Raw genomic sequence first — 50,723 nt, forward strand, 5'->3', positions numbered from 1 at the left:
GGCCGTGCCGCTGCTGGCCGGCATCCTCGGCGGGGGAGCCGACTCCACCGGGGGCGCGGTGCTGTTCGCCCTCGTGGCCGCCATCGCCTTCGCGACGATCCTCGCCGTGGTCGCCGGGATCACGCTGGCCTCGTCGGCCTCCGTCGCGCACGACCTGTACGCCTCCCTGCGGCGCCGGCGGGCCCGGCAGCGCAGCGAGGTGGCCGTGGCCCGGGTCTCCGCCGTCGGGATCGGGGCGGTGGCCATCGCCCTGGGGCTGCTCGCCGAGGACATGAACGTGGCCTTCCTGGTGGGGCTGGCCTTCGCCGTGGCGGCGTCGGCGAACCTGCCGGTGCTGCTGTACTCGCTGTTCTGGCGGGGTTTCACCACCCGGGGGGCCGTGTGGTCGGTGTACGGGGGGCTGGTTCCGGCGGTGCTGCTGGTCGTGCTGTCGCCAGTGGTCTCGGGGAGTCCCGGCTCCCTCTTCCCTGGCCTGGACTTCCAGTACTTCCCGCTGCAGAACCCGGGGATCGTCTCGATCCCGCTCGGCTTCCTGGCGGGCTGGCTGGGCACGGTCACCTCCGCCGAGGAGCCGGACGAACGCAAGTACGCGCAGACGGAGGTCCGCTCCCTGACGGGGGCCGGCGCGGTGTGAGCCCTGCGGGGAGCGGGTTCAGGGGCCGGCCGACGGGAGCCAGGTGTAGCGGTGTTCCGGCCGGCCGGTCTCGCCGTAGCGCAGGGCCAGGGAGACGCGGCCGGCGCGGTCTAGGAGCTTCAGGTAGCGCTGGGCGGTCTGGCGGCTGATGCCCGCGCGCTCGGCGATCTGCTGCGTGGACAGGGGGCCCTCGGCCGTGCGCAGGACCCGGCGGACCAGATCCGCGGTGGTGGGGGAGTGCCCCTTGGGGAGCTCGTTGGGGGTGCCGGCCGCGGCGAGGGCGCCGAAGATCCGGTCGACCTCGGCCTGTTCGGCCTCGCCGCCGCCGGACAGGGAGCGGCGCAGGGCCGCGTAGGCCTCCAGCTTGGCGCGCAGGCCGGCGAAGGTGAACGGCTTGACCAGGTACTGGAGGGCGCCGAGCCGCATGGCCGCCTGGACGGTGGCCAGGTCGCGGGCGGCCGTGACCATGATCACGTCGGTGTGCCGGCCCAGCTGGCGCAGGCGGCGCACCAGGTCGAGGCCGGTCCCGTCGGGGAGGTAGTGGTCGAGGAGGACCAGGTCCACCGGGCGGGTGGTGAGGAACTCCAGGGCCTCGGCCGCCGAATGGGCTTCGCCGGACACCGCGAACCCGGGAACCTTCGCCACGTACGCCGCGTTGATACGGGCAACACGCATGTCGTCGTCGACGACCAATACGTGGATCGGGGACTCGTTCACCGCAGGGCCTCCGGAAGTACGACGGAGAACTCCGCCCCTCCGTCCTCTGTTCCGCCGGCCCGGACGCTGCCGCCCTGCCGCTCCGCGAGGCGGCGTACGAGGGCGAGGCCCAGCCCGCGCTCGCGGTGGGCCCGGGGCTGCTTGGTCGACCAGCCCTCCGTGAAGATCTCCTCGCGGCGTCCGGCGGGGATCCCGGGGCCGCTGTCGCGCACCCGCAGGACGGCGGTGCGTCCTTCCGTGCGGATGTCGACCTCCACCAGGGGCGCGGCGGAGCCCGCCGCCGCGTCCAGGGCGTTGTCGACGAGGTTGCCGAGGATCGTGACGAGGCCGCCCGGGTCCACCAGGCGGTCGGGGAGGAGGGAGTCCGGGGCGAGGCGCAGCGGGACGCCGCGCTCCGCCGCGACGGTGGCCTTGCCCACCAGCAGCGCCGCCAGCAGGGGGTCGTGGACCTTCTCGGTGACCTGCTCGGCCGTGGTCCGGTGCACGCCCACGACCTCCGTCACGAACGCGACGGCTTCCTCGTGCAGGCCCAGTTCGAGGAGGCCGAGGAGGGTGTGGAGGCGGTTGGCGTGCTCGTGGTCCTGGGCGCGCAGGGCGTCGATCAGGCCCTTGGTGGAGTCGAGCTCGCGGCTCAGGTGCTCCAGTTCGGTGCGGTCGCGCAGGGTGGCGACGGCGCCGCCGTCGGCGGTGGGCATCCGGTTGGCGACCAGGACGCGCGGGCCCTGGACGGTCAGCAGGTCGCGGCCGGTGACGCGGCCGGCCAGGACGTCGCTGGTGCGGCCCGCGCCGAGGACCTCGTCCAGCGGCCGCCCGGCGAGGGTGTCCGCGCGGTCCTGGGTGAGGCCCAGCAGCCGGGCCGCCTCGTCGTTGACGAGGCGTACCCGGTCGTCAGGGTCGAGGGCGATCACGCCCTCGCGGATGGAGTGCAGCATCGCCTCGCGCTCCGCGAGGAGGGCGGCGATGTCGGAGAAGGCCAGGTCCCGGGTCTGCCGCTGGATCCGGCGGGAGAGGAGGTAGGCGGCGAGCGCCCCGGCCGCCAGGGCGCCGCCGGCGTAGGCGAGGAGGCCGGGGATGGCGCCGACCAGCCGGTCGCGGACGCTGTCGTAGGCGATGCCGACGGAGACCGCTCCGACGATCTCGCCGTCGGCGGCGACGAGGGGGACCTTGCCGCGGGCGGAGCGGCCGAGGGTGCCCTGGTCGATCTCCATCACCTCGTGTCCGGCGAGCGCGTCGCTGGGGTCGGTGGAGACGGGCAGGCCGATGCGGTCCGGGCTGGGGTGGGAGCGGCGGATCCCGTTCAGGTCGAGGACGACCACGTACTCGGCGCCGGTCGCGCTGCGGATCCGTTCGGCGGCGGCCTGGACGGGGCTGTCGGCCGTGGGCCCCGACCGCAGGAGGTCGGCCGCCAGGTTCGGGTCCGCCGCCGCGCTCTGCGCGATGGCCAGCGCGCGCCGCATCGCCTGGTCGTCCAGCTGGTGGCTCAGGGGTGCCAGGAAGAGGCCGGTGGCCAGGAGGAGGACCCCGGCGGCGATGGCCAGCTGGGTGAGCAGGATCTGCGAGACGGCCCGTCGGGGGAGCCCGAGGCGCCGCGTGCGCAGGGGGAGGAACCGCATGACCAGTAACGGTAGGTCCGCGGGCGCGGAAGCGGAATGTCCGTCGCTCAGTCCTGCCCGGGCGGTCACCGACGGTGAGCTCTGTCTTTCGGCAGAGGGGCGGATCGGCCGTGAGGCGCATGCCGTCGGCGCTCGCGGTATCGATACTGGTCAGCGTGGTAGGCACTGGTCTGTTTCGTCCCCGTCGTCCCGTCCGCGGCCCGGTGCGCGCGGCCGCGGAGACGGCCTGGGTACTGCTCGCGGGGCTGTGCGTCTGGGCGGTGGTCGCGCGCCTCGGCGATCTGCCGCGCCCGGACGTCCAGCTGGCCGCCCTGACCGTCGGCGCGGCGCTCTTCCCGCTGCGCCGACGCTTCCCCGAGGCCGTCCTCCTCGTCCTCGCGGCGCTGACCGGTCCGGCGTTCTGCCTCGCCCCGGTCACCGCGGCGACCGCCTACACGGTGGCGCGGCGGACGGTCCGGGCGCGGCGGCGGGCCCGGCTGCTGGCCGCGGCGGCCGCCCTGCTGGTGGTGTGCGCGAGCGTGTCCGCGCCCTGGCTCGGCCCGGGGCCGGTGCCGTACGGGCCGGCGCTCGGGCTGGTCCTCGTACCGATGGCCGTGCTCGTCCCCGGCCTGGTCGGCACCTCCTACGGGCAGCAGCGGCGCCTGGTGAGGGCGCTGCGCGAGCGCGGGGACGCGGCGGAGCGGGCCCGCCGGTTCGCCGACAGCGAGGCCCGCATCCACGAGCGCTCCCGGATCGCGGCCGAGATGCACGACCTGGTCGGGCACCGGCTCAGCCTCATCTCCCTGCACGCCGGCGGACTGGAGCTGGCCCTGGCGCAGGCGGACCCCGAGCTGCGGGAGGAAGCCGTCCTGGTGCGGCGGACCACCCGGGACGCCATGCGCGAGCTGCGCCAGACCCTGGGCGTGCTCGGGCCGCTGGGCCGGGACACCGGCGCGGAGGCGCTGACCGACGCCACGGGCACCCGTGCCGACGTCGAGGCGCTGGTGGCGGAGTCCCGGGACGGCGGGGTCGCCGTGCGACTCGAATGGACGGGGCCGGACCTGGACGCCCGTCCGGCGGGGGTGCGGCGGGCGGTGCACCGGGTGGTGCGGGAGGCCCTGACCAACGTGCACCGGTACGCGGCCGCGGCGCACGTCGCCGTGACCGTCGCGCACGGTGCGGAGACGGTACGGGTCACCGTTCGCAACGGCGCCCCGCCCACGTCCCCCGCCCCCGGTCCCGCCGAGAGCCTGGGCACCGGCCGCGGGCTGACCGGCCTGAGGGAGCGGGTGGAGCTGCTGGGCGGTACCTTCGCCGCCGCCGAGCTGCCGTCGGGCGGGTTCCGGGTGGAGGCGGTCCTGCCGGCAGAACCCGGGGACTCCCCCGCGCCCAGGCGGGAGGGGCCGGACGCGGCCTCCGGCACCGCCGGGCGGGTCCAGGGCGGCGCCGCGCCCGAGCGGGGGACCGCGCAGGTGCTGACGCTGGCCCTCGGCATGGTGGCGCTGAGCGTGCTGACCGTCCTCGGAACCCTTTTCGTCTACGGCACCGCGCCGCACCGGGACGCCGGGCCGCGTCCGCTGCCCCGGGTCGGCATGACCTACAGCGACTTGACGGGAGCCGGCGTCCTGGACAACGGAGCGGTCCGGGCCGCGGCCACCGGCCACGAGCCGCCGCGCCCGCCCGGAACGGCCGGCTGCGTCTACCCGTTCAACGGGGCCACCGAGGCCCGCCCCGGCTCCCTGGCCATCGCCCGCTACTGCTTCGACGCCGCGCAACGCCTCATCGCCATCGACCGTTTCACCGTCCCGTCGGTCCGGGACGCCACACCCTGGGAGATCCCGTGACCGAGCCCGCCCACCCGATCCGCGTCCTGCTCGCCGACGACGAGGCGATGATCCGTGCCGGAGTGCGCCTGATCCTCCGGCACGCCGAGGGCATCGAGGTCGTCGCCGAGGCCCCCGACGGACGACAGGCCGTCGAACTGGCCGCCGTCCACCGCCCGGACGTCGTCCTGCTGGACATCCGGATGCCGGTCCGCGACGGACTGGCCGCCATCGCCCCGCTGCTCGCCCTCGACCCGGCTCCGCGCGTGGTGATGCTGACGACCTTCGGCGACGACGACAACGTCCTGCGGGCGCTGCGGGAGGGCGCCGCCGGGTTCCTGCTGAAGGACGAGGGCCCGCAGGAGCTGATCAGCGCGGTACGGGCGGCCGCCGCCGGGGACGCCGTGCTCTCCCCGGGGGTGACGGGCGCGGTGATCTCCCGGATGCTGACCGCCGGGGAGCCGCGCGGCGCCGGCGGCGCGCCCGAGGACGACCGGATCGCCCGGCTGACCGGCCGGGAGCGCGAGGTCCTGACGATGCTCGGCGAGGGCCTCTCGAACCAGCACATCGCCGAGCGGCTGGGCATCGGCACCGGCACCGTGAAGACCCACGTCGGGGCCATCCTCGACAAGACGGGTTCGACGAGCCGGGTCCAGGCGGCGCTGCTGGCCCACCGGACCGGCCTGGCCCCCTGATCCCCGTACCCCTCCCGGGGCAGAGCCCCGTCGGCCGGGCCTCTGCCCTTCGGCAGAGGGCGAGGGCCCGGCACCGGTCTTTCGGCAGAGGGCAACTCCCGCCTCCAGGCCGATGTTTACGCAGGTCAGGGGCGTGACGATGGATCCATGTCGCAGAACTTCCCTCCCTCGCCCTCCCCTTCCCGTTCCTCCGGTGCGGCCCTCGCGGAGCCGGCCGCCCGCGCCGTGGGCCTGACCAAGACGTACGGGAAGGGCGAGACCCGGGTCACCGCGCTGGACGCCGTGACCGTGGACTTCGCCCGGGGCCGGTTCACCGCCGTCATGGGCCCCTCCGGTTCCGGCAAGTCCACCCTGATGCACTGCATGGCCGGCCTGGACCCCGTGACCTCGGGCTCGGCCCGGATCGGCGGGGTCGAGCTGTCCTCCCTGAACGACCGCCGGCTGACGCGGCTGCGCCGGGAGAAGGTCGGGTTCGTCTTCCAGGGCTTCAACCTGATGCCCACCCTGACCGCGCTGGAGAACATCACCCTGCCGCTGAGGCTGGCCGGCCGACGGCCGGACGCCGCCTGGCTGGACACCGTCGTCGCCACCGTCGGCCTCTCGGGCCGGCTCGCCCACCGCCCCGCCGAGCTCTCCGGCGGCCAGCAGCAGCGGGTGGCGGTCGCCCGGGCCCTGGTGTCCCGGCCGGACATCGTCTTCGCCGACGAGCCGACCGGCAACCTCGACTCCCGCTCGGGAGCGGAGGTGCTCGGCTTCCTGCGCGACTCGGTGCGCGAGCTGGGCCAGACCGTGGTGATGGTGACCCACGACCCAGTGGCGGCTGCCCACGCGGACCGGGTGGTGTTCCTCGCCGACGGGCGCCTGGTGGACGAGCTGCACGAGCCGACCTCCGGCGCCGTCCTCGACCGGATGCTCGCCTTCGAGGCCCGCGGCCGCACCTCCTGACCGTCCGCCGGCAACCGCCGAGTCCCCCGGCGTCCGCCGGCCGCTCCCGTCCCCCGCGCCACACACCTTCCGAAAGCCCACCATGCTGCGAACAGCCCTGCGCAACGTCCTCGCGCACAAGGCCCGTCTGGCCATGACCGTCCTCGCGGTCTGCCTCGGGGTCGCGTTCATCTCCGGCTCACTCGTCTTCGCCGACTCCACCACCGCCGCCTACCGCGCCTCCATGGCGAGGAACTACGCCGGCATCGCCGTCACCGTGGACCCCAAGTACCCCATCGGCGCCCCCGCCGACCAGCGCGAATCCGTCCTCGACGACGCGCTCGCGACCAAGCTCGCCGCCGTCCCCGGAGTCAGCGCGGCCCGCCCGGCCGTCGACGGCTCGGCCACCCTCGCCGCCAAGGACGGCACTCCGATGCGCGCCGACGACGCCATGGGCAAACTGGCCGCCGCCTACGTCCCCGGCCCCGACGGCAAGGACAGCCGCTACCCCCTGACCGCCGGCCGCGCCCCGCGCACCGCCGGCGAGGTGGCCCTCGACCGGGGCACCGCGGCCGCCGGCGGATACGCCCTGGGCGACACCGTCAGCCTGGCCATCGACGGCCCCGTCCTGCGGATGCGGCTGGTCGGCCTCGTCTCGACCCAGGACACCCGGGTCACCTCCGGCGGCACCCTCGCCGTCCTCGACAAGGCCACCGCCCAGGAGCTGTTCGCCACGCCGGGCCGCTACACCGGGATCGACCTGTCCGCCGCGCCCGGCACCGACCAGTACGACCTCGCCCGCCGCGTCGGCGCACTGCTGCCGGCCGACCGGGCCGAGGCGACCACCGCCACCGCGCTGGCCAACCAGCAGTCGGTTTTCATCGACACCAAGACCGCCAGCTACTCCCGGCTGCCGCTGATCTTCGCGGTGGTGTCGCTGTTCATCGGCTCCTTCCTCATCATCAACACCTTCACCATGCTGGTCACACGGCGCTCCAAGGAGATCGCGCTGCTGCGCGCGATCGGCGCCACCCGCCGGCAGGTGGTCGGTTCCGTGCTCGCCGAGGCGGCCCTGGTCGGGTGCGTCGCCTCCGTGCTCGGCTTCGTCCTCGGGCTCGGGGTCGCCACCGGCCTGCCCGGCGTGCTCGGCAGCGCGGACGATCTGCTGCCGCAGGGCCCGCTGGTGATCGGACCCGCCCCCGTGCTCGCCTCCCTGGCCGTCGGCGTCGGCGTCACGGTCCTCGCCGCGTGGCTGCCCTCCCGCCGGGCGGCCCGGATCGCGCCCGTCGAGGCCATGCGCACGGCCGAGCAGCCCCCCTCCGCCGCGCTGTCCCGGATCCGGGGCGCGGCCGGGGCGCTCGTCCTCCTCGTCGGCGCCGGACTGCTGGTCTCGCTGGGCGGCGCCGAGGACGCCTCCGACGCGAACCTGCGGACCGCGATGTTCGGCTGCGGGATCCTCGTCACCGGGCTGATCCTGCTGGCCCCGCTGCTGGCGGGCCCGGTCATCCGCCTCTTCGGCCGCCTCACCGGCCGGTTCGGGGTCGCCGGGGACCTGGCGAAGGACAACGCCCTGCGCGACCCCCGCCGTACCGCGGCCACCGCCGTCGCCCTGATGATCAGCACCGCGCTGGTGTGCGGACTCGCCGTCATCGAGCACTCCTCCAGCCGGGCCCTGGACTCCCAGGCCGCCGCGGGCCTGAGCGCCGACTACGTGATCAGCACCCGGGGCGCCACCACCGCCATCGACGCGGCCGCCGTCCAGCGGGTCGCCGCCGTGCCCGGAGTCTCGACCGCCTCGGCCGTGGCGGACTCCACCTTCTCGGCCGGGGCCGGCGCCCGGCAGGTCTCCGGCGTCGACCCGAAGACCGTCGGGGCCGTCATGAAGCTCCGCTTCACCAGCGGCTCGGCCGAGGGCATCGGGCCCGGCCGGATCGCCGTCTCCAGCAGCTTCGCCCGCGAGAACCGGGTCGTCACCGGCGGGCGGATCAACGGGAGCATCGGGCCCGGGCAGGGTGACCGCGACCAGCCGTTCACCGTGGTCGGGATCTACGAGGACAACCCCACCGCCCAGGACGTGCTCGCCGACCGGGCTGACGTCCAGCGGCACGGCTACCTGCGCGACTCCGTCCAGCGCGTCCTCGTACGGACCGGTGCGGGCGCCGCGGACCTGGAGAAGCGGCTGCGCGCGGCCGTGGACGACAGCCCCCTGCTGAAGGTGCAGGACCGCGGACAGCTCGTCCGGGAGCAGGCCGGTGTCGCCGGCGACCTGATCACCATGGTCTTCGGACTCCTCGCCATCGGCGTGGTCATCTCCGCGCTCGGCATGGTCAACACGCTCGCCATGTCGGTCGCCGAGCGCACCCGGGAGATCGGCGTCCTGCGCGCCATCGGGATGGACCGCGGCGGGATCCGGCGCATGATCCGCCTCGAATCGCTCACCGTCGCCGCCTACGGCACCCTCCTGGGCCTGGCGGGAGGCCTGTTCGGGGCGTGGAAGGTCAGCGGGCTCGCCAACGGGGCCATTCCCCAGTACGCGTTCTCCCTCCCCTGGGGGACCCTCGCCCTCGTGGTCGTCCTCTCCCTCGCCGTCGGCGCCGCGGCGGCCGCGCTCCCGGCCCGGCGGGCCGCCGCACTCGGCCCCCTGCGCGCGGTCTCCGACGCCTGATCCCCCTTCGCCGGGCCGGAATCCGCCGGTCCGGCTCAGGTGGGGCCCCTCACGAGGTGGCTACGCGTACCGGGGTCAGGGGATCGGGCGGGGCGGCCGCGGGCCCGTGTAGTGGCCGCTCGGGCGCATCCGCAGCGGACGCTCCTGGTACTCCTCCAGCGCGTGCGCGATCCAGCCCGCCGTGCGGGCCACCGCGAACACTGTCTCCCCGGCCTCGGCGGTCATCCCGCTGGACAGCGTCAGCACCGCCAGCGCCAGGTCCACGTTCGGGTGCAGTCCGTGCCGGGCCATCACCGCCGCCACCTCCCGGGCCGCGCCCAGGGCGGGGGCCGCCAGGGGCAGTTCCTCCAGCCGCCCGAACAGCGCCCGCGCCCTGGGGTCCTCGCCCCGGTACAGGCGGTGCCCGAACCCCGGCACCCGCCGCCCCGCGCGCAGGTGCTCCGCCACCACAGGCGCGGCGCCGCCCCGCTCCGCCACCTCCGCCAGCATCCGGTGCGCGAGCCGCCCCGCCGCCCCGTGCAGGGGGCCTTCGAGCGCGCCCAGCCCGGCGGAGACCACGGCGTACGGATGGGCCCGCGCGGAGGCTGCGACCCGTACGGCGAGGGTGGAGGCGGCCAGGTCGTGGTCGACCAGCAGGGCCAGCGCCAGGTCCAGCACGTCCAGGGCCGCCGGGTCCGGCTCCTGCGGGCTCAGCCGGGACCACAGCCCCCAGGCGAGCCGCCCGTCACCCGGGAGCGCCGGGGCGGCCTCGGGCAGGGCGCCGACCAGCGTCGGGATCAGGCAGCGCGCGGAGCCCAGTACGGCCTCCTCGGACAGGTCGAAGCGCAGCGGGTCCGCCACCGCGGCGGCGGCGACCGCCACCCGCAGCCGGTCCAGCGGCCCGCTGTGCCCGGGCAGCGCGGCCACCGCCCGGCGCGCGGCCGCCAGCGGCTCCGGGGGAGCGGTGAACCGGGCGCCGTGCGGCAGGGTCCCCGTCCAGAGCCACTCGGCGACCTCCTCGTAGGCGTACCGGGAGGCCAGCTCCACGGCGTCCACGCCGCGGAAGAAGTACCGGTCGTCCTCGATGAGGGTGAGGGCGGTCCGTACGGCCAGCTCCCCGGCGGCGGGGCCTGCCGCCTCCCGCCGGCTGCGCCGGGCCAGCGCCTCCACCTCGGCGGCGTCGAAGGTGCTGCCGCGCCCGGCACCGTCGCGCCGGCTGCCGAGCTGGCCCCGGCTGACGTACGCGTACACGGTCGCGGGCTTCACCCCGAGGAGCCGGGCGGCCTCCTGGGTGGTGATCCGGTGGGGGAGGGCTTCGCCCGGAAGGCCGGACGGATGATCGCTCATGACATCCAGGATACATATATTGATTCAATCAACATTGACATCGATCCATTCAAGGATGGATGGTCAATCCATGAACACCACCGTCGAAGTACCCCGCGGTCTCGCGGGAGTCGTGGTCACCGAGACCCAGCTCGGTGACGTCCGCGGCCGCGAAGGCTTCTACCACTACCGCCAGTACTCCGCCGTCGAGCTGGCCGGCTCCCGCACCTTCGAGGACGTCTGGCACCTGATGTTCCGCGGCGCCCTCCCGGCCGGCCCCGCCGAACGCGCCGCCTTCGCCGCCGAGATCGCCCCGCTGCGCCACCTGCCCGCCGAGGTGCGGGACGCCCTGCCCGCCCTCGCCCGCGCCACCGCCCTCTCCGGACCGCTCGCCGGACTGCGCACCGCGCTCTCGCTCCTCGGCGCCTCCGCGGGCTTCCGCCCCGTCTACGACCTCGACCCCGGCCGCCGGGCCGCCGACGCCCTCGCCGCCTGCGCGGCCGTGCCGACGCTGCTCACCGCCCTGCACCGGCTCGGACAGGGCCTGGAGCCGGTCGGCCCGCGCGACGACCTCCCGTACGCCGCCAACTACCTGTGGATGCTGACCGGCGAGGAGCCCGACCCCGTCAAGGCCCGCGCCGTCGAGCGGTACCTGATCTCCACCGTCGACCACGGCTTCAACGCCTCCACCTTCACCGCCCGCGTCATCGCCTCCACCGGCGCCGACGTCGCGGCCTGCCTCACCGGCGCGATCGGCGCCCTCTCCGGGCCGCTGCACGGCGGCGCGCCCAGCCGGGCCCTGGACACCCTGGACGCCATCGGCACGGTCGACCGCATCGGGCCCTGGATCCGCGCGCGGGTCCTCGCCGGCGACCGGATCATGGGCTTCGGACACCCCGTCTACCGCACCGAGGACCCGCGCTCGCGGATGCTGCGGGACATCGCCCGGCAGTTCGGCGGGCCGCTCGTGGACTTCGCCGTCGAGGTCGAGCGGCAGGTGGAGGAGATCCTCGCCGAGCTCAAGCCGGGCCGGGAACTGCACACCAACGTGGAGTTCTACGCGGGCGTGGTCATGGAGCTGTGCGGGCTGCCGCGCGAGATGTTCACCCCCACCTTCTGCGCGGCCCGCGTCGTGGGCTGGAGCGCGAACGTCCTGGAACAGGCCGCCGACTCGAAGATCATCCGGCCGGCCGCGCGCTACACCGGCCCCACCCCGCCCCAGCCGGTACCCCCGCTGGGCTGACTACGATCGTCCGGGTGAACAGCGTCCAGCCCATCCCCGTCGTCGTCCTCTCCGGATTCCTCGGCTCCGGCAAGACCACGCTCCTCAACCACCTGCTCACCCATCGGGGCGGCACCCGGATCGGGGTCGTCGTCAACGACTTCGGCTCGATCGAGATCGACGCGATGTCGGTGGCCTGCCAGGTCGGCGACTCGATGGTCTCCCTCGGCGGCGGCTGCCTGTGCTGCGCCGTCGACGGCAGCGAGCTGGACGCGTACCTGGAGAAGCTCGCCGCGCCCGTCCACCGGATCGACGTCATCGTCATCGAGGCCAGCGGGCTCGCCGAGCCCCAGGAGATGGTCCGGATGCTGATGGCCAACGAGAACCCGGCCGTCCGCTACGGCGGCCTCGTGCAGGTCGTCGACGCCGCCGAGTTCGACGCGACCCGGGCCGCGCACCCGGAGACCGACCGCCACCTGGGCGTCGCCGACCTGGTGGTGCTCAACAAGACCGACCGGGTGGACGCCGCCGAACGGGCCCGGATCGAGGCGGAACTCGCCGCGCTCGCCGCCCCCGGCACCCCGCTGGTCGGCGCCGACCACGGGCGGATCGACCCGGAACTGCTCTTCGACCGCCGCCCCTGGACCGAGACCCGCGGCCAGCTCTCCTTCGAGGACCTGCTCGCGGAGGCCGGGGAGCACGCACACGAGGACGAGGACGACAAGCACGCCGGGCACGCCCACGCGGCGTACGAGAGCGTCTCCTTCACCACCGACCAGGCCCTCTCCCCGCGCCGGTTCATCGACTTCCTCGACCGCCGCCCCGCCGGGCTCTACCGGGTCAAGGGCTTCGTGTGGTTCGGGGTCCCCGGCCATCAGGAGCGCTACGAGGTCCACGCGGTCGGCCGCTTCCTGCGGTTCGACCCCGGCCCCTGGGGGCGGGGCGAGCCGCGCCGGACGCAGCTCGTCCTGATCGGCAGGGGCATCGACGGCGGGGACCTCCTGGACGGACTGGAGGCCTGCCGCGAACCCGACCCCGGGCGGGCCCGCCCCGAGAGCATGTGGGGCGTGCTGCGCTACGTACCCCGCCCGGTGACGGAGGAGGCCCCGTCCGACGGCGCCGGGGAGGAACCGGCCTAGGGTCTGTCGTCAAAGTGCCGTCTGCCCCGCGACGCTCCCCCAGCTACCGCTGGGAGGTGCCCCCAGGCACGCACTCTCGCCGCACCGGGTGCAAGACCGAGTACGCCCAGTACGAGGTCTTGCGCCCGGCGCACCGAGAGCACGCACCAGACGCCGCGGGGCCGCCCTCCGGGCGACGACGGGACTTTGACGACAGACCCTAGGCGACCTCGACGCCGTACTCGCGCAGCAGGTCCTCCAGGCCGCCGCGGTAGCCCTTGCCGCCGATGACGAACTTCCAGTCGCCGTTCGGGCGGCGCCGGAACGAGCCCAGGACCAGGGCGGTCTCGCCCGCCCGGCCGTCGGAGACCTCCAGCCGGTCGATCTCCTGTCCGGAGGCGTCCAGCAGCCGGATCCGGGCGTCGGTGAAGCCCGCCAGGTCGGCGTGCGGATCCGCCTCCGGGTCGATCGCGGCCACCAGCACCAGCCGGTCGGCGTGCTGCGGCAGCGCGTCGAAGCCGACCTCGACGGCCGCCTTGTCGGGCGCCGCGTGCGGGCGCGAACGCACCGAACCGTCGGGGGTGCGGGGGTTGTTGAAGAAGACGAAGTGGTCCTCGGTCAGTACCCGGCCGCCCTCGCAGACCAGCGCGCACACGTCGAGCGCGACCCGGCCCGACCAGGACATCCCCAGCACGTTGAACCCGTCGGGTACCGGAGCCACCGCCGGCACGGTCGGGGTGTCGGCCGGGAAGCGGGTGGCGGGCAGGGTGGGCGTCTCCGGCCCCGCGACCCGCTGGGCCGGCACCGCGCCGCCGCCGAGCCGGCCCCGCAGCCCGTACCGGTGCAGCAGCTCCACCAGCTCCACCCCGGGAACCAACTCCAGCGGCTTTCCGTTGGCGAAGGTGTACGACCCGGGCCCGAAGGACGCGGTGGTGACGAGCACCCCCTTGTTCGCCCCCTTGTCCTGGACCGTGCCGTACAGGTCCCGTACCGCCGTCGGCGGCACGGTGTTGCGGTAGCGCTTGACCTGCACCACGATCCGCCCGCCCCGGATCGGGGCCGGGTCCAGCGCCTCGACGTCCACGCCGCCGTCGCCCGACCGCTGCGTGGTCACCGCCTCCATGCCCATCGCCCGGAACAGCTCGGCGACCAGGTTCTCGAAGTCGATCGGGTCCATCTGGAAGAGGTCCGGCTCGTCCTCGCCGCCGCCGTCGCCGTGTCCGCCGTGGCTGACGACGCCCCCGCCGACCTCGCCCGGCCGGCGGCCCGCCCGTACGGCCGTGAGCTGGTCCGGCCGCGCGGACAGCTGCCCGCGCAGCCCCTCGACCAGACAGTCCACCGCGCTCACCTGCTCCAGCCGCAGCCCGGAGAAGGCGGTGCGCGGCGCCTGCACGGTGGCCAGGACGATCTGCGCCTCACGGCCCGTCACCGGATCGTGGTCGTCCACGAACCCGTTGACCACCACCGAGTCCAGCGCCCCGAACTCGTCCGCCGCGTACACCTCGTGCAGCACCAGCAGCAGGCACTGGGCCAGCAGGTCCCGGTACAGCGCCCGGCGCTGCGTCGCGGGCCGCGCCGTCTCCTTGTCCTGGTCCGTGCTCGGCATGTACCGCACGGACTTCGCCTCCGGCACCACCTCGTACCGGGGCAGTTCCCAGTCCAGCACCAGCTGCCGCATCGCCGGGTCGTACGCCGCGGACACCTGGTGGGGCAGCTCCTCGGGCCAGGCCGTCGAGGCGTACAGGGCGGCCGAGAAGTACTCCACCGCCGCCTCCGGGTCGCCCGCGCGCAGCGAGCCGGCCAGCTCGGTCAGGCCGCCGTTGTGCCGGCGGATCCCGGCGAGCTGCTCGGCGGCCCACTGGTCGTACTGGCGCCGGTACGCCTCCAGCTGCCGCAGCCGCTCCTGCTCCGCGGCGTGCGCCGCCTGCCAGGCCTGCGTGTACCGGTCGTGGGCCTCCCGCTCCGCCTGGGCGCGGCGGCCCAAGCCGAGGGTCCAGCCGCTGTTCTGCTGCTGGAAGTCCCGCAGCTGTGGCATCGGCACCGGATGCGCGAGCGGGCCCGGGGCGAAGGGTTCGAGCTGCTCGGAGCGGACCAGGGAGGCCATCCGGAACGCCGGCGCCCGGCACCCGGAGGCCAGCAGCCCCTGCAGGACGGCCACCTCCGCGTCGAGCCGCTCGGTGGCCCGTCGCGCCTCGGCCTCGCGGTGCTGCTTGTAGGCGGCCTGCTGCTCGCGCTGGCTCCGGGCCACGTCACGCTCGTAGGCCCGCTGCCGGCGCTCCGCCTCACGCTGCTGGATCAGCTGCGTCCGCTGCTGCTGCCGCTGGGCCTCGGCCCAGACACCGATCAGCCCGCTCGACCGACGACTCATCAGCTCTGCTCTCCCCCCACCCGCGTGTACCGGGAAAACAGTAGTCGGCGCACGGGGGCGGCGGGCCCGGGTCAACGCGAGGGGCGGGCGCCGAAGACGCCCGCCCCGCCCGCCGTACGGTCCTACAGCGCGGCCCCCGCCAGCACCGCGACCTCGGCCGGGAGTGCGGCGCCCGAGCCGTCGCGGCGCGGGTCCGGGGCCGGCAGTTCGGCCGGGGTGCCGTTCGCGGCGGCCCCGCGGGCCGGGGCGTTCCCCGCCCAGGCCAGCACCAGCATGTCCTCGCCCTTCAGGAACCGCTGGCAGCGCACGCCGCCGGTGGCCCGGCCCTTGCGCGGGTACTGGTCGAACGGGGTCAGCTTGCCCGAGCTCGGCGCGCCGTCCAGCGTCCCCGCCCCGGCCGCCACCGTGAACACCACGGCGTCCCGGGCCGGGTCCACCGCCGAGAAGTGGATCACCTTGGCGTTCCCGGCGAGCTTGATGCCCGCCATACCGCCCGCCGGACGGCCCTGGGGGCGCACCTGGCCGGCCGGGTAGCGCAGCAACTGGGCGTCGTCGGTGATGAAGACCAGGTCCTCCTCGCCCGTGCGCAGCTCGACCGCGCCGACGATCCGGTCGCCCTCCTTGAGGGTGATGACCTCCAGCTCGTCCTTGTTCGCCGGGTAGTCCGGCACGACCCGCTTGACCACGCCCTGCTCGGTGCCCAGGGCGAGGCCCTGCGAGGACTCGTCCAGGGAGGTCAGGCAGACCACCGTCTCGTCGGCCTCCAGCCCGGAGAGGAACTCCGAGACCGGGGCGCCGCCCGCCAGGTTCGGCGCGGCGTGCGTGTCCGGCAGCTGCGGCAGGTCGATCACCGACAGCCGCAGCAGACGCCCGTACGAGGTCACCACGCCCACGTCGGCCCGGGCGGTCGCGGCCACCTGCGAGACGACCAGGTCGTGCCGGGCGCGCGCGGCGCCCTCCTCCACCGGCAGCGGCTCGGCGTTCGCCGTACGGGCCAGCAGGCCCGTGGACGACAGCAGCACCCGGCAGGGGTCGTCCGCGACCTCCAGCGGAACGGCGGCGACGGCCGTACCCGCCGACTCCAGCAGCACGGTGCGGCGCGGGGTGCCGAACTTCTTGGCGACCGAGGCCAGTTCCGAGGAGACCAGCTTGCGCAGCTCCGCGTCGGAGTCCAGGATCCGGGTCAGTTCCTCGATCTCGCCGGTCAGCCGGTCGCGCTCGGACTCCAGCTCGATGCGGTCGAAGCGGGTGAGCCGGCGCAGCGGGGTGTCCAGGATGTACTGGGTCTGCGTGTCGCTCAGCGAGAAGCGCTCCATCAGGCGCTCCTTGGCCTGCGCGGAGTTGTCGCTGTCGCGGATGAGGCGGATGACCTCGTCGATGTCGAGCAGGGCCACCAGCAGGCCCTCGACCAGGTGCAGCCGGTCGCGCCGCTTGCCGCGGCGGAACTCGCTGCGCCGGCGCACGACCTCGAAGCGGTGGTCCAGGTAGACCTCCAGCAGCTCCTTGAGGCCCAGCGTCAGCGGCTGCCCGTCGACCAGCGCGACGTTGTTGATGCCGAAGGACTCCTCCATCGGCGTCAGCTTGTACAGCTGCTCCAGCACGGCCTCCGGGTGGAAGCCGTTCTTGATCTCGATGACCAGGCGCAGGCCGTGCGCGCGGTCGGTGAGGTCCTTGACGTCGGCGATGCCCTGGAGCTTCTTGGAGCCGACCAGGTCCTTGATCTTCGCGATGACCTTCTCGGGGCCGACCGTGAAGGGCAGTTCGGTGACGACCAGACCCTTGCGGCGGGGCGTCACGTCCTCGACGGACACCGTCGCGCGGATCTTGAAGGTGCCGCGACCGTTCTCGTAGGCGTCCTTGATGCCGGACAGGCCCACGATCCGGCCGCCGGTGGGCAGGTCCGGACCGGGCACGAAGCGCATCAGCGCCTCCAGGTCCGCCTCCGGGTAGCGGATCAGGTGCCGGGCGGCCGCGATGACCTCGCCCAGGTTGTGCGGGGGCATGTTGGTGGCCATGCCGACCGCGATCCCGGACGTGCCGTTGACCAGCAGGTTCGGGTAGGCGGCGGGCAGGGCGACGGGCTCGCGCTCCTGGCCGTCGTAGTTGGCGGTGAAGTCGACGGTGTCCTCGTCGATCGACTCCGTCATCAGCGACGTGGCGTCGGCCATCTTGCACTCGGTGTAACGCATCGCGGCCGGCGGGTCGTCGTTGCCGAGCGAGCCGAAGTTGCCGTGGCCGTCGACCAGCGGCAGCCGCATGGAGAAGGGCTGGGCCATGCGCACGAGGGCGTCGTAGATCGACTGGTCGCCGTGCGGGTGCAGCTTGCCCATCACCTCGCCGACGACGCGGGCGCACTTCACGTACCCCCGGTCGGGGCGCAGGCCCATCTCGTTCATCTGGTAGACGATGCGCCGGTGCACCGGCTTCATGCCGTCTCTGGCGTCCGGCAGGGCCCGGGAGTAGATCACCGAGTACGCGTACTCGAGGAAGGAGCCCTGCATTTCGTCGACGACGTCGATGTCGAGGATCTTCTCCTCGAAATCCTCCGGCGGCGGGGTCTTCGTGCTGCGGCGGGCCATCGCTGCGGCGCTCCTAACCAAGATCGGGGTGTACGTGCTGGGGTGTGCGTGCTGCGGGGTGTGCGACGGGGTCGCCGCGGACCATTGTGGCCCGAGGCACCGACAACGCCGACCCCGACCCTGGGGGTACCCCCTGGACGGAGTCGTGCGGGGGAGCGAGGGCCGGGAACTTCTCCGCGGACCTGCGCGCTTGCATACAGTGGCAGGTCGATAAGAAATCTCTGCATCGCGATCGAAGGGACCACATGCCCATGGGTCACACGGCCACAGCTCAGGCCGGCTCCGGCGGCCTGACAGCGACCGAGCACCGGCTGGCCAACGGCCTGCGCGTGGTGCTGTCCGAGGACCACCTCACCCCGGTCGCCGCCGTCTGCCTCTGGTACGACGTCGGCTCCCGCCACGAAGTCAAGGGGCGGACCGGTCTGGCTCACCTCTTCGAGCACCTGATGTTCCAGGGCTCGGCGAGCGTACCGGGCAACGGGCACTTCGAGCTCGTCCAGGGCGCCGGCGGCTCGCTGAACGGCACCACCAGCTTCGAGCGCACGAACTACTTCGAGACGATGCCGGCCCACCAGCTGGAGCTCGCCCTGTGGCTGGAGGCGGACCGCATGGGCTCGCTGCTCGCCGCCCTGGACGAGGAGTCCATGGAGAACCAGCGCGACGTCGTCAAGAACGAGCGCCGCCAGCGCTACGACAACGTCCCGTACGGCACGGCCTTCGAGCGGCTGACCGCCCTCGCCTACCCGGAGGGCCACCCCTACCACCACACCCCGATCGGCTCCATGGCCGACCTGGACGCGGCCTCCCTGGAGGACGCCCGCAACTTCTTCCGCACGTACTACGCGCCCAACAACGCCGTCCTGTCGGTCGTGGGCGACATCGACCCCGAGCGCACCCTCGCCTGGGTCGAGAAGTACTTCGGCAGCATCCCCGCGCACGACGGCAAGCAGCCGCCCCGAGACGGCACCCTGCCCGAGATCATGGGCGGGCAGCTCCGCGAGGAGATCGTCGAGGAGGTCCCGGCCCGCGCGCTGATGGCCGCCTACCGCCTGCCGCACGACGGCACCCGCGAGTGCGACGCCGCCGACGTGGCGCTGACGATCCTCGGCGGCGGCGAGTCCTCCCGCCTGCACAACCGCCTGGTCCGCCGCGACCAGAGCGCCGTCGCGGCCGGCTTCGGCCTGCTGCGCCTGGCCGGCGCGCCCTCCCTGGGCTGGCTGGACGTCAAGACCTCCAGCGGCGTCGAGGTGCCCGCCATCGAGGCGGCCGTCGACGAGGAGCTCGCCCGGTTCGCCGCCGAGGGCCCCACGGCCGAGGAGATGGAGCGCGCCCAGGCCCAGCTGGAGCGCGAATGGCTGGACCGGCTGGGCACCGTCGCCGGCCGCGCCGACGAACTGTGCCGCTTCGCGGTGCTGTTCGGCGACCCGCAGCTGGCGCTGACCGCCGTCCGGCGCGTCCTGGACGTCACCGCCGAGGAGGTGCAGGCCGTGGCCGCCGCCCGGCTGCGCCCCGACAACCGCGCGGTCCTGGTCTACGAGCCGCTGGCCGACGCCGAAGAGAACGACGAGAGCGACGAGAACGAGGGGGCGGAGCAGTGAGCGACACCGCAGCCGTCACGATGACCTTCCACCCGCGGCCGCAGGCCGGCGAGGCCAAGCCCTGGGCCTTCCCCGCCCCCGAGCGCTCCACCCTCGGCAACGGCCTGACCCTGCTGCGCTGCCACCGCCCCGGCCAGCAGGTCATCGCGGTCGAGGTCAACCTCGCGGCCCCGCTGGACGCCGAGCCCGAGGGCCTCGACGGAGTGGCCACGATCATGGCCCGCGCCCTGTCCGAGGGCACCGACAAGCGCTCCGCCGAGGAGTTCGCGGCCGAGCTGGAGCGCTGCGGAGCCACCCTCGACGCCCACGCCGACCACCCCGGCCTGCGCGTCTCCCTGGAGGTCCCGGCCTCCCGCCTGGCCAAGGCGCTCGGACTGCTCGCCGAGGCGCTGCGCGCGCCCGCCTTCGACGACGGCGAGGTCGCCCGGCTCGTGCGCAACCGGCTCGACGAGATCCCGCACGAGCAGGCCAACCCGCAGCGCCGCGCCGCCAAGGAGCTCTCCAAGGAGCTGTTCCCGGCCACGCTGCGCATGTCCCGCCCCCGCCAGGGCACCGAGGAGACGGTCGCGCGGATCGACTCGGCGGCCGTACGCGCCTTCTACGAGGCCCACGTACGCCCCTCCACCGCCACCGCGGTGGTCGTCGGCGACCTGACCGGCATCGACCTGGACGCCCTCCTCGCCGACACCCTGGGCGCCTGGACCGGCAACACGGCCGCGCCGCTGCCGGTGCCGCCGGTGACGGCCGACGACACGGGCCGCGTGATCATCGTGGACCGGCCCGGCGCGGTCCAGACGCAGCTGCTGATCGGCCGGATCGGGCCGGACCGGCACGACATCGTCTGGGCCCCGCAGGTGCTCGGCACGTACTGCCTGGGCGGCACCCTCACCTCCCGCCTGGACAAGGTGCTGCGCGAGGAGAAGGGCTACACGTACGGCGTGCGCGCCTTCGGGCAGGTGCTGCGCTCCACGGCCGACGGCAAGGGCGCCTCGATGCTCGCCATCAGCGGCTCGGTGGACACCCCCAACACCGGTCCGGCGCTGGAGGACCTGTGGAAGGTGCTGCGCACCCTCGCCGCGGAGGGCCTGACGGACGCCGAGCGCGACGTGGCGGTGCAGAACCTGGTGGGGGTGGCCCCGCTGAAGTTCGAGACGGCCGCCTCGGTCGCCGGGACGCTCGCCGACCAGGTGGAGCAGGAGCTGCCGGACGACTACCAGGCGCGGCTGTACGCGCGGCTGGCCGAAACCGGTACGGCGGAGGCCACTTCGGCGGTCGTGAGCGCCTTCCCGGTGGACCGGCTGGTCACGATCCTCGTGGGCGACGCCGCGCAGATCGAGGAGCCGGTCCTGGCCCTCGGCATCGGTGACGTCACCGTCGTCGGCAACTGACCGGCGAACGGCCTGCTTTCGGGGGCCCGGTGGAGCGTCCACCGGGCCCCCTTTGTCCGTTTAGTGGTGTGGTTGCAGGTATGCGGTGTGGCGTACGCAACAAATCCGCTCGTCTGTTTGGCGATTGACTGATGATCCGCCTAGCGTCAGGCGTGCTGTCCGTCAGTTGTGCCAGCCGCACCCGCGGCACCGGACAGCGATCGCCGAGTCCCCGTCAGGCGCGAGCCTGGGGAGCCGGGGACCCACATCAGTCCCTGGGGTGAATCGGACCGCCTCGTCAGAGGGGGGCCGTAGGAGACCTTCCTGCTCCGAACCCGTCAGCTAACCCGGTAGGCGAGAGGGAAGGAAAGGATCACCCCCTTCATGGCGTTTGGCAGTCGTGCCGCCGGTTCTGGTAAGCACCGTGGTTCCAGCCGTCTGAGCCGCAAGACCGCCGGCTACGCCGGCATAGCCGCCCTCGCCACCACGGGCGTGGTCGGCACCCTGGCAGCTCCGGCCTTCGCCGCCGACTCCCACGGCGGCCCCTCCCTGGAGGACACCGGCGCCCTGAACGCCGTCGTCGTCGCCGACGGTCTCCAGGACGACATCGAGGTCCAGGCCGAGACCCAGCAGAGCGCCGCCGAGGCCGTCGCCGCCCAGGCGCAGGCCGAGGCCGAGGCGAAGACGCGCGCCGCCGAGGCGAAGCGCATGGCCGAGGCCAAGGAGAAGGCCGAGCGCGAGGCCGCCGAGAAGGCCGCCCAGGAAGAGGCCCGCAAGCGCCTCAACACCTTCGTGGCCCCGATCACCGGCTCCTACGTCAGCACCCAGTACGGCGCGGGCGGCGGCATGTGGTCCTCCGGCAGCCACACCGGCATCGACTTCCACGCCGACGAGGGCACCGTCGTCCACGCGGTGGGCGCGGGCACGATCGTCGAGGCCGGCTGGGGCGGCGCCTACGGCAACAACGTGGTGATCCGCCACAACGACGGCACCTACACCCAGTACGGGCACCTGAACTCGCTGAGCGTCTCGGTCGGCGAGACCGTCACCGCGGGCCAGCAGATCGGCCTGTCGGGCTCCACAGGCAACTCCAGCGGCCCGCACCTGCACTTCGAGGCCCGCACCGGCGCCACCTACGGCACGGACATCAACCCCCTGGCCTACCTGCGCCAGCACGGTGTCGGCATCTGACCCCGTTTTTCCTCGAAGAAGGCCCCGGCTCCCCGAGCCGGGGCCTTCTTCGTTTCGCCGGTTCCGCGTGTTTCCCCGTTTCGGATTTCCGGGCTTTCTCGGAAATCTTCGCGTGTTGCAATAGAGTCGAGTTGAAGGACGGTCGATCGGAACGAAACCCAGCGGAGGTCCGGCCTTGCGTATTCCGGCGCACGCGGTGTGCACAGCCATTCGCGACGATATCGTCTCCGGCGTCTTCGAGCCCGGTGGCCGGTTGACGGAGGAGGTCCTCGCCCGCCGGTACGGGGTCTCGCGCGTGCCCGTGCGCGAGGCGCTGCGCACCCTGGAGTCGGAGGGGTTCGTCACCACGCGGCGGCACGCCGGGGCGTGCGTGGCGGAGCCGAGCGAGCAGGAGGCCGCCGATCTGCTGGAGCTGCGGATGCTGCTGGAGCCCCTCGCCGCCTCGCGCGCGGCGCGGCGTCGGACCGATGCGCACCTGAAGGTGCTGCGGGGGCTGGTGCGGCTGGGCCAGGAGCGGGCCAGGCGGGCGCAGGGGGAGGACCTGCGGGCGCTGGCGGGCTGGTTCCACGAGACCCTCGTCCAGGCCTCCGGCAGCCCGGGACTGATCGCGCTGCTGACGCAGACCCGGCACAAGATCGCCTGGATGTACGAGGTGGGGACGCCGGCCCGGCCGGCGGACTCCTGGGCGGAGCACGGGGCGCTGGTGGACGCGGTGGCGCGGGGGGACGCGGAACGGGCCCGTGCGCTGGCTGCGCTGCATGCGGAGCGGGTGGTGGGGGTGTACCGGCCTCGGGTGAGGACTTTGCAACGTGCCGTAAACACGGGGGGTGGGCGGAATTAACGCGGGGCGCATATAAAAGGGGCGGGTAATTTCCCTATTCCGTGGCCCGGCCTTTATCCCCGCCCCGCCCTTTCTCCGTTTCCTGGGGCTCCGCCCCAGACTCTTCCCAGCTACCGTTGGGCCCCCCCGCCTCAAAAAACGCCGGCGGGGCTGGATTTCGCGCAGCGAAATTCCAGCCCGCGCGGCAGCGGCAGGGCCCCGGTCAAGCGGCGCGGCGAACGCCGAAGCCGCGGTCCCCGGGGTGGTGGGGCCGCGGCTTCGGGCGAGAAGGGGTCAGACCGTCTCGGGGAGTTCCTCCAGGCCCTCCGCGACCAGCTTCGCGAGGCGGTCCAGGGCAACCTCCGCCCCCTCGGCCTCGGACGAGAGGACGATCTCCTCGCCACCCTGGGCGCCCAGGCCCAGGACCGCCAGCATCGAGGCGGCGTTGACGGGGTCGCCGCCCGCCTTCGCGATGGTCACGGGGACGCCGGAAGCGGTCGTCGCGCGGACGAAGATCGAGGCGGGACGAGCGTGCAGGCCCTCGGCCCAGCCGACGTTGACGCGGCGCTCTGCCATGGTGATGCCCTTCAGGTTCTCGCGGTTGTCTAGACCAGTCTCTCACGTCGCCCGGAATGCTCGGACCGACCTCCGGCCCGAACCCGCCGCCGTTCGGCCCTCCTCAGCTTTGCACTGATTTGCCCCACGGTGCCTCATTCCCGGGGTGTGTGCCGTCCGGCCTGTCGGTGGTATCCCGCCGCCTGGCCGGATCTTCCCCTTAGGGTGGCCCCATGACCACCGCGTCGGACCCCTCGTACCCGGCCCACTGGGAAGCGGACGTCGTGCTGCGCGACGGCGGCACCGCCCGGATCCGTCCCATCACCACCGAGGACGCGGGGCTGCTGGTCAGCTTCTACGAGCAGGTCTCGGACGAGTCGAAGTACTACCGCTTCTTCGCCCCCTACCCCCGCCTCTCCGACCGTGACGTGCACCGCTTCACGCACCACGACTACGTCGACCGCGTCGGCCTCGCCATGACCATCGGCGGCGAGTTCATCGGCACCGTCCGCTTCGACCGCATCGGCCCCGACGGCCGCCCCGCCTCCGCCCCCGCCGACGAGGCCGAGGTGGCCTTCCTCGTCCAGGACGCCCACCAGGGCCGCGGCGTCGCCTCCGCCCTGCTCGAACACATCGGGGCCGTGGCCCGCGAGCGGGGCATCCGCCGGTTCGCGGCCGAGGTGCTGCCCGCCAACACCAAGATGATCAAGGTGTTCACGGACGCCGGGTACCAGCAGAAGCGCAGCTTCGAGGACGGCTCCGTCCACCTCACTCTCGACCTCGAACCCACCGCCGAGTCCCTCGCCGTCCAGCGCGCCCGCGAACAGCGCGCCGAGGCCCGGTCCGTCCAGCGGCTGCTGGCCCCCGGCTCCGTCGCGGTGATCGGCGTCAGCCGCTCCGGAGCCGGGGTGGGCGCCGCCGCCCTGCGCAATCTGCGGGACGGGGGTTTCCGCGGGCACCTGTACGCCGTCAACGAGGCCCGCGCGGCGGGGATCGAGGGCGACCTGCTGGACGGGGTGCGGGCCTACCGCGCGGTGGGGGACATCGGAGCGCCCGTCGACCTCGCCGTGATCGCCGTCCCGGCCGGGCGGGTCCCGGACGCCGTCGCCGCCTGCGGGGAGCACGGGGTGCAGGGACTGGTGGTGCTGTCGGCCGGGTACGGGGAGAGCGGTCCGGCGGGGCTGGAGCGGCAGCGCGAACTGGTGCGGCAGGTGCGTTCGTACGGGATGCGGCTCATCGGCCCCAACGCCTTCGGGGTGATCAACACCGCGGCCGACGTGGAGCTCAACGCCTCCCTCGCGCCCGCCCCGGCCACCGCCCGCGGGCGGATCGGGCTGTTCACCCAGTCCGGGGCCATCGGCATCGCCCTGCTGTCCGGACTGCTGCGGCGCGGCGAGGGGCTCTCCTCCTTCGTGTCCGCCGGCAACCGGGCGGACGTCTCCGGCAACGACATCCTCCAGTACTGGTACGAGGACGGGGCCACCGACGTGGCCCTGATGTACCTCGAAACCCTCGGCAACCCCCGCAAGTTCACCCGGCTCGCCCGCCGCACCGCCGCCGTCAAGCCCCTCGTCGTAGCCCTCGGCGGCCGCCACACCCCCGCCGGGCACGTCGTCCCCGGCACCCGGCTGCCCGAGGCCACCGTCTCCGACCTGCTCCGGCAGGCCGGCGTCATCCGGGTCGACACCGTCACCGAGCTCGTCGACGCCGGCCTCCTGCTGGCCGGGCAGCCGCTGCCGGCCGGGCCCCGGGTGGCCATCCTCGGCAACTCCGAGTCACTCGGCGTCCTCACCTACGACGCCTGCCTGACCGAGGGGCTGCGGCCGATGCCCCCGCTCGACCTGACGACCGCCGCCACCCCCGACGACTTCCGCACCGCCCTGACCGGAGCCCTGGCCTCCGAGGACTGCGACGCCGTCGTCGTCACCGCCATCCCCTGGGTCGGCGAGCAGGCCCTGGCCGACGACCTCGCGGAGGCCCTGCGCGAGGCCGTCGCCGAGGTCCCCGGCAAGCCCGTCGCCGTCGTCCACGTCGAGCTCGGCGAACTCGTCGAGGCGCTCTCCGCCGCCCGGGCCACCGCCACCGGCACCACCCCCGCCGCCCCGTCGCCCGCCGCCCCCGCACCCCGCGACCGGACCCCGGCCGCCACCCCCTCCGGCACCCCCGGCCCCGACGGGCGGATCCCCGCCTACCCCGCCGCCGAGCGGGCCGTGCGCGCCCTCGCAGCCGCCGTCCGCCACGCCGAGTGGCGCCGGGCCAACGCCGACGCCGGCCACGTCCCCGAGTACGAGGACATCGACGAGAACGGCGCCGCCGCCCAGCTCGCCGCCCTCCTCGCCGGTGTCGCGGAGGGATCCGCCCTGACCCTGGACGAGACCGACGCCCGCGAGCTGCTCGGCCGCTACGGGATCCGGGTCCTGCCCACCCTCCCCGCCCCCAGCGCCGACGCCGCCGTCCGCGCCGCCCGGGTCCTCGGCTACCCCGTCGCCCTCAAGACCACCGCCCCGCACCTGCGCCACCGCGCCGACCTGGGCGGCGTACGCCTCGACCTCACCACCGAGGCCGATCTGCGGCGCGCGTACGAGGAGCTCACCGAGGCCCTCGGCAAGCCCGCCGAGCTGCTGCCCGTCGTCCAGACGATGGCCCCGCGCGGGGTGGACACCGTCGTCCGCTCCGTCGTCGACCCCGCCGCCGGCTCCGTCCTCTCCTTCGGACTCGCCGGGGTCCCCTCCGAACTGCTCGGCGACACCGCGCACCGTCTCGTCCCCGTCACCGACCGCGACGCCGCCGGCCTGGTCCGCTCCCTGCGCGCCGCGCCCCTGCTCTTCGGCTGGCGCGGCAGCGACCCCGTCGACACCCCCGCCCTGGAGGAACTGCTGCTGAGGCTGTCCCGGCTGGTCGACGACCACCCCGAAGTGACCGGAATCTCCCTGGAGCCGGTCGTCGTCGCCACGGAGGGCCTCACCGTCCTCAGCGCCACCGTCCGTGTCGCCCACCCGCCCGCCCGGACCGACCTCGGCCCGCGCACCCTGCCCAGCTACTGAGCGACGGGCAGGTAGGGGGACCCCGTACGGGCCTTAGGATGGACCTCATGGCGAAATCCGGTACGACGACCCAGGGGCTGCGCGCGGCGATCGAGCGCAGTGGCTACTACCCGGCCCTCGTGGCCGAGGCCGTGGAGGCCGCGGTGGGCGGCGAGCCGGTCTCGTCGTACGTGGTCCACCAGGAGACCACCTTCGACTCCAACGAGGTACGCCGGCACGTGACCGTGCTGGTCCTCACCGACACCCGGTTCATCGTCAGCCACACCGACGAGCAGGCCGCCGACGCCGGGTCCCCCTCCCCGTACGCCACCACCTCCACCGAGTCGGTCAAGCTCGGCTCCATCTCCTCCGTGGTGCTCAGCCGCGTCGTGGCCAACCCGGAGTCCTACGCGCCCGGCCAGCTGCCCCGCGAGGTCGTCCTGACCATCGGCTGGGGTGCGGTCTCGCGCATCGACCTGGAGCCCGCCGCCTGCGGCGACCCCAACTGCGACTCCGACCACGGCTACACCGGCAACTCCACCGCCGACGACCTCAGCCTCCGGGTCAGCGAGGCCGGCGACGGCCCCGAGACGGTCCGACAGACGCTGCTCTTCGCCCAGGCCCTCTCCGAGGCCACCGCGGCCACCACCCGCTGATGTCGTATTCCGCGCCGCCGCACTGGCAGGACGAACCGGAACTCCTCGACCTCGCCGGCGCCCCGGTCCCGCACTACGGCACCGGCTCGCTCGCGGACCTGCTGCCGACCCTGGCGGCCGGCCAGGGCGTACCCGGCCTCACCGCCGGGATCGCCGAGCTGACCCCGGCCGACCGCAACTGCGTCTTCCTGGTCGACGGCATGGGCTGGGAGCAGATCAAGGCCCACCCGGAGTACGCCCCCTTCCTGACCTCCCTGCTCGCGAGCTCGCGCGGCGGCACCGGCCGGCCGATCACCGCGGGCTTCCCGGCGACCACCGCCACCTCCCTCGCGTCCGTCGGCACCGGCCTGCCGCCCGCCCGGCACGGCCTGCCCGGCTACGCGGTGCGCAACCCGGCCTCCGGCGAGCTGATGAACCAGCTCCGCTGGCACCCGTGGACCCCGCCGAAGCCCTGGCAGCCGTACCCCACCGTCTTCCAGCTCGCGGACACGGCCGGCGTGCACACCGCCCAGGTGTCCGCGCCGAACTTCCAGAGCACCCCGCTCACCCAGATCGCCCTGAGCGGCGGCACCTTCCACGGCCGGATGACCGGCGAGGAGCGGATGGACCTCGCCGCGATCCAGCTCGCGGCCGGTGAGCGCTCGCTCGTGTACACGTACTACAGCGAACTCGACGGGGCCGGACACCGGCACGGCGTGGACTCCGACGCCTGGCGCGGCCAGCTCATGTACGTCGACCGGCTCGTACAGCGCCTCGCCGAGCAGCTGCCGCCGCGCACCGCGCTGTACGTGACCGCCGACCACGGCATGGTGGACGTCCCCTTCGACGAGGACTCCCGCATCGACTTCGACGAGGACTGGGAGCTGGGCGCGGGCGTGGCCCTGCTCGGCGGCGAGGGCCGGGCCCGGCACGTCTACGCGGTGCCCGGCGCCGAGGCCGACGTCCTGACCGTGTGGCGCGAGGTGCTCGGCGACCGCTTCTGGGTCGCGAGCCGCGAAGAGGCCCTGGAACTGGGCTGGTTCGGGGCGCCGGGGGAGTGCGACGAGCGGGTCCTCGGCCGGATAGGCGACGTGATCGCCGCCGCCCAGGCCGACGTCGCGATCACCGCCTCCCGCAACGAGCCCAACGAGTCGGCCCTCGCCGGCATGCACGGCTCCATGACGGCGGCGGAACAGCTGGTCCCGCTGCTCGAAGTCCGCACCTGAGCGGTCCCCGCTCCACCCCGCCCTTCCCTTCTCCACCGCCACGACCCGAAAGGTCCCGTACCCCCCATGCCCGAGCTGGTGTTCTTCTCCGGAACGATGGACTGCGGAAAGAGCACTTTGGCGCTCCAGATTGCCCATAACCGCGACGCGCGGGGGCTTCAGGGCGTGATCTTCACGCGGGACGACCGGGCGGGCGAGGGCAAGCTGTCGTCCCGGCTGGGTCTGGTGACGGAGGCGATCGAGGCGCCGGAGGGCATGGACTTGTACGCGTACCTGGTCTCCCAGCTCTCGAAGGGCGGCAAGGCGGACTACGTGATCGTGGACGAGGCCCAGTTCCTGGCCCCGGAGCAGATCGACCAGCTTGCGCGCATCGTGGACGACCTGGACATGGACGTCTTCGCGTTCGGTATCACCACGGATTTCCGCACGAAGCTGTTCCCGGGCTCGCAGCGGCTGATCGAGCTGGCGGACCGGCTTGAGCAGCTCCAGGTGGAGGCCCTGTGCTGGTGCGGCGCCCGCGCCACCCACAACGCCCGCACGATAGACGGCGAGATGGTGGTCGAGGGTGCCCAGGTCGTCGTCGGCGACGTGAACCGCCCGGCGGAAGAGATCGGCTACGAGGTCCTCTGCCGCCGCCACCACCGCCGCCGGATGACCTCGGCCGCGGCCCACGCCGGCGCCCTCTCCCCGGACGTCCTCCCGGTCAACCACGCCTGACCGTCTTTTTCCATGCCGGCGGCCGAGTTACTGGAGACCGTGACTGTCGAGACGGTGGATGAGGCCGGGCCGGCTCCGGTAGGTGTCGCGCAGGAGCCCCAGACGCTGCTGGAAATCGACACCGTGTCCGGCGTGAGCGCAGGCATCGCGCAGGTCACGAAGGAGGGCGACAGCCGCGTCGTAGGCACTGGTCTTCTTGGAGGCGATGTGCGCTTCGGCCTGGTTCCAGATGACGTCCGCCTCGGCGGCGAGTGCGGTCAGGCGCGTGGCGCGGGCTCGCAACCGGTCGCGTTCGGCGTGCCCGTGGCGCTCGGCGCGGCGGGTGTGCGCCGCATCCAGCAGCCGGGCGGCGGTCCGGCGACCAGGTGCGGTCGTTTGGGCGGAAGTTTCCCGCAGACGGTGCAGGAGTTCGCTGTGCAAGTGGGGTTCCGGGCCGAGGGCGAGGCGCACCAGTAGGGCGTCCTTCTCCTCGTCCGGGAGGGCGGAGACGAGTCGCGCGAGCTCCTTCCGCGTCAGACTGGCCGCGGGTTCCGGCGCCGCGGTGCTGCTCTGTGCGGCGACAGCGAGCAGGTCGGTGTCGACGCGCAGGAAGTCCGCGAGCGCGCTTTGCGGAGCCGTGAGTTCGCCCAGGCCAGCGGGGACGGGAGGCTCCAGGGCGGACTGGTACTCCTCTTCGTCGTCGTCCTCGGCTTCCCAGGCAGAGAGGGCGGAGAGCCACGCCAGATAGAGAGGCCGCATATCGCCGGTGGCGAGTTCCTCGCGTACGCCGATGACGGCGGCCAGGGAATCGTCGGCTCCATCGACCCAGTCGCCGCCCTCGTCCTCGCTGGTCAGGTCGAGGAGAAGGTGGGTCCGGGTGGCCCAGGTTTCGACGTGGTGGCCGAGATCGTACGGTTGGACGCTGCGCAGGGCCAGGCGCTGTAGGGGCAGGCGGAGCATCAGCCGGCGTGTGCCCCAGCTGGCGACGTACAGATGGGCGTCGAAGTACCGCTCCACCAGGTTTCGCGGATTCCCCCGCAGGTCGCCCCAGTGGTATTCGTTGGTGAAGCTGGTGGCGGTGATCCTGGCACGGCTGGAGACGCCCCGCAGTGCTTCCCGCTGGTCGCCGCTCAGCGGCCGGTCGAGGGCCTGAAACTCGTAGTACTGGTACTCGCTCACCGGAAGCACCCTACGGCTGACGGCGGTGCGGGAGGGTAGGTTCGGCGAGGCGGCGAGGGCACGGAACGGAGCGGTTGTGGACGAGTCTCATGGCAAGACAGTGGGACAGGTGCGGGAGTTGGTCGGGTGGATCGGCGCGGGACGGAAATTGACGCAGACCGGCCGCATCACTCTCGCGGACGCCCGGACCTTGGTGGAGCTGCTGGGCACCGGCGACCAGATGGACCCGGTGATTGGTGACCGGATGTTCAAGACGAAGTCCAGCGAGGAGCTGTACCACCTCAACCTGCTGGCGGAATGGGCTAAGGCCGCCCGAGTGCTGAGGGTTGCCGGTGGCCGTCTGCTCCCGGTGAAGAAGAACGCCCGGCTGCTCGACCGGCCCGACGGCCTGTGGAACGCCCTCTTCGAAGCGGTACCGCGCATCGGGAGTGCCGTACTGGTCTCGGGGTGGCTTGAGTCGGTCTTCTCGCAGGAGTATGCCGCTGGCCTGCGGACGCTGCTGCATCGGCTGTACGCGGCTCGCGGCCCGGTCGCCGGCGACGCGCTGCGCAGAGCGGTGTGGCAGGCGGTGACCGCTCCCTACATCCTCGACGATGTGCCGCCCGAGCGGCTGCGGGGCTGGCGCGGTAGCAACGACCGTGACGTGCGGCTGTTGCTCGACGCCCTCGCGGCCCTCGGGGCCGTCCGAAGCGACGATGACACCGTGGAGCTGACCGGTCAGGGCAGGCGGGCCGTGGCCGTGATGCGCGGCGAACCGCTCCCCGGAGAACCGGTGTTCCAGCTGCGCATCGATCTGGAGGACATTGTCGAACCGGCGGTCTGGCGACGTGTGCTGGTGCCGGCCGCGGCCCGGCTCGACCAAGCGCATGCTGTGATCCAGGCTGTCATGGGCTGGGAGAACAGCCATATGCACGCCTTCACCGTGGATGGCGTCCAGTACGGCCAGGCCAACACCGAGCTCGACTTCAGGGACGAGCGGGGCGTCACTCTCGGCGCCCTACTCAAGGAGGGAGGGAGCCTTGCGTACACGTACGACTTCGGTGACTCCTGGGACCACAGCGTCACGGTGGAGCACCGGATCGCAGCCGAGGCGGACCGGAGTTATCCCGTCTGCATAGCCGGTTCCGGCGCCTGCCCTCCTGAGGACTGCGGAGGCGCCGGGGCCTATGAAGACCTCAAGCGGACTCTCGCCGATCCGACGCGGACGGAGCACGACGACCTCGTGCGGTGGCTTGGCCTTGACTCCGGGGTGGGGTTCGACCCGGCCCGGTTCACCCCCGGCGAAGCCAATGACAGACTCCAGCAGATGTAACCCATCCATCCCGGGCGCCACCCCTGGGCGGGCTCGGTGTGGGCGCGCGGCCCTCGTACTCTCGCGCCCGAGAGTCGGACGGTGCCGAAGGGCTGCGGGGAGCGGTCCCGGCTCAGCTGACATGGCGGATGCCCCAGTAAGAAGACGTTGGCGCTCCAGATTGCCCACAACCGCGACGCGCGGGGGCTTCAGGGCGTGATCTTCACGCGGGACGACCGGGCGGGCGAGGGCAAGCTGTCCTCTCGGCTCGGCCTGGTGACGGAGGCCGTCGAGGCGCCGGAGGGCATGGACCTGTACGCGTACTTGGTCGCCCAGCTCTCCAAGGGCGGCAAGGCCGACTACGTGATCGTGGACGAGGCCCAGTTCCTCGCGCCCGAGCAGATCGACCAGCCGGCCCGCATCGTCGACGACCTGGACATGGACGTCTTCGCCTTCGGCATCACGACGGACTTCCGCACGAAGCTCTTCCCGGGCTCGCAGCGGCTGATCGAGCTGGCGGACCGTCTGGAGCAGCTCCAGGTCGAGGCCCTGTGCTGGTGCGGCGCCCGCGCCACGCACAACGCCCGCACGGTGGGCGGCGAAATGGTCGTGGAAGGCGCCCAGGTGGTGGTCGGTGACGTGAACCGCCCGGCGGAGGAGATCGGTTACGAGGTCCTGTGCCGCCGCCACCACCGCAAGCGCATGACAAGCGCCGCGGCCCACGCGGGCGCGCTGTCGCCTGACGTACTGCCGGTCACGTCGGGCTGACCCATGCTGCCGCGGCGAGCCGGGAAGCTCGGGGCCGTTGGCAGCGGAGCCAGAGGGTGTGAAGTCAAGGCTGCCATCGAGGGGCGACGCCGAGTGTCGCCGACGCGTAGCCTTGAGGTAGGGCTCGTCCGATTGTCCGGCTTGTGCGCAGGGTGTGGTCGCCCGACTGCCGAGGAACAGTGACCGTCTCATGCCTTCCGTGCCCGACAGGAGATCGCCGCAGGGCCGCAGTGCCCGAGCTGCCGCGCTGCGTGAGCAGGCGCGTGCCGAACGCCGCCGCCGACTGCGGTTCGCACTGATCGTGGGCATCGTGGTGGCCGTGGTCATCGCGGGGCTCACGATCGCTGCGCTCTCCACAAGCGGCGGGCCGCCCCGTTCCACGGCTCCCGAGGCCGGCATACCGGCCACTCCGATGAAGACCGCCTCGGGCCGTACGACCAGTCCGCCGTGGGCCGCGCCGAGTGATGCTGCCGCGCGGGTCGCGGCAGCGGGCCTGCGGATGCTGGGAGAGGAAGGCCAGGTCGAGCACATCCACGCCCACCTGGACATCATCGTGAACGGCAAACCGGTGGCCGTCCCCGGGAACATCGGCATCGACCAGAACACGCAGCTGATCAGCCCGCTGCACTCACACGTGCCGAACGGGGTGATCCACGTCGAGTCCCCCGTCAAGGCCGTCTTCAGCCTCGGCCAGTTCATGACCGAATGGGACGTCGCCCTCACCCAGGACTCCATCGGCGGGCTCAAGGCCGACGGCGCCAACGAATTCCACGCCTATGTGAACGGCAAGGAGCGCCCCGGCAACCCGGCCGCGATCGAGCTCCGGGATCACGACGAGATCGCGCTCGTATACGGACCGGCAGGCCTGAAGGTCGACGTGCCCAGCAGCTTCGACTGGCCGAAGAAGGCCAAGTGAGCAGCGAATACGGGAATCCGAACCCTTGATGCTTCCGCCCCTCGGGACGAAGCGACACTCACGTCCCGCTTGACCGCATGACGTCCGCCTCCATGCTCGGACAGTGGCACGCCGGTCACTTTCAGTTCCCGTCATGCCGCGGTCGGCGTGGCCCTTACCGAGATTGCGTAAGGACGTCAAGTCACGTTCTCCAGTGGCATGACGAGTCTTGCCCGGTCGGGTTTATTTGAAGCACGGCCTCACCCCAACTCCTACCCATATTGAAATATGGGGCCGAGCTTTTACCTCGTTTCCGCGGGGCAAAAAATAAAACCCCGCAAAAATTGAGGGAGGATTCGATGAATGGGCATTTCTGGACGCGTCGCCTGTCGGCGGCCACGGCCACCCTGGCTCTGGCCGGCGTCGTCTCGCTGGTCCCGGTCACGGCCTTCGCATCGTCGACGGTACACACCAAGACGATTCCGTCCGTCGCCTGTCGCGCACGCTAGCGCCGGGACCTTTTGTGCCCCCGGCCGCCGAGTCCGCGGCCGATTTTTCCCACACGGAAGGAGGGGTCGCCATGCGGTATGACCACTGTCTTTAGCTCAAGCAGGTCGGGCCCGGAGGCGCCGGGCCCGACCTCACTTCACTTCACACATGATCCGCCGAGACCGAGACACGAGACCGAGACACGAGACCGAAACCGAGACCGAGACCGAGAACAGGACGAAGGCCAATGACGACATCCATCAGCTACAACCCTTTGGACTGGTCTACGATCGTCGACCCGTATCCGGTCTATGCCGAGTTGCGCACCCATGCGCCGGTGTTCTGGCACGAGCAGATGCAGTCCTGGGTGCTCACTCGATACTTCGACTGTCGAGACGTTCTGCGCAACCACGCGTTGTGGGCTCGGGACTTGCGCCGACTCGGCGCCGACGTTCCCGATGAGCGGCTGAACATCCAGTACCAGGACCCGCCGGAGCAGGCGAAGCTGCGTGCTCTCGTCGTCAGCGCCATGCGGACACCTGACACGAGGGACATCTGCCGACGCGCCCGGCCCGATCTCGAGGCACATTTCGAACGGCTCGGCGGTCGCGAGGAGTTCGACCTCATGAGCGAGGTGGCTGCCCCACTGGCGCTGCAGATCACCTGTGACCTGGTCGGCGTGGAACCGCCGGAGCTGGACACCTACGTGAGGATCTTCGAAGGGCTGACCCGGCGGATGGACAGCGGGCTCGACCCGAGCCATGCCGAGCCCGGGGAGGAAGTGGGTCTCGAACTCCACGCGATGATGAAGGCGTGGTTCGAGCAGACCCGGCTTCCGGGAATGATCGCGACCCTGCGGGAGAGTCCACACACGAAGGCGATGCCGGACGCATACGTCCGGAACACCGTGAGTGCGGTCTTCAACGCCAGTTACAGCACGGTCTATGCCTCGACCGGAGCCGTCGTCCTGACTCTGCTGCAGCATCCACACGTGCTCGATCAGCTGCGCGAGCGCATCCTGATGGCCACGGGGGTGGCGGAGCTAATCCGCTTCTGCAGCCCGGCCCAGGGCACGAGCCGGGTGGCCACCGAGCGCACGAGGATCGGCGACACCACGATCGAGCGGGGTGAGGCCGTCGTGACCCTTTTCGCCGCCGCCAACCGGGATCCGGAGTACTTCGACCGGCCGGATGAGCTCATTCTCGACCGTTCGCCCAACCAGCATCTGGGATTCGGATGGGGTCCGCACGTCTGTGCCGGCGCGCAACTCGCAACGGACTGGCTGGACGAGCTCATCGACTTCCTGAACGAGCGGCCGTCGGCATTGACCTTGGCAGGCGAGCCCAGATACATGCGCTCCGCGACGCTCCGCAATCTGGAAGCGCTGCCCGTGAGATTTCTCTGCTGATATCAGGCAGGCGCAATGCCTGATGGCGAGAACGCATTGCGTCTGCTCGATACGAACCGACCGATATTCACAAGCGAGGAAGGATCCGGACGACATGGCCGGCAAGCTGATGCTCGACGTGACGCCACTGCGGCATTCGCCGGCATTCCGCCTGCTCTGGATCGGGCAATCCGTTTCCGGCGTTGGCGGACAGATGACCGTATTCGCCGTGGCGCTCCAGGTCTATCTGCTCACGAAGAGCACTCTGGCGGTCGGCGTCATCGGTTTGTGCACCGTGATTCCCACGCTGTCCATAGCGCTCGTCGGAGGCACGCTGGGCGACACGTACGACCGCAGGAAGATCGTCCTTCTCGCCGGCAGCGGCCAGGTGGCTGTGTCACTGGCATTCGCCGTGCAGGCCGTCGCCGGAAACGACCGGCTCTGGCTGCTGTATCTCCTCTGCATCGCCCAGTCGACCCTCGGAGCCATCAGCGTCCCGGCCAAACGGACCTTCATGGCGCACCTGCTGCCCAAGGACCAGATCCCGGCAGGCGCCGCCCTCACGATGCTCACCATGCATTTCGCCGGGATCGCAGGCCCGATCCTCGCCGGTGCTGTCGCCGGCGTCTGGGGGCTGCAGGCCTGTTACGCCGTGGACGCTCTCAGTTTCATCGCCGCGATCTACGTCGTCGCGAAACTCCCGGCCATGCCGCCTCAAGGATCGATCGCCCGCCCCGGTGCCAAGGCGATCGTCGCCGCCCTGCGCTATGTCCGCGCGAACGACGTCCTCAAGGGCGCGTTCCTCGCAGATCTCAGCCTGACGCTCCTCGCGACCCCGACCCCGCTGCTTCCGGCGATCAACGATCTGAATCTGGGGGGCAATGCCGAGACGCTCGGCTTGCTGATGGCGGCGCCGGCCGTCGGAGGCGTCCTGGGATCGCTGTGCTCCGGGCGGGCGGGTCGAGTCGCCCACAAGGGCCGGGGCATGCTCCTTGCGGGCGGCGCATGGGGGACCTGCATCGCGATCTTCGGGCTGGTCCAGGTTCCGGCACTCGCGATCGGGCTCCTGGTCGTCGCGGGTACGGCGGACGTCATCAGCGTCGTCTTCCTCACGACGATCGTCCAGACCACGGTGGACGACAACTACCGGAGCAGGGTGAGCGCGGTCGAGTTCGTCGTGGGCGCCGGAGGCCCACAGCTCGGCGGAATGCGTGCCGGCGCGCTCGGCGCGATCACCTCACCCGGCCTGTCCGCCGTCATCGGCGGCGCGACATCCGTTCTCGTGGCGGCGTTGCTGGCCGTTGCCCTGCCGAAGTTCACCCGGTGGGAATCCGAGTCCTCGGACCGGGCGACCACCGAGGAAGGCGCCAGGAAGCCGTCTGAAATCAAGGCACTTACCGACTCGGAGAGGGATTGACATGACTCTGGAGATCTTTTCGCAGCAGCAGGCGGACATCGACGCCGACGTGTCGAGGGTGACCCGGCCAGGCGCGCCCGCCGGCCCGATCGTCAATTCGTGGAACGAATGGGACCCGCTCGAGGAGATCCTCGTCGGCCGCGCGGACGGAGCCTGCTTCGAACCGACCGAATCCGGGTACCGCCCCCAACTCCGCGGGACCCCCACCGGTCGGAGCTTTCCCACCGGGCCGAAGTCGCCCGCCGTGGTGGCCCGCGCGAACGAGGAGCTCGAAGGGCTTGCCGAGCTCCTGCGCACGCTCGGGGTGACGGTTCGCCGTCCCGACGCCGCTGATTTCACGACAGCCGTGAAGACGCCGTCCTTCGAGGTCGCGAACCAGTACTGCTCCGTCTGTCCGCGCGACGTCCTCATCACGGTGGGAAACCAGATCATCGAGGCCACGATGTCGCGGAGAGCCAGGTTCTTCGAGTACCTGCCGTACCGGAGCCTCGTCTACCGATACTGGACCGCCGACGAGCGCGTGGTGTGGACCGCGGCGCCGAAGCCTTCCATGAGCGACACGATGTACCGCCCGGAATTCTGGGGGCTGACCCTGGATGAGCGGCACGCGAGGATGCACGACTTCGAGTTCTGCGTCACGCAGGACGAAGTGATCTTCGATGCGGCTGACATCACCAGGGCGGGCCGCGACATCTTCGTCCAGGAATCCATGACGACCAACCGGATGGGTATCCGCTGGCTGCGCAGAGAACTCGAACCCCGTGGCCTCCGCGTCCATGCCCTGCATTTCCCGCTCGATTTCTTCCCCTCCCACATCGACTGCACGTTCGTCCCGCTGCGACCAGGGCTGGTGCTCACGAACCCGGACCGGCCGCTCAAGGCCGATGAGCGGGAGTTCTTCGTACGCAATGGATGGAGACTCGTCGACGCGCCGACGCCGGCGTACGGCAATGACGAGATGCCCCGCTACTGCCAGTCCTCCAAATGGCTGTCGATGAACCTGCTGAGCGTCGCTCCGGGCGTGGTCATCTGCGAAGCGAGCGAGAAGAACCTGCACGAGCTGCTGCGCGGGCTGGGGTTCGAGGTCCTCACGGTCCCGTTCCGCAACGTCTACGAGTTCGGCGGCTCGCTGCACTGCGCCACCTGGGACATCCGCCGGACCGGTGAGTGCCAGGAGTACTTCACCGTTCCGGATCGCACCCGGAGGCGCGGACCCGGCACCGACCCGGGCTTCGGAATTCCCCGCGGCCCGATCACCCACTCTTGACGGAGGAAGATCATGCACGTTCTGCACATAGGCGCACATCCCAAGGCGATCCGCGGGCTCCACCGCGGCGGCCACGAGATCACGGTCCTGTACGAGGCGGCGGACGGGGACCGGATGTACCGCACCCCAGGTCTCAGGGGACTCGCGACCCGCGCGTGCGCGGTCGATTCCTACCGCCATGTGGAAGCTCTGTGGTCGGCCCTGCACCACCTGGGACCGATACCGAAGGTGGACGCGGTGCTGACGACCAACGAGTACGGCGTCGTCGGTTCCGCCATCCTCGGCAAGCAGCTGGGGGCCATTGCCCTGGACCCCGACGTCGCACTGGCCTGCCGGGACAAGGCCCTGCAGAAGAGCAAGTGGCGCGAGGCAGGCGTACCGACGGCGAAGTCCGTGGTCCTGCCGGAGGCGGCGGCGCAGTCCGTCGACGCCGTGAACACGCTGCTGGCCGCGGCCGGCATCGAGTTCCCGGTCGTCGTCAAGCCCCCGGCCGCTGGCGGCTCGGAGTCGGTGTCCGTCGCGGAGACCCCCCACGACATCGTGCGGGTCGCGCGGCAGGACCCTCAGCTGCGCAGGGTTCTCGTGGAGGAGTTCATCGACGGCCCTGAATGGCACTTCGACGGCACCGTCCAGAACGGATCGATCGGCAGGTTGATGGTCTCCCGGTACGGCGAACCACTGCTGTGTACCAAGCGGGGCGAGCCGACCCGGTCGATGGGCCTGCCTCCCGCCAGGCATCCCGGCGCGTACGCCGCCGCGAACGAGTTCGCGACGCGCGCGCTCAAGGCGCTCGGACTGGAGACCGGCGTCTTCCATTTCGAGGCGTTCGGCCACCCGGACGGGTTCGTCGCCAACGAACTCGCCTGCCGGCCCGGCGGCAGCGGGCTGTGGACGGTGGCTGAGAAGACGATCGGCCTCGACCTGTTCGCCGCCGCCACGCAGCTGTTCACCGGAGACGAGGTGGAAACGCTCACGGCCTCGCCGGACAAGGTCCACGGATGGGTCCACCTGCCCTCGGTGGCCGGGCTCCCGAACACCGTGCACGAGGCCGACATCAAGGCCATCCCGGGTGTCGACGGCGTCGTTCTCGTCCCCCTGGGCGTGCCGATGCGGGACATGTCCGAGACCTCGTCCGCCGGGATCGGGTACGCGACCGTTGCCGCGGCGGACGAAGCCGAGTGCCGGCACGTTATGACCGAGGTCGTGGCCCGGGTGCGAGCTATCCACGACGAGCGCGGCCGCGCCGCAATCCGGCCCGGGAACGAGGTCGCGTCGGTCGGTGCGCCACTCCGCCTCACCCACCGAGCACCGGCGATGGGAATGCGATGAAACTCTTGATTGCGAACGACATCGACGACACCCTCTTCCTCCGACCGGACCCCCGAGCCTGGGCGCAACGCGTGTTCTGGTTCGCGGAGGAAGGCGATCTCGTCCTCGTCTCCGACACGCCGGATCCGGCCTTCGTCCAGCACGTCGGCAGGGCCAAAGGCGTAGACATGTCCCGGGTGGACGTCCGTCTGTGTCCCGAGGGCCCGCACGGAAGGCGACGGATCGACTTCCTCGCGCTGTTCGACCGGCGGTTCCTCGACTCGATCGCCCGGGACGTCGCTTACGCCACCGAGGTGTTCAGCCTGTTCCCGTCCGCCCAGTTGAGCGAGTTCGCATCACGGCTCGGCATCCGGGACGGCCTGCCGGGAGCCGACTTCATCGCCCAGGGCGGCGGTGAGCTGGCCAACAGCAAGGCGACGTTCCGAGCCCTGGCCGCGGCCGGCGGCGTGCGCATCGCGGCGGGGTCGGTATGCCGCAGCCCCCTCGAGGCGACCGCGGCGACCCAGTGGCTGCTGGACGCGGGCCACGACGTGATGGTGAAGATGGCGCACCACGGGGCCGGGGCCGGCAACGAGATGGTCCTGCGGCCGGGCAGGCACGCACCCCGTCACGTCGGCGGCCGGACCGTGCACGAGCTGGACGGCCGGCAGGACGCCGTGTCGCGGTACTGGTGCGAGCGGTGGGACTGGGCATCCGCGGACGGCAGGTACGCCGTCGTGGTCGAGCAGCTGCTCGATGCCACCGCCAGCTACTACGCCGAGTACGCCGTGACCGATGCAGGCATCAAGCTGGGGGGCGTCGGCCGCCTGTCCTTCATCGACCGGAGGCTTGCCTTCGAGACGTTCCCGGCGCGCTCGCTGACCGAGTCACAACATCTGGAGCTGGTCTCCGGGGCCGAGACCCTTGCCCGTGCCTACCACGGCATCGGATACCGAGGGCAGCTCTGCGCCGACGCGGTGGCCACCGGGGACGGGCGGATCGCCTTCACCGAGGTCAACGCCCGGACGACGACGTCCACTCACCTCTACGAGGCCATGGCGGGCCTGACGCCCGACGAGATGACGATGCTCAGCCAGCGGCTCACCCCCGCGACCTGGAAGCCGATTTCCACTTCGGGCTTCCTCGAGACCGTGGCCGATGCCGGCCTCCTGTTCGACCGTGATCGACGGCGCGGCGTCCTCATGACGATGCCCGTCTCGCAGGTATCCGGGAAGGGCGGGTTCCTCTACGTGATCGTCTGCGGCGATCCGGAGGAGGAAGCGGCATACCAACGCGAACTGGAGAGGCTGTTCGATGATGCGTAGCCGTTCGCCGGGCGTGGCCGACGCGACCCGGCTTCACCACATGACCGCCGTGGACGATGCGGAAGCCCGGGCACGGCACGCGGTGCTGGCTGCCGTGCTGCGGGACGTCGCGCGTCCGCGGATGCGCCAGATCAGCTCCGTACTCGGGGCGTGGAATCCGTGCTCACCGGAGCTCATCGACTTGGTGGACGGCGACTTGCTCGCCTTCGTGCAGCGGGATCCCGCGGCCCACGGCTCATGGCGTGAGGTCGTGGGTTCCTACCGATGCTTCCGGGCAGTGCTGAGCCATCGACTGGCGCATTCGCTCCTCGGCACGCCCCTGCGCTCCGATGCCGACGGTAGTCACCTGCGGATGCTCGCGCGCTCCATCGCCGAGCGGGCCACGGTGGAGACGGGCGTCGAGATCCACCCGGCGGCCGCGATCGGCAGGCGATTCGTCGTCGACCACGGCATGGGGACGGTCATCGGCGAGACCGCGAGCCTGGGCGACGACTGCTACGTCCTGCACGGTGTCGTCCTGGGGTCGACGGGAATCGCGGACAATCCGCGAGGCCGACGGCACCCGACCATCGGCTCGCGAGTCGAGATCGGTGCGTTCGCACGCGTGCTCGGCCCGGTCGAGATCGGTGACGATGCCGTGATCGGCTGCCACGCCCTCGTGCAGTGCGACATCCCGGCAGGCGCCCGGGTGAGAGTGCTGACCCACCATCAGGAGATCCGGGGCGCAGCCGCCATCGGCGTCACCGCCGTCGAAGTGATCGGCGAAGGTCTCCTCCTCGTGCGCGGCCGCGGTCTGGCCCATCCCGGCCTCCGCGTGGAGGGACTGTCCGGCGGCCGCCGGAACGCCACGCCGGTGGCGGTTCTCGACCGCGGCAGCCGGCATCTGCTGCTCGGGCTCGACGCACCGACCGGCAAGCCTCCTGCGCATGTCCGACTGACCGTGCCCGACGGCACCAGTACGTCGGTCCTGATACCCCGCGCCGCCGGTGTCCGGCGAACGCGCGACGGTGGATCCGGGCCCGCCGCGTCACAGGCCGAGGCGGGGTGATGGACATGACCGCGCCCGTGATCGCCTCGTCGGTGCTGGACCTCGTCGGCCGGACGCCTCTACTCGAACTGCGGCGGCTGACCGCCGGCCTGGACCGGACCGTGTACCTGAAGCTGGAGATGCTGAACCCGGGCGGAAGCCACAAGGCGCGGGTCGCGCTCAACATGGTGCTGGCCGCAGAGCTCGAGGGGCTCCTCGTCCGCGGCTCCGGGCAGACCATCCTCGAACCCACCGGTGGGAACACCGGCATCGGGCTCGCGATGGTCGCCGCATCGCTCGGATACCGTCTGGTCCTCGTCATCCCGGACAACTACAGCCCGGCCAAGCAGCGGCTCCTTCGAGCGTTCGGCGCCGAGATCGTGTTGTCCGATCACCGTCGGGGAGGCAACTCGCACGGCGAGCGGGCGATGGAGTTGCAATTCGAGCATCCGAACTGGGTCCTGCTCAACCAGCAGGCCAACCCCGCGAACCCGGCCGTGCACGACCGGACCACCGCTGTCGAGCTGGTGGAGGCGTTCTCCGGCGAGCTGCCGGACGTGATGATCGCCGGTGTCGGGACCGGTGGGCATCTCACCGGAATCGGCCGGACTCTGCGTCGGCACCGACCGGATCTGCGGATCGTCGCGGTCGTGCCTCCAGGATGCTCCTACACACAGAGCAGGTTCACCACGCACCGATTGCAAGGTCTGGCCGTCGGACTGGTGCCCGCCAACCTCGACGTCGCGCTCATCGACGAGGAGATCGTCGTCACCGAGGACGAGGCCGCGACGATGATGCGGACGCTGATGCGGGTCGAAGGCCTTGCAGTCGGTCTGTCCTCCGCGGCCAACGTCGTCGCCGCACTCGCCTGTGCGCGGACCTGCCGTCCCGGCACACGGATCGTGACCTTTGCCTACGACTCTGCCCAGGACTATCTCACCGAGCTCGAAGAGCCCGGCGAGCCCACTCACCCGAGGAGCACATCATGACCGACATGCTCACCTTCAACGCGGAAGCGGCACGCAGGATCGAGCGGACCTACCGCACACCGGACGTTGTCGCGCAGCGCCGCACCGTCCTCGACACCCTCGCGCTGCGGCCCGGCGAGCGGGTGCTCGACATCGGCTGCGGACCGGGTCTGCTGGCCGCGGAGATGGCCGCGGCCGTCGGCCCACCCGGTCACGTCATCGGCGTCGACGTGAGCGAAAGCATGCTGGCGCTGGCTCGATCCCGGGCTGTCGTGCCGGGCGGAGCCGAGATCGACCTGCGACCCGCGGCGGCGGACCACTTGCCGTGCGCCGATGCGAGTGTCGACGTGGCAGTGTCGACTCAGGTCCTGGAATACGTCGTGGACGTGGCAGGCGCGCTCGCCGAGATCCACCGGGTGCTCGTCCCGGGCGGGCGGCTCGCGGTGCTGGACACCGACTGGGACTCCCTCGTGTGGCACTGCACCGACCGGCCACGGATGACCCGGATGCTCGCCGCATGGGATCGGCATCTCGCCGATCCGCACCTCCCCCGCACCCTTCTCCCGGCTTTGCGCCGGGCCGGCTTTGAGACATCGCCACCGCTCGTCATACCGCTGCTCAACGTCGGCTACCGGCACGACACGTACAGCGCCGGCCTCATCGACATCGTCGCCTCGTACGTCGTCGGACGCAGCGGACTGACCGATGACGAGATCGCCACCTGGTCTGACGACCTGCGTGGACTCGGGCACGACTATTTCTTCAGTCTGAATCGGTACCTCTTCACGGCCACGAAGCGTTCCTGAGCCGGGGATGCCGCCTTCGGCCGGGACGACTGGCAAGGGTTCGAAAGTGGTTGGCTTCCGACAGGTAGCGAGGGATCCTCAATACGCGCAGTGACACGCTGATGCGCTACCCGCACATGGCGAATGCCCGAGCAAAAGGACCCTGGCTCTCCAGATCGGCCACAACCGCTCCGCCCGCGGGCTCCAGGGCGTGATCTTCACGCGCGACGACCGGGCGGGCGAGGGCAAGATCTCCTCCCGGCTCGGCCTGGTGACCGAGGCGGTCGAGGCCGGCGAGGGCATGGACCTGTACGCCTACCTGGTGGAGCTGCTGTCCAAGGGCGGCAAGGCCGACTACGTGATCGTGGACGAGGCGCAGTTCCTCGCGCCGGAGCAGATCGACCAGCTGGCCCGTATCGTCGACGACCTCGACATGGACGTCTTCGCCTTCGGCATCACCACGGACTTCCGCACCAAGCTCTTCCCCGGCTCCCAGCGGCTCATCGAGCTCGCCGACCGGATCGAACAGCTCCAGGTCGAGGCCCTGTGCTGGTGCGGCGCCCGCGCCACGCACAACGCCCGTACGGTCGGCGGGGTCATGGTGGTCGAGGGCGCCCAGGTGGTGGTCGGCGACGTCAACCGCCCGGCGGAGGAGATCGGTTACGAGGTCCTGTGCCGCCGCCACCACCGCCGCCGCCTCACCTCCGCCTCCGCACACGCGGGCGCCCTCTCCCCGGACGTCCTCCCCGTCAACTCCGCCTGACCGCCGAAGCGGGCCACGGGCAGTCTCATGGTCGCCCGTAGGCCGGATCCTGCCCCGCGCCGGGCGCCATCGGGCACTCTGGACCGTGTGCGTCTTCCTGCGCAGCACCGACCTTGCAGCCCGCGCTCTTCGGAGAGGTCGCTCCCATGCCCGAATTGACGGAACACGGCTGCCCGTTGTGCGGGCACCAACGTGATGTCCACTCCTACATTCGCGGTGGCAAGTGCCACGGCAGCCTGCTCTGCGCATGCCGGAAGAGCCGGGCGTGGAGCGGCATGCCCGTCCAGCCCCCGGCCCCCGAGCCGGAGGAGCCCGCCGAGCCGCCCTGCGGCACGTGCCGGTCGCCGTTCGGGACATGCCGCTGTGCGTCCTGGTGGGAGCGCGAGCGGGAACCCTACGGGGCCTGCGGCGGATGCGGCGGATGTGGCGGATGAGCCGATGACCCGAGACAACTGGATACTCGCGGCCTTCGCGCTCACCCCGCTGGCCCTGTTCGCGATCGGACTCACGATCGACCTGCTCACCGACGGCGGTGGCACCGTCACCTGTCACCACTGCACGCACGCACGCGGCGTGCACACCGGCCCCGGTACCTTGTGCCGGGCCGAGGGCTGCGACTGCCGGGCGTACCAGGATCCACCCGAGTCCGACCCCGTCCCCATCGGCTGCGGCGGCTGACCGCCGGGGGCCGTCCGGACTTCCGTAACTCACGACGGCCTGACGGGGCGGGGATGCCCGCCGGGACGGCGCCGCCCTACCCTTCCGAAGGTGACGCCCGCCGCTCCCGTTCCCGCCCTCGCCCATGACGCGCTGCTGGTGCTCCTCCTCCAGCTGGCGGTCCTGCTCCTGCTGGCCCTCTCCCTCGGGCAGCTGGCCGCGCGGTTCAAGATGCCCGCGATCGTCGGCGAGCTCCTCGCGGGCGTACTCGTCGGCCCCTCGGTCCTCGGCCACCTGCTGCCCGGCTTCGCCGCGTGGCTGCTGCCCAGGCAGCCCGAGCAGATGCACCTCCTCGACGCGGTCGGCCAGCTGGGCGTCCTGCTGCTCGTCGGCGTCACCGGCATGGAGCTGAGGGTCGACCTCGTCAGACGGCGCCGGGCCACCGCGGCCCGGGTGAGCCTCGCCGGTCTGGTCCTGCCCCTGGGGCTCGGCATCGCCACCGGCTACCTGCTGCCCGCCTCGCTCCTGCCGGGCGGCGCCGACCCGACGGTGTTCGCCCTGTTCCTCGGAGTGGCCCTGTGCGTCAGCGCCCTCCCCGTGATCGCCAAGACCCTGCTGGACATGAACCTCCTGCACCGCGAGGTCGGCCAGCTGACCTTCGCGTCCGGTGTGATCGACGACGTCATCGGCTGGTTCCTGCTCTCCGTCGTCTCGGCGATGGCCACGGCCGGTCTGACCGCCGGCAAGCTCGCCACCTCCCTGCTCTACCCCGTGGCCGTCGTGGTGGCCGCCCTGCTGGTGGGCCGGCCGGCCATCCGGCTCGCCCTGCGCGCGGCCGGCCGGTCGCCGGAGCCGGGGCCGACCGTCGCCGTCGCGGCACTGGCGGTGCTGCTCGGCTCGGCGGGGACGCACGCGCTGGGGCTGGAGCCGGTCTTCGGCGCCTTCGTGTGCGGGCTGCTGATCAGCACCAGCGGCGAGCTGGACCCGCAGAAACTGGCCCCGCTGCGCACCACGGTGCTCGCCTTCCTCGCACCGGTCTACTTCGCCACGGCCGGCCTGCGCATGGACCTGACCGCGCTGGCCAGGCCCGAGGTCCTGGGCACGGCGTGCGCGGTGCTGGCCGTGGCCGTCCTCGGCAAGTTCGCGGGCGCCTACGTCGGCGCGAAGCTGAGCCGGCTGAACCACTGGGAGGCCCTCGCGCTCGGCGCCGGCATGAACTCCCGCGGGGTGATCGAGGTGATCGTGGCGATGACGGGCCTGCGGCTCGGCATCCTCGGAGCCGAGACGTACACCGTCGTCATCCTCGTCGCGCTCGTGACCTCCCTCATGGCACCGCCCGTCCTGCGCGCCGCCATGGCCCGCATCGAGGAGAGGCCGGAAACGGAGCCCGCCACGGCCCGCGACCCGGACCCCGCTCCGACCGCCGGGGTCTGAGGCAGCCCGGGACCTGCGCGGCGGACCGCGACGGCCGCCGCACGGCGATCCGGCGCCATCGTTGGCCGGAACGCGTCGGGTCGGGGGTGAGCCGGATCGGCATGATCTACCGTGGGCGGAACCTGCTGGTGTGGCGTGAGACGGGGGCATGGGCGTGCCGATCGGATTTGTCGACCGCGTGGAGCACATGGAAGAGCTGCGCTCGGTCGTCGCCGCGCTCGGGGACGGCCGGGGCGGGCAGGCCATCGCCGTCGACAGCGTGTCGGGGATGGGCAAGTCGGCGCTGCTGCGGGCGTTCGAGGCCGAGGCCCCCGCCGCCTGCCGCATCGTCTCCACCCGGTGCCGGCCCGGTATCGGCCCCGACCTGATGTACGGTCCGGTGCTCGACCTGCTCCTGAAGCTGAGCGAGGCCGAGCCCCGGCGGCGGGGGGTCTTCCGGCGGATGCTCGGCGCCACCGGGCAGGGGGTGGTCCGGTCGGCCCCCGAGGTGCTCTCGGCGATCGTGCCGGGCCTCGGAGCCGTGTTCACCCTGGGCAGGGAGATCACCGAGGCCTCCCTCGACTCCGGCTCGATGCCCTTCGACAGCCTCCTGCCCTTCCGGCACGCGGCGGCCCTGCGGATCGTGGAGGGCCTGCTCGACCTGGTCCGGCAGGGCCCGCCGACCGTCATCGTCATAGACGACGTCCAGCACATGGACGAGAGCAGCCAGTTGGTCCTGGACCAGCTGCTGCGCGGCCTCGCCCGCGAACAGCTGGCCGTAGTCCTCAGCCACACGAGCGACGCCGCCCGCGCCGACGGCAGGGAGTCCAAGGTCGAGGCGCTGCTGCACAGCTGGTCCGGTGAGGGGCTGCTGCGGCGCCGGACCATGCGCGGGCTGCCGCCGGACGCCATCGCCGAGCTCGTCGCACAGCGCCATCCCGCCGCCCCGCCGGGCCTCTCCCGCCGCCTCGCCGAACTGACCGGCGGACACGCGATCTTCGTCTCGCTCTGCCTGGACGAGTGGACCCCGCAGCACGGCTCCGAGGTCCCCCTCCCGGCCAGCCTCTCCCGCGTCGTCGAAGAGCGGCTGCGCGCGCTGACCGACCAGGACCGCCTGCTGCTGGCCACCGCCGCCACCCAGGGCGACGTGTTCCTCTCGCACACCGTCGCCGCCGCGACGGGCCTGCCCCACGACCTGGTCATGGAGCGGCTGCGCCTGATCGCCCGCGACCACCGCCTGCTCGTCCCCGGAACACCCCCGGCGTGGGCCCGCTGGGAGGCCGCCGACTGCTACCGCTTCGAGCACCGCGCCCTGTGGAGCGTGGTCTACACGGAGCAGAGCGCCGAGCAGATGCGCTCGCGCCACGCCCGCATCGCGCAGGCGCTCGGCCGGGGCCGGCCGGAGACCATGTCGCTGGAGCGCCGCCTGGAGATCGCCCGCCACCTCCGGCACGGCGGCCCCTCCTGCCTCCTCGCCTCGGCCGACGCGCACTTCGAGCTCGCCCGCGACGCCGCCACCCAGGGGCTGTCCTTCGCCGAGGCCGAGCGGCACTGCGAGGAGGTCGTCAAGGCCGTACGGGAGCTGCCCGCCGGAACCGAGGGCCGAGACGAACGCCTCGTACGGGTCGTCGAGCTGCTGCTCTCCCTCACCGAGGTCCGCTGGCGCGGCCAGAGCACCCCCGCCGGCGGACCGGACATCGACGCCCTGGCCGCCGAGGCGGAGGCCGCCGCCGCCCGCTGCGCCGACCCCGGCCTCGTCATCCGGGCGACGCTGCTGCGCGGCAAGACCCTGCTGGCGACGCGCGGCCTCGTACCGTCCCTGGAGAAGCTGCGGGCGGCCGTCGAACTGGCCGAGGAACACGGCGACCCGGCGGTCCTGTTCGTGGCCCGCGTCGAGTACGGACGCCAGGTCTCCAAGCGCAGGCTCGCCGACGGCCTGGCCCAGCTGCGTGAGGCGGAGCGGCTGTACGCCTCGGACCCGCTCCTCGGGGGCGGCGCCACCCCGGTCCTCCAGCACGCCCGCAACCTGGGCGAGATGCAGCTCGGCATCACCCTCTTCGACAGCGGGCACCTGTCCGAGGCGCTGACCCGGCTCAGCCGCTGCGTGGCACGGCTGCGCGACGAGCCGCTCAACGCGGAGCTCCCCATGGCGCTCAACTACCTCGCCCAGGTGCGCCTGGGCCTCGGCGACGACCGCGGGGCGGTGGGGGCGCTGCGCGAGGCCCTCGCGTTCGAGGCCGACCGGGGCGGCGACAGCGCCTGGCACGCCTACAACGCCGCACTCCTCGCCCGCGTCCTCGCCGACCGCCCGGACACCCGGGACGAGAGCCGGCGGCTGATCGCGGACGCCTGGGCGGAGACCGAGCGGACCTGGCTGGCCAACCTCGTCCCCCTCGTCCGCAACCTCTGCGCCGAAGTGCTCCTCACCGGCGCGGACGGGGACCCGCGGGCCCCCGGCGCCGCGGAGACCCTCGACGAGGCGGAACGGCTCGCCGTCGCCACCTGCGTCGAGACGCGGCGCAGCGGCATGGTCCGCAGCGAGATCGCCGCGTACTGCCTGCGCAGCCGGATCCGGCTGCGCAGGGGCGACCCGGCCGCGGCCGAGGAGCAGGCCCGGGAGGCCCTCAGGATGCTCGACGAGGTGGGGGACATGCCCGCGCTGCGGACGGAGGAGGTCCTCTACCACTCGGCGCAGGCCCTCGCGGCGCACGGCGCCGGGGAGGAGGCCCGGGACCTGCTCGACCGGGCCCGGCGGGAGGTCCGGCGCAAGGCCGGGCTGATCGAGGACGAGGCGCTGCGCGAACGGTTCCTGACCGGCGTGCCGCTCAACCGCTCCCTCCTCGCGGCCGCCGGGGAGGAAACGTGCTGACGATCACCAAGGAGTTCCACTTCTCGGCCAGCCACGTCCTGGACCGGCTGCCGTCCTGGCACCCGTGCGCCCGGATGCACGGCCACAACTACGCCGTGGTCATCGAGCTCTCCGGCCGCCGCGAGGACCTCACCGAGGCCGGATTCGTACGGGACTACCGGGACCTGGACGCCTTCAAGCAGTGGATGGACGAGACCTTCGACCACCGGCACCTCAACGAGGCGTTGGGGGGGGGTATCTCACCGTCGGCCGAGAACCTGGCCGTGTGGATCTTCGACCAGTGGACGGAGCGGATCCCCGAGCTGACGGCGGTCAGGGTCTCGGAGACCCCGAAGACCTGGGCGGAGTACCGGCCGGCCAGGGGTGAGTGACGGACCCCCGGCCGCACCGGTGCCCCGGCCGGGCTGACGGCGCCGGGCTCCGCCCGGCGGGCGGTCAGGCGGGAGCCAGGCCGTCTTCGACCAGGCCGGCGAGTACCGCCTGGCCCAGGGCCTGGACGGCGGACTGCGGACGCACCATCACCGTGAACTCCTTGATCCGGCCCTCCCCGTCGAACTGCAGCAGGTCGATCCCGTGGATCTGGCGGCCCGCGACGAGCGCCCGGAAGGGCAGGACCACCGACGGGGCGGCCTCCCCGTCCGCGCTGGTCTCGGCCTCCCCCTCCAGCCGCCCGAGGTAGCGCAGCTCCTCGAAGGTGCGCAGCAGGACCCCGAACAGGCCCATGACCATCGCCTTGCCCTCGAACGGGACGAACTTCACCGGGCTGTAGAGGCGGACGTCCTCCGTGAACAGCTCGTCGAGCGCGGCGAGATCGCCCTTCTCCACGGCGGCGCGGAAGCGTTCGGCAGTCTCCATGACCCCTCCCGAGATCTCTCATACTCAAGAATGTGACTAGTCACTTTCTTGAGTATGATGCCGAGGCGCACGAGGAAAGGGAAGGGGGGCGCGGACGGACATGGCACTGCGGCACGCGGTCCTGGCGGCACTGCTCGACGACGAGTACAGCGGCTACCAGCTGGCGAAGGCCTTCGACATCGGCGTCGCCAACTTCTGGCACGCCCTGCCCCAGCAGCTGTACGCCGAGCTGGCCCGGCTGGAGGCGGCCGGACTGGTCGCGGGCCGGGAGGTGGTCCAGGAGACCCGGCCCAACAAGCGCCTCTTCCGCGTCACCGACGCCGGCCGCGCCGAGCTGGAGCGGTTCGCCGAGGCCGCCTCGAAGCCCTCCTCCATCCGCGACGACCTCCTGGTCAAGGTCCAGGCCGCCGACCGCATCGGCACCGGACCCGTCATCGCACAGCTGGAGCGGCGGGCGGCAGAGGCCGAGGCCAAGCTCGAACTGCTCGGCCGGCTCCTGCTCGACCTGCGCGGAGACCTGGACGAGGCGGAGTACCTGCTGCGGGGCGAGCGGGTCGGGGGGTACCTGACCTGTCTGCGCGGCCTGGCCTTCGAACGGGAGCACCGCGACTGGTGCTTGCGGGCCGCGGCCGTACTACGGGAAAGGGAGCGCAACCGTGCCGAAGGATGAACCCCTGCGCTACGTCGCCCTGGGCGACAGCCAGACCGAGGGGCTCGGGGACGGCGACGACACGGCGGGCCTGCGCGGCTTCGCCGACCGGCTCGCCGAACACCTCGCGGCGGCCCACCCCGGCCTGCTGTACGCCAACCTCGCCGTACGGGGCCGGCTGGCCGCGCAGGTCCGCGCCGGACAGCTGGGGCCCGCCCTGGAGCTGCGGCCGGACGTGGCCACCGTCGTGGCCGGCGTCAACGACGTGCTCCGGCCCCGGTTCGACGCCGCCGAGGTGGCCGGGGAGCTGGAGGAGATGTTCGCCGCGCTGACCGCCGCCGGGACCCGGGTGGCCACCGTGACCTTCCCCGACGTGGGCCGGATCGCCCCCCTGGCCCGGCCGCTGCGCCCCCGCGTGGCGGAGCTCAACGCCCGTGTCCGCGAGGCCGCCGCACGCCACGGGGTCGTGGTCGCCGAGACCGGCCGGGCGGACGTCGCGACCGACCCGCGGCTGTGGAGCGCCGACCGGCTCCACGCGAGCCCCCTCGGCCACGCCCGGATCGCCGCGGCCCTGGCCGAGGCCCTCGCCGTGCCGGGCTGCGACGACGCCTGGCGGCGCCCCCTGCCGCCCCGGCCGCCCCGCACCGCCGCCCGGGCG

At 72.4% G+C, this 50,723-nt stretch carries 41 protein-coding genes and 1 riboswitch (1 of these 42 only partly in view); of the genes, 33 read left to right on the top strand and 8 right to left on the bottom strand.

The features are described from left to right. Positions 1–634: the end of a cation acetate symporter gene (locus tag AB0F18_RS07035; RefSeq protein ID WP_362055803.1), read on the top strand. It extends 959 nt beyond the left edge of the window; the window shows 634 of its 1,593 coding nt (coding positions 960–1,593); the start codon falls outside the window, past its left edge; its stop codon occupies positions 632–634. 18 nt (positions 635–652) lie between these two features. Here AB0F18_RS07035 and AB0F18_RS07040 read toward each other — a convergent pair whose 3' ends face one another. After that, positions 653–1,351, bottom strand: a complete 699-nt coding sequence (locus tag AB0F18_RS07040; protein WP_362055805.1) for a response regulator — start codon at positions 1,349–1,351, stop codon at positions 653–655. Beyond that, the gene (locus AB0F18_RS07045; RefSeq protein WP_362055807.1) at positions 1,348–2,964 is read right to left on the bottom strand and encodes a sensor histidine kinase; all 1,617 of its coding nucleotides are present in this window, start codon (positions 2,962–2,964) and stop codon (positions 1,348–1,350) included. The genes AB0F18_RS07040 and AB0F18_RS07045 overlap by 4 nt, the downstream gene beginning before the upstream one ends. Before the next feature lie 119 nt (positions 2,965–3,083). Between AB0F18_RS07045 and AB0F18_RS07050 the strand changes: the two genes are divergently transcribed. From AB0F18_RS07050 to AB0F18_RS07065, 4 genes are all read left to right on the top strand, one after another. Continuing rightward, complete coding sequence (locus AB0F18_RS07050) at positions 3,084–4,787, top strand: histidine kinase (protein WP_362055882.1); 1,704 nt, start codon at positions 3,084–3,086, stop codon at positions 4,785–4,787. Continuing rightward, positions 4,784–5,461: a response regulator transcription factor gene (locus tag AB0F18_RS07055; RefSeq protein ID WP_362055809.1), complete on the top strand. Its 678-nt coding sequence runs from the start codon at positions 4,784–4,786 to the stop codon at positions 5,459–5,461. The genes AB0F18_RS07050 and AB0F18_RS07055 overlap by 4 nt, the downstream gene beginning before the upstream one ends. 147 nt (positions 5,462–5,608) lie before the next feature. Then, positions 5,609–6,406, top strand: a complete 798-nt coding sequence (locus AB0F18_RS07060) for an ABC transporter ATP-binding protein (protein ID WP_362055811.1) — start codon at positions 5,609–5,611, stop codon at positions 6,404–6,406. A gap of 82 nt (positions 6,407–6,488) precedes the next feature. Then, a complete protein-coding gene (locus tag AB0F18_RS07065) occupies positions 6,489–9,050 on the top strand; it encodes an FtsX-like permease family protein (RefSeq protein ID WP_362055813.1) in 2,562 nt (853 codons plus the stop codon). Positions 9,051–9,125: 75 nt separating this feature from the next. On the opposite strand, the gene AB0F18_RS07070 is transcribed toward AB0F18_RS07065, so the two are convergent. Then, complete coding sequence (locus tag AB0F18_RS07070) at positions 9,126–10,376, bottom strand: citrate synthase (RefSeq protein WP_362055815.1); 1,251 nt, start codon at positions 10,374–10,376, stop codon at positions 9,126–9,128. A 55-nt stretch (positions 10,377–10,431) separates the two neighbouring features. On the opposite strand from AB0F18_RS07070, the gene AB0F18_RS07075 reads away from it, so the two are divergent. Beyond that, positions 10,432–11,598, top strand: a complete 1,167-nt coding sequence (locus tag AB0F18_RS07075) for a citrate synthase/methylcitrate synthase (protein ID WP_362055817.1) — start codon at positions 10,432–10,434, stop codon at positions 11,596–11,598. A 14-nt stretch (positions 11,599–11,612) separates the two neighbouring features. Then, positions 11,613–12,716: a GTP-binding protein gene (locus AB0F18_RS07080; RefSeq protein WP_362055819.1), complete on the top strand. Its 1,104-nt coding sequence runs from the start codon at positions 11,613–11,615 to the stop codon at positions 12,714–12,716. Positions 12,717–12,915: 199 nt separating this feature from the next. On the opposite strand, the gene AB0F18_RS07085 is transcribed toward AB0F18_RS07080, so the two are convergent. Together AB0F18_RS07085 and AB0F18_RS07090 are read right to left on the bottom strand one after the other, a co-directional pair. Next, positions 12,916–15,063, bottom strand: coding sequence for a restriction endonuclease (locus AB0F18_RS07085; protein WP_362055821.1), 2,148 nt, complete (start codon positions 15,061–15,063; stop codon positions 12,916–12,918). Positions 15,064–15,185: 122 nt separating this feature from the next. Beyond that, positions 15,186–17,642, bottom strand: coding sequence for a DNA topoisomerase IV subunit A (locus AB0F18_RS07090; RefSeq protein WP_362055823.1), 2,457 nt, complete (start codon positions 17,640–17,642; stop codon positions 15,186–15,188). 251 nt (positions 17,643–17,893) lie between these two features. Between AB0F18_RS07090 and AB0F18_RS07095 the strand changes: the two genes are divergently transcribed. The 4 genes from AB0F18_RS07095 (at position 17,894) to AB0F18_RS07110 (ending at position 22,639) form a co-directional block, all read left to right on the top strand. Next, complete coding sequence (locus AB0F18_RS07095; RefSeq protein WP_362055825.1) at positions 17,894–19,240, top strand: pitrilysin family protein; 1,347 nt, start codon at positions 17,894–17,896, stop codon at positions 19,238–19,240. A gap of 20 nt (positions 19,241–19,260) precedes the next feature. After that, complete coding sequence (locus AB0F18_RS07100) at positions 19,261–20,628, top strand: pitrilysin family protein (protein ID WP_362055884.1); 1,368 nt, start codon at positions 19,261–19,263, stop codon at positions 20,626–20,628. Positions 20,629–20,819: 191 nt separating this feature from the next. Continuing rightward, positions 20,820–20,979: riboswitch (cyclic di-AMP (ydaO/yuaA leader) on the top strand. Positions 20,980–20,991: 12 nt separating this feature from the next. After that, positions 20,992–21,798: a M23 family metallopeptidase gene (locus AB0F18_RS07105; protein ID WP_362055827.1), complete on the top strand. Its 807-nt coding sequence runs from the start codon at positions 20,992–20,994 to the stop codon at positions 21,796–21,798. A gap of 175 nt (positions 21,799–21,973) precedes the next feature. Beyond that, entirely contained in the window at positions 21,974–22,639 is a 666-nt protein-coding gene (locus AB0F18_RS07110; RefSeq protein WP_362055829.1) for a GntR family transcriptional regulator, read from the top strand. Between the two features lie 273 nt (positions 22,640–22,912). Here the strand turns inward: AB0F18_RS07110 and AB0F18_RS07115 are convergent, their stop codons facing one another. Then, a complete protein-coding gene (locus AB0F18_RS07115) occupies positions 22,913–23,194 on the bottom strand; it encodes an HPr family phosphocarrier protein (protein WP_330298989.1) in 282 nt (93 codons plus the stop codon). Between the two features lie 212 nt (positions 23,195–23,406). On the opposite strand from AB0F18_RS07115, the gene AB0F18_RS07120 reads away from it, so the two are divergent. The 4 genes from AB0F18_RS07120 (at position 23,407) to AB0F18_RS07135 (ending at position 28,774) form a co-directional block, all read left to right on the top strand. Then, positions 23,407–26,217 carry a GNAT family N-acetyltransferase gene (locus tag AB0F18_RS07120; protein ID WP_362055831.1) on the top strand — a complete coding sequence of 937 codons (2,811 nt, stop codon included), beginning with the start codon at positions 23,407–23,409 and terminating at the stop codon, positions 26,215–26,217. A gap of 47 nt (positions 26,218–26,264) precedes the next feature. Then, positions 26,265–26,852 carry a DUF5998 family protein gene (locus tag AB0F18_RS07125; RefSeq protein ID WP_362055833.1) on the top strand — a complete coding sequence of 196 codons (588 nt, stop codon included), beginning with the start codon at positions 26,265–26,267 and terminating at the stop codon, positions 26,850–26,852. Continuing rightward, entirely contained in the window at positions 26,852–28,057 is a 1,206-nt protein-coding gene (locus AB0F18_RS07130; protein WP_362055835.1) for a nucleotide pyrophosphatase/phosphodiesterase family protein, read from the top strand. The genes AB0F18_RS07125 and AB0F18_RS07130 overlap by 1 nt, the downstream gene beginning before the upstream one ends. Before the next feature lie 66 nt (positions 28,058–28,123). Then, a complete protein-coding gene (locus AB0F18_RS07135; RefSeq protein ID WP_362055837.1) occupies positions 28,124–28,774 on the top strand; it encodes a thymidine kinase in 651 nt (216 codons plus the stop codon). A gap of 27 nt (positions 28,775–28,801) precedes the next feature. Here the strand turns inward: AB0F18_RS07135 and AB0F18_RS07140 are convergent, their stop codons facing one another. Then, a complete protein-coding gene (locus tag AB0F18_RS07140) occupies positions 28,802–29,932 on the bottom strand; it encodes a hypothetical protein (protein ID WP_362055839.1) in 1,131 nt (376 codons plus the stop codon). Between the two features lie 76 nt (positions 29,933–30,008). Between AB0F18_RS07140 and AB0F18_RS07145 the strand changes: the two genes are divergently transcribed. The 16 genes from AB0F18_RS07145 to AB0F18_RS07220 all read left to right on the top strand — a co-directional run bounded on the left by AB0F18_RS07145 (position 30,009) and on the right by AB0F18_RS07220 (position 48,932). Continuing rightward, entirely contained in the window at positions 30,009–31,244 is a 1,236-nt protein-coding gene (locus AB0F18_RS07145) for a plasmid pRiA4b ORF-3 family protein (protein ID WP_362055841.1), read from the top strand. A gap of 147 nt (positions 31,245–31,391) precedes the next feature. After that, on the top strand, positions 31,392–31,991 hold the full coding sequence (locus AB0F18_RS07150; RefSeq protein ID WP_362055843.1) for a thymidine kinase: 600 nt from the start codon (positions 31,392–31,394) through the stop codon (positions 31,989–31,991). Between the two features lie 199 nt (positions 31,992–32,190). Continuing rightward, on the top strand, positions 32,191–32,907 hold the full coding sequence (locus AB0F18_RS07155) for a hypothetical protein (protein ID WP_362055845.1): 717 nt from the start codon (positions 32,191–32,193) through the stop codon (positions 32,905–32,907). 715 nt (positions 32,908–33,622) lie between these two features. Beyond that, positions 33,623–34,783 carry a cytochrome P450 gene (locus AB0F18_RS07160; RefSeq protein ID WP_362055847.1) on the top strand — a complete coding sequence of 387 codons (1,161 nt, stop codon included), beginning with the start codon at positions 33,623–33,625 and terminating at the stop codon, positions 34,781–34,783. 94 nt (positions 34,784–34,877) lie between these two features. Continuing rightward, positions 34,878–36,179 (top strand): MFS transporter, encoded by a 1,302-nt coding sequence (locus AB0F18_RS07165; RefSeq protein WP_362055849.1) that lies wholly within the window; start codon positions 34,878–34,880, stop codon positions 36,177–36,179. 1 nt (position 36,180) lies between these two features. Beyond that, positions 36,181–37,446 carry an arginine deiminase family protein gene (locus AB0F18_RS07170; protein ID WP_362055851.1) on the top strand — a complete coding sequence of 422 codons (1,266 nt, stop codon included), beginning with the start codon at positions 36,181–36,183 and terminating at the stop codon, positions 37,444–37,446. A gap of 12 nt (positions 37,447–37,458) precedes the next feature. After that, the gene (locus tag AB0F18_RS07175) at positions 37,459–38,775 is read left to right on the top strand and encodes an ATP-grasp domain-containing protein (RefSeq protein ID WP_362055853.1); all 1,317 of its coding nucleotides are present in this window, start codon (positions 37,459–37,461) and stop codon (positions 38,773–38,775) included. Further along, the gene (locus tag AB0F18_RS07180; protein WP_362055855.1) at positions 38,772–40,079 is read left to right on the top strand and encodes a peptide ligase PGM1-related protein; all 1,308 of its coding nucleotides are present in this window, start codon (positions 38,772–38,774) and stop codon (positions 40,077–40,079) included. Before AB0F18_RS07175 ends, AB0F18_RS07180 begins: the two co-directional genes overlap by 4 nt. A 40-nt stretch (positions 40,080–40,119) precedes the next feature. Further along, positions 40,120–41,127, top strand: coding sequence for a serine O-acetyltransferase (locus AB0F18_RS07185; RefSeq protein WP_362055857.1), 1,008 nt, complete (start codon positions 40,120–40,122; stop codon positions 41,125–41,127). 5 nt (positions 41,128–41,132) lie between these two features. Next, positions 41,133–42,095, top strand: a complete 963-nt coding sequence (locus AB0F18_RS07190) for a cysteine synthase family protein (RefSeq protein ID WP_362055859.1) — start codon at positions 41,133–41,135, stop codon at positions 42,093–42,095. Further along, a complete protein-coding gene (locus AB0F18_RS07195) occupies positions 42,092–42,880 on the top strand; it encodes a methyltransferase domain-containing protein (RefSeq protein ID WP_362055861.1) in 789 nt (262 codons plus the stop codon). Before AB0F18_RS07190 ends, AB0F18_RS07195 begins: the two co-directional genes overlap by 4 nt. Before the next feature lie 142 nt (positions 42,881–43,022). After that, on the top strand, positions 43,023–43,622 hold the full coding sequence (locus tag AB0F18_RS07200; protein ID WP_362055886.1) for a thymidine kinase: 600 nt from the start codon (positions 43,023–43,025) through the stop codon (positions 43,620–43,622). A gap of 438 nt (positions 43,623–44,060) precedes the next feature. After that, on the top strand, positions 44,061–44,300 hold the full coding sequence (locus tag AB0F18_RS07205) for a hypothetical protein (protein WP_362055863.1): 240 nt from the start codon (positions 44,061–44,063) through the stop codon (positions 44,298–44,300). A gap of 90 nt (positions 44,301–44,390) precedes the next feature. Beyond that, positions 44,391–45,713: a cation:proton antiporter gene (locus tag AB0F18_RS07210; protein WP_362055865.1), complete on the top strand. Its 1,323-nt coding sequence runs from the start codon at positions 44,391–44,393 to the stop codon at positions 45,711–45,713. Positions 45,714–45,867: 154 nt separating this feature from the next. Continuing rightward, the gene (locus tag AB0F18_RS07215; protein ID WP_362055867.1) at positions 45,868–48,561 is read left to right on the top strand and encodes an AAA family ATPase; all 2,694 of its coding nucleotides are present in this window, start codon (positions 45,868–45,870) and stop codon (positions 48,559–48,561) included. Continuing rightward, on the top strand, positions 48,555–48,932 hold the full coding sequence (locus AB0F18_RS07220; protein WP_362055868.1) for a 6-carboxytetrahydropterin synthase: 378 nt from the start codon (positions 48,555–48,557) through the stop codon (positions 48,930–48,932). The genes AB0F18_RS07215 and AB0F18_RS07220 overlap by 7 nt, the downstream gene beginning before the upstream one ends. Positions 48,933–48,996: 64 nt before the next feature. On the opposite strand, the gene AB0F18_RS07225 is transcribed toward AB0F18_RS07220, so the two are convergent. After that, positions 48,997–49,416: a nuclear transport factor 2 family protein gene (locus tag AB0F18_RS07225; RefSeq protein WP_362055870.1), complete on the bottom strand. Its 420-nt coding sequence runs from the start codon at positions 49,414–49,416 to the stop codon at positions 48,997–48,999. Between the two features lie 100 nt (positions 49,417–49,516). Here AB0F18_RS07225 and AB0F18_RS07230 point away from each other — a divergent pair, with 100 nt between their 5' ends. After that, positions 49,517–50,086, top strand: a complete 570-nt coding sequence (locus AB0F18_RS07230; RefSeq protein WP_362055872.1) for a PadR family transcriptional regulator — start codon at positions 49,517–49,519, stop codon at positions 50,084–50,086. Then, positions 50,073–50,723, top strand: a 651-nt coding sequence (locus AB0F18_RS07235; RefSeq protein ID WP_362055874.1) for an SGNH/GDSL hydrolase family protein, incomplete at its 3' end; no start/stop codon positions are given. The genes AB0F18_RS07230 and AB0F18_RS07235, both read left to right, overlap by 14 nt.

The sequence above is a fragment of the Streptomyces sp. NPDC029216 genome, assembly GCF_040648015.1.
Classification (GTDB): Bacteria; Actinomycetota; Actinomycetes; order Streptomycetales; family Streptomycetaceae; genus Streptomyces.

Bases quoted from the DNA above. Each gene is read 5' to 3' on its own strand.
- AB0F18_RS07095 (WP_362055825.1), top strand. From the start codon at position 17,894: ATGGGTCACACGGCCACAGCTCAGGCCGGCTCCGGCGGCCTGACAGCG.
- AB0F18_RS07085 (WP_362055821.1), bottom strand. From the start codon at position 15,063: ATGAGTCGTCGGTCGAGCGGGCTGATCGGTGTCTGGGCCGAGGCCCAG.
- AB0F18_RS07115 (WP_330298989.1), bottom strand. From the start codon at position 23,194: ATGGCAGAGCGCCGCGTCAACGTCGGCTGGGCCGAGGGCCTGCACGCT.
- AB0F18_RS07165 (WP_362055849.1), top strand. From the start codon at position 34,878: ATGGCCGGCAAGCTGATGCTCGACGTGACGCCACTGCGGCATTCGCCG.
- AB0F18_RS07135 (WP_362055837.1), top strand. From the start codon at position 28,124: ATGCCCGAGCTGGTGTTCTTCTCCGGAACGATGGACTGCGGAAAGAGC.
- AB0F18_RS07075 (WP_362055817.1), top strand. From the start codon at position 10,432: ATGGATGGTCAATCCATGAACACCACCGTCGAAGTACCCCGCGGTCTC.
- AB0F18_RS07070 (WP_362055815.1), bottom strand. From the start codon at position 10,376: ATGAGCGATCATCCGTCCGGCCTTCCGGGCGAAGCCCTCCCCCACCGG.
- AB0F18_RS07105 (WP_362055827.1), top strand. From the start codon at position 20,992: ATGGCGTTTGGCAGTCGTGCCGCCGGTTCTGGTAAGCACCGTGGTTCC.
- AB0F18_RS07045 (WP_362055807.1), bottom strand. From the start codon at position 2,964: ATGCGGTTCCTCCCCCTGCGCACGCGGCGCCTCGGGCTCCCCCGACGG.
- AB0F18_RS07205 (WP_362055863.1), top strand. From the start codon at position 44,061: ATGACCCGAGACAACTGGATACTCGCGGCCTTCGCGCTCACCCCGCTG.
- AB0F18_RS07065 (WP_362055813.1), top strand. From the start codon at position 6,489: ATGCTGCGAACAGCCCTGCGCAACGTCCTCGCGCACAAGGCCCGTCTG.
- AB0F18_RS07175 (WP_362055853.1), top strand. From the start codon at position 37,459: ATGCACGTTCTGCACATAGGCGCACATCCCAAGGCGATCCGCGGGCTC.
- AB0F18_RS07090 (WP_362055823.1), bottom strand. From the start codon at position 17,642: ATGGCCCGCCGCAGCACGAAGACCCCGCCGCCGGAGGATTTCGAGGAG.
- AB0F18_RS07120 (WP_362055831.1), top strand. From the start codon at position 23,407: ATGACCACCGCGTCGGACCCCTCGTACCCGGCCCACTGGGAAGCGGAC.
- AB0F18_RS07230 (WP_362055872.1), top strand. From the start codon at position 49,517: ATGGCACTGCGGCACGCGGTCCTGGCGGCACTGCTCGACGACGAGTAC.
- AB0F18_RS07185 (WP_362055857.1), top strand. From the start codon at position 40,120: ATGACCGCCGTGGACGATGCGGAAGCCCGGGCACGGCACGCGGTGCTG.
- AB0F18_RS07100 (WP_362055884.1), top strand. From the start codon at position 19,261: ATGACCTTCCACCCGCGGCCGCAGGCCGGCGAGGCCAAGCCCTGGGCC.
- AB0F18_RS07170 (WP_362055851.1), top strand. From the start codon at position 36,181: ATGACTCTGGAGATCTTTTCGCAGCAGCAGGCGGACATCGACGCCGAC.
- AB0F18_RS07060 (WP_362055811.1), top strand. From the start codon at position 5,609: ATGTCGCAGAACTTCCCTCCCTCGCCCTCCCCTTCCCGTTCCTCCGGT.
- AB0F18_RS07130 (WP_362055835.1), top strand. From the start codon at position 26,852: ATGTCGTATTCCGCGCCGCCGCACTGGCAGGACGAACCGGAACTCCTC.
- AB0F18_RS07160 (WP_362055847.1), top strand. From the start codon at position 33,623: ATGACGACATCCATCAGCTACAACCCTTTGGACTGGTCTACGATCGTC.
- AB0F18_RS07050 (WP_362055882.1), top strand. From the start codon at position 3,084: ATGCCGTCGGCGCTCGCGGTATCGATACTGGTCAGCGTGGTAGGCACT.
- AB0F18_RS07225 (WP_362055870.1), bottom strand. From the start codon at position 49,416: ATGGAGACTGCCGAACGCTTCCGCGCCGCCGTGGAGAAGGGCGATCTC.
- AB0F18_RS07125 (WP_362055833.1), top strand. From the start codon at position 26,265: ATGGCGAAATCCGGTACGACGACCCAGGGGCTGCGCGCGGCGATCGAG.
- AB0F18_RS07180 (WP_362055855.1), top strand. From the start codon at position 38,772: ATGAAACTCTTGATTGCGAACGACATCGACGACACCCTCTTCCTCCGA.
- AB0F18_RS07190 (WP_362055859.1), top strand. From the start codon at position 41,133: ATGACCGCGCCCGTGATCGCCTCGTCGGTGCTGGACCTCGTCGGCCGG.
- AB0F18_RS07195 (WP_362055861.1), top strand. From the start codon at position 42,092: ATGACCGACATGCTCACCTTCAACGCGGAAGCGGCACGCAGGATCGAG.